Raw genomic sequence first — 43,995 nt, forward strand, 5'->3', positions numbered from 1 at the left:
GACCCTGCCGCGGCAGGTGACGCTTCCGCTGTCGGGAGTGACGTCCCCGGCCAGGACGCGCAGCAGGGTGCTCTTGCCTGCTCCGTTCGGCCCCGTGATCAGCAGGCGCTCGCCCGCCGCGACGGACAGGCAGGTGCGGGCAAGCCGATTCGTGACGGCGATGTCGGCGGCGTCGAGTACGACGCCCTGCAGGCGGCGGGTCCGCAGTACGGGGGTGAAGCGCAGTGGCTCCGGCGGGGGCGGGACCGGGTCGGCAAGGAGGCGGCGCAGCCGTTCCTCGGCGTTGCGCACCCGGCTGGCCAGCGATTGCTGCACGCGGCCGCCCGCCCGGTCGTAGGCCAACTTGTTGCCGTCCTTCATCGGACGGCCCGGGGCCACCTGACGGGCGGTGGTCGCGGCTGCCTCGCGGAGCCGGTCGATGTCGGCCCGCCACTGGTCGTGCGCCTGAGCCCAGCGCTGCCGGGCAGCCGTCTTCTCGGCGAGGTAACCGCTGTAGCCGTTGCCGTACCGCACAGCGCGACGCGTGTCGCCGTCCACCTCCAACAGGCTGGTCGCAACCCGTTCGAGGAAAACCCGGTCGTGGGAGACTGTCACGGTGGTGCCCCGCCGGGCGCGCAGGTGCTCTTCCAGCCAGCTCAGGGCACCGTCGTCGAGATGGTTGGTCGGCTCGTCCAGCAGCAGCACCTCCGGCGCCGCCGCCAGGCAGGCCGCCAGTCGTAGCCTGACCCGCTCTCCACCGGACAAGCTGCCCACGGTACGTTCACGGCCCACCAGCCCCAGGCCCAGTCCGTGCAGGGCACGCTCCACGCGGGCGTCGGCGTCGTAGCCGCCGCGCAGCTCGAAGACCGTGAGGAGTTCGCCGTATTCGGCCATGCCGGACTCGTCACCGTCGGCCATCGCGGTCTCCAGGCGGCGCATCCGCTGCTCGACCGCACGCAGATCGCCCAGCCCCCGGTCGATGACCTGCTGGACCGTCGCCCGCGCCGTCAGTTGCTCGTCCTGGGCGAGATAGCCGACCCCTCCGGTGGCCTGGACGACGACCTCGCCCTGATCGGGCCGTTCACGCCCGGCGAGCAGGCGCAGCAAGGTGGTCTTGCCCGATCCGTTCTCCCCGATGATCCCGGTACGCTCGCCCGCGACGAGCGAGCAGGTCACCGAGTCAAGAACGATCCTGCCGTTGAAGGACTTGCTGACGGCGAGTGCAGTGATCTGTGTGGGCATGCAGAGACTCCGAAGCATTCGGGAACGAGGTGGCCGTCGAAGGTTGCGTGGCCGGACGAACGCTTCGGAAGAGCATCGATCACTCCACTAGTGCGACAACTGATGCTTTAAGATCCTGCCATAGCGATGGCGCCCCGAGCAAAGGTATTCAGCGATGACTCCCGCAGACCCAGGACCGGAAGGCACCCCGCCGCCGACCCGCCGCCGGCCCGGGGGCCGCACCGCCCGTGTGCGTCAGCAGGTGCTCGACGCTGTCGTCGCCGAGCTCGGCGAACACGGCTTTGACGGGCTCACCACCGAAGCCGTCGCCGCCCGCGCCGGCGTGCACCGCACAACGGTGTACCGGCGCTGGGGGGACGTCGGCGGCCTGCTCGCCGACGTTCTCGACGCGGCGTCCGTCGACGACTGGCAGCCACCGGACACCGGCTCACTGGAAAGCGACCTGGCAGCACTGAACCAGGAGATCCACGCAGCCCTGACCGCACAGCCACCGATCATGACAGCACTTATCGCCGCCTCGTTCCGCTCCGAAAAAGCCGCCGAGGCCCAACAGCGGCTCTGGGAGGACCGGTACGCCCGCTGCGAAATCATCGTCAGCCGGGCTGTCGGGCACGGCGAACTACCACCGCGCACCGAAGCCCGGCGACTGCTCATCGCGGCCACGGCACCGCTGTACCACCAACTGGTGCTCCTCCGCACGACCCCCGACCCGCAACTGCCCGGCCACGCAGCCAGAACCGCTGCCCTCGCCGCAGCCGCCGGCGCCTTCGCCGAGCCCCCGTCAGTGCGCGATAGCTGAGCGAGACTTCACCAGCTCCGCACTGCTTGCAGCGGTTCGTCTCATAGGGGGTTGCTCGTGAAACACCCGGCCGCCCGACGGGCCACCTGCGGCGATCCCTGCTTCGGGCAGGCGGCGGGTCTTCTCCCACGAGGCGCCATCGGCGAGCTGCAGGGTCAGGGTGAGGTCCCGGGCGGCCTGGCCACGCCCGCGCAGCAGGCGGCCGAGATCGACGACGAGGGCGAGGAGAGCGGCGCGGACTGCGGCGCCGTCGAGGGTGCGCCGGACGCTCACGGCGGCGGGCAGGGCGCGGGGGAGGACGAGGCGGGGGCGGTGCCACGGGCGCGGTCGGTGGCCAGGCCTCCGGCCCTGCCGCCGAGCAGGCGCTGCACGGCGGCGGGGCCGGCGGCGAGCAGGCCGACGGTGCGGATGCCGTAGTAGGGCAAGGCTGCGGCCTGGCGCGGGCCGATCCCGTGCAAGGCCTCCACCGGAAGGGACGCGAGCCAGGCGCCGGCCTGGTCGAGGATGACAGCGAGGACGCCGCCGGGCAGCGGGATCCGGGCGGAAGCGGTGGCCGCCACCGCGCGCTGGTCGCCGAGACGTGCGGCGAGGTCCTGGACCGGGTCGGACGCGCGACGGGAGCGGGGCCGCTGTGCCACGACGGACGGCACGCCCGGGCCGCCGCGGATCTTGCCGTCTACGTACGCCAGCACCACGCCGAACGAGATCTGGCGGCGCTCGGGCAACGGGTGGCCCGCGGCGACCGGGACGGAGCGGGCCGATGACCGCCGAACGATACGCCGAGCCAGGCCCGTACGCCGATCCGATCCAGGCCCCGGGCACCGACGAGTCGCGCTGGCCGGCCTGGGACGGCTGGCTCCGCATGCCTTCGTACCCCCTGCCCGCAGCGGGGCGGGTCGTCGTGGCGGCGGCCCACCCCGACGACGAGGTACTGGGAGCGGGTGGCGCCCTCGCGCTGCTGGCGGCGGCGGAAGTCATGGTGACCGTGGTGTCGGTCACGGACGGGGAGGGCTCTCACCCGGGCAGCGTCCGCATCCCACCGGAGCAGCTCGCCGAGGTGCGTGCCCGCGAGCTGCGCGACGCCCTGGACGCTCTCGGCGCGCACGACGCCGAGATCGTCCGGCTGCGGCTGCCCGACACCGGCGTGGCGGACCATGAGGAGCGGCTCACCCGTGAGTTGGCACGGCTGCTGGACGGGGCCGCGCTGTGCCTGGCGCCGTGGACCGGTGACGTGCACGGCGACCACGAGGCGATGGGACGCGCGGCGCTGGCCGCCGCCCGTACGGCTTCCGTGCCGTGCCGGCTGTACCCGGTGTGGCTGTGGCACTGGGCCGAACCCGGCGACCCCCGTGTGCCCTGGGAGACGGCCTCACGGATCGTGCTGCCGCCCGCGGTACGGGCCCGCAAACGCGCCGCGCTGGCCCGTTTCACCAGCCAGATCCGGCCTCTCGGCCCCGGTCCGCAGGACGCCGCCGTACTGCCCCCCGAGCAACTGGCCCACCACCTGCGCGGCTGGGAGGTGGTGTTCGGATGAGTCGCCCGCCTGCCCCCGGCACATACTTCGACGACATGTACCGCGGCGCGGAGGATCCGTGGAGCCTGGCCGAGCGCTGGTACGAGCACCGCAAGTACGACCTGACCGTCGCCGCCCTGCCCCGGCTCCGCTACCGCCGTGCCTTCGAGCCCGGCTGCTCGATCGGTGAACTCACCCGCCGGCTGGCCGGCCGCTGTGACGCCGTGCTCGCCTGCGACCGGGTCGGCTCGGCGGTCGACACGGCCCGCCGCCGCACCCGGGACCTCCCCCACGTAGAGGTCCGGCGGATGCTGCTGCCCGACGAATGGCCGGCCGGATCCTTCGACCTGATCGTCCTGTCCGAGCTGCTCTACTACCTCGACGACGCCACGTTCGACCGGTTCGTGGAGCGGACCCTGGCGTCACTCGAGCCGGGCGGCACCCTCGTCACGGTGCACTGGGACCATCCGGTGCCCGAGCACCTGACCACCGGCAGCGGCGTCGCGGACCTCCTCGCCGCACGGGCGGGACTCGACCTGCTGGCCGATCACCGCGAGGAGGACTTCGTGCTCCAAGTGCACCGCACATCCGGGCCGGACGGCCGCCGAGCGCCTTCGTTCGCGGCCGAAGAGGGCTTGGTATGACCACACACATGGCCGTCGTCATCCCGGCCCACGACAAGGAGGCACTGCTGCCGCGGGCGCTCACGGCGCTCGCGGTGGCGGCCCGCCACCCCGGCTTCACCGACGTCAGGGTCGAGACCATCGTGGTGGCCGACACCTGCCGTGACCGGACGGCGGCGCTGGCCCGCGCGGCCGGTGCCCGGGTCGTCACCACCGACTGCCGCAACCCCGGGGCGGCCCGGCACGCAGGGGTGCGCCACGCTCTGGCCCGATGGGCGCGAAGCCCGGCCGACACGTGGATCGCCACCACGGACGCCGACAGTGCCGTCCCGCCCAACTGGCTGGCCCACCAGCTGGACCGTGCCCGCCAGGGCTGGCAGGCCGTCGTCGGCACCGTGGTCCTGCCGTCCTCCTCATCCCTGGCCGCACCGCACCGCGCCCGCTACGAGGCGACGCGACCGGCGGGCGGCGCGGCCTGGCACCATCCCCACGTACACGGCGCCAACCTCGCTGTCGCCGCGGACGCGTACCTGGATGTGGGCGGTTTCCCTCCGCTGGCCACCGGCGAGGACCGCGCGTTGGTGGACGCACTGGAACGCCGAGGACACCGTGTCCTGCGCACCGCACACGCGCCGGTCCTCACCTCACCTCGACTGAACGCCCGTGCGCGCGGGGGCTTCGGGGACTACCTGTCCGCGATGCCGCATCCCGCGGTGACCTGAAATCTGGGAGTTCTGGCCTCCAACTGCGTGCTGCGGTCCGGCGGGCGCCAGGACAGAGCAAGGGCGTGCACTCGGGCAGCGGCAAAGTGCTCCGGTACAGGCGCAGCGAGCATCAGGCGCGCCTCGATGACATGGCAGTGAAGCCATGTCCGAGAACGGCGGCGGCCTCGTCTCCTGAGCCGGTCTCCTGTGACTGCACGGTCCGGGGTGCAGCGCTGGCTGTCGCATTCACGGCGTACATGCCGGCGTGGCCTATCGGACGGTGGTCGTCGAAGACGGTCTCTGAGTGATCCAGCTGTCCCGCGGGGGCGCCGCATCGGGCCGTTCGGTGGCTCGTGGAAGGGCCGCCACCGGTTCGTCGTCCAGGTGGACCCGTCCCCCGCCCTCGCGAACGCGGTGACGTCGGGCAGGCTGGACAACCAGGCCCCGGCGCCGGCGCCCATGGCGTAGGCGGCCGCCGCCAGCGGGGGCGCCCCGCCGCCGTGCTCCGGCCCAGGGCCCGGGCGGCGGTGCTCAGCACCCGCCCGGGCTCACCGGGGGCGACGAAGAGGGCGTACGCCACGGCGAGCAGCAGCTCCCGCGCCGGCGGGGCGGCCCGCCGGTCGCCGTGGATCCGGTGCACGGCGGCGTGCGGGGCCTGCCCGGTCATCGGGTCGGTGAAGCCGAGGTGGATGTCGGCGCCCTTCACGCCTGACCCTCCTCGTTGCTGACCGGGGACCTGTGGACCGTTCACCAGGCAAGTCACTTGTCGAGAAGCCAGTTGTCGGTTCTCGAAAGCGCTGTCCGGTCAGCACGAAGTGCCGACCGAACGCATGCAGACCGGCGGCAGTGCTGTTCAGCCGGGACCGGACGTGGACGGGAACGCGGTTCGGGTACGGAGTTGGTGGGTGATGGCGTCGCCAAGGGCAGGGTCGAGGGGACCGGCGTGGTCGACACCGAGTTGGGCAGCCAGGTCTGTGGTGTGGAGGCGGGCGGCGGCCTCCAGGAGCTGAGCGTAGGTGTCGGTGGCGCTGCGGACGCGGTGCCTGGCGGTCAGGGCGAGGGCGGCGGTGAGGGGGAGCGCGGGCCACCACCATGCGGTCAGCGGGGCGTACAGCAGGGCCCAGCCGCCCAGGGTGGCGGCGCGGGTGAGAGCCTGTTCGGCGGTGGTGATCTCAGCGCGGGTGGTCTCGGGCAGAGTGAGCCACAGGTGCGGCCACAGGAGTGGCAGGTCCAGATGGTGGTCACGCTCCAGGCGTACGGTGACAGCGTGGATGCGGTCTCCGCTCCAGGTCGGCCGGTCCGGCTCCTCCACGGCGATGCGTTGCAACGCGTTGTGCGCCATGCGGCGCGAAGCGGGATCGGCCCGGCGCCCGTTGAGCGCCAAGGCGCCTGCGTCGGTGTCCAGTTGCTGCCGGTAGCGGTGCGCCGCGGCGGTCCAGCGGGCGCGGCGGCGGACGACACGGATATGCGCCCACTGCCGCAGCAGGCGTGGCCACATGTGCCAGTCGGCGGCCAAGGCCATGCGCTGGACCAGCGTCCCCAGGCCCTGGGCCGCCAGCCCCGCCATCGCGGCCGCGGCGAGGACCGCGCCGAGCAGCATGACCTGGCCGCCGGCGGTGGCCGCGGCGGGGGTCTTTACCCAGTCAGTGATCCGGCCAGTGAGGCGACAGACGTCCAGGGCGTGGGCCTGGCCAAGGGTGCGGGCAGCCGTGGAGATGGCTAGGAAGAGTGCTCCGGGCAGGACCAGCAAGGTCAGCCAACGCTCGGCGAGTTTCTGCCCGAGGGCGCTGAAGAACCCGCCCACCGCTACAGGTGCTCCCTTCGCAGCGGCCGGCTGCTGATCGGGCAGCGCAACGCGTCAGCGCCGTCGGGCCACTCGAAGCGCGAGCACTGGTCCGTCGGGCATAGCAGTACCCGCTCGTCCGGCATGGTGGGGGTCACCCCATGTGGGGTGAGGCCACGGGTATGGCCGTAGATGCCCACGGCGTCACCAGCGGCGAGCAGGGCCTCGTGAAGCGCGTCCAGCGGTGCGGTGATCTCCTCCCCGTCACGTAGCGCCGACAGCAGACGTTCCAGCGGGGCCGCGCCATCAGGACCGTACGTCACCAAGTCCGCGCGGATGCGCTCCGTCTGTCGGCACACATAAGCGACATCCTTGCGCGACTCCACGTCTCGTCTGCCCGGCTGACCCGCCACACGCCCCCCATTCCTCGCCGACATGCCGTATGGGCGCATACGGAGCGCAGAGTACGGCACGGCCCGCTCGGTCCGACGCGACCATACTGTCCCGAACGCGACGCCGCAGACCAACGGAGCTTCTACTCTGGCTGGTTGGCAATACTGCCGTCACGGGGAGAAGGACCATGAACGAACGTGACATGCTGCTGGAAGCGGTCCGGGCCCGCCTGGCACGGGTGGCTGCCACCCGGGACTGGGCCGCGGTACTGGAGCCGGCTGCGCTCGCCGAGGCACAGCATCTGACACGGCGCGTCGGCACACCCATGGCCGATCTGGAAGCCGAGCACACCCTGGGCTGGCTGTACTTCTACCGTGCCCGGGCTCAGGCACCCGAGTCCGACTGGGAGGACGCGCTCGCCTTCTTCACCGGATGCTTCATCGCGGGGATCGACCCCCTGCCGCGCTCACTGCTGCCTTCCCTCGCCGACCGGGCCGCCCCCGGTGCGACGAACCTGCTCCGGCGTGCGTCCGAAACCGAGGACCCAGAGCTTCTGAGATGGGCGGTGGACCTGTGGAGGCGCATCGCGAACAGTGTCCCGGACGACCACCCGAATCACATCGTCGCCCTGAACAACCTCGGTAACGGCCTGGAGATGCTCAGCGAGCGTACCGGGAGTCCAGCAGACCTGGACGAGGTCGTGGAGGTGGCCCGGACCGCCGTCCGGATCACCCCAAGTGACCACCCCGACCGGGTAGCCCCTCTGACCCTCCTTGCCAACGCGCTGCTGCGCCGGTTCGAGTGTGCGGAGAGCTCGGCAGACCTCGATGACGCCGTAGAGGTTGGCCGGGCCGCTGTCCAGGCTGCCGGCGACAACCATCCTGACCGTGTGTCTCCACTGACCAACCTCGCCAACATCCTGCTGCGCCGGTCCAGGTACCAGAAGGTCCCCGGAGACGTGGACGAGGCCGTGGAGGTGGCCCGGGCCGCCCTCCACGCCGCCAGTGACGACCACCCTGACCGCGCCGTCTTCCTGACCAACCTCGCCAACACCATGAGGTTCCGGTTCGCGCGTTCGGGGAATCTGGCGGACCTGGACGAGGCCGTAGAGCTGGGCCGGGCCGGCGTCGAGGCGACTCTCGACCAGCACCCCGGCCGCGCGGCTTCCCAGGCGGACCTTGGCAGCAGCCTGGTCATGCGGTTCGAACACACTGGGGATCTCGGTGATCTGGACAGGGCGTTGGAGGCGGGACGCGCGGCCGTCCGGGCCACTCCGGAAGGCCATCCCCGGCGGGCACGCCAACTGAGCAGCCTCAGCGGCCTTCTTCAAAGTCGGTTCGGGCGTTCCGAGAATCCGACGGACTTGGACGAGGCCGTGGAGGCGGCCCGGGCCGCTGTAGCGGCCGCCCCCGACAGCCACCCCGACCGCCCGGCTTCACTGTCGGAACTCGGCAGCGCCCTTTGGGCGCGCTCGAAGGCCACCGGGGGGCCCGGTGATCTGGACGGGGCAGCGGACGCCTTCAGGACTGCACTGCGGGCTGCCCCGGAGGCCCACCCCGCACGGGCGGTTGTGTTGTCCAACCTCAGCGGCGTGCTGGCGGCCCGGGCCCTTCGTATGAGGGACGTCAGCGAGCTGGAAGAGGCCGTGAAGGTGGGTCGCGCCGCAGTCCGGGCCAGTTCCGAGGAGGGTCCGGACCACGCCTCAGCCCTATTCAACCTGGGCATCAACCTCATGAGCTGGGAGCTGTGCGGTGGGGACCGAAGTGCTCGGGGTGAAGCGCGGGTGGTGCTGGAGCAGGCCGTCGACGCGTCGACGGCAGCACCGTGGTTGCGTGTCGTCGCGGCGCGTATGGCGGCCGGCCTGGTGGCCTCCTCCGATCCCGGCCGTGCCGCCGCTCTCCTGGAACGGGCCGTGCTGCTCTTGCCGCAGGTGGTCCCGCGGCGACTGCTGCGCGGTGACCAGCAGTACGCTCTCGCCCGCAACGCCGCTGGCCTCGCCGCCGACGCGGCGGCCCTGGCGCTGGCCGACGGCACAGGCGACGCGCGGGAACGGGCCGTCCGGGCCTTGCGTCTGGCGGAGGCCGGACGCGCGGTGCTGCTGTCCCAGGCGCTGGAGATTCGTGGTGACATGGCGGATCTGTACAGGCAGCATCCTCATCTGGCCGGTCACCTGACCGAGCTTCGCGAGCGGCTTGACCGGGACGGCACAACGGGGGTCGTCATGGATGACGCCGACCGGATCGCGGTTATGGGACACACGCGCCACCGGCTGGTGGCGGAGCTGGAAGAGCTGCTGGGGCGTATCCGGTCCTGTGAGGGGTTCGCCGACTTCGGCCTGCCACCGAGTCCCGAAGCTCTCCTGGCAGAATCCGAACACGGCCCTGTGGTGACGTTCAACGTCAGCGTGTTCCGCAGCGACGCCATCCTGCTCACCCGCGCCGGCATCTCCTCCTGTCCGCTGCCCCGGCTCACTCAGGACGCCGTGCGAGACCGGGTCGACGCCTTCTATCGGGCGCTGACCGAGGCAACCTCGCCCGACGGCGACCGTATCGCCGCGCAGCGGACGCTGCGCGAGATCCTGGAATGGCTCTGGGAAGCCGCCGTCGAGCCGGTTCTCTCCGCCTTGGAGGATGCGGGTGAGGCGCTCCTCCCAGACCAGGACGGCCCATCAATGCCGCGAGTGTGGTGGACACCGGGCGGACTCCTCGGGCTGCTGCCGCTACATGCCGCGGGTTTCCACACCGACCCCGGATCGGACCGACACCGCCGCACCGTCCTGGACCGGGCGATCTCGTCCTACACTCCCACCGTTCGAGCCTTGCGCCATGCTCGTGGCCGCCGGCCTCGGCCCACCGGCCAGTCCCTGATCGTCGCGATGCCGACCACTCCCGGTCACAGCCCACTGCGGCACGTCGCGGAGGAGGCTCGCCGGATCAGGGCTCTCCTCCACTGCCCGGTGCAGCTCACCGAACCCGCCACGAACCCGGAAGGAGCCCCGCGCCCCGGGAGCGTCGGCACCCCGACAACGGCCGCTGTCCTCGCCCGTCTTCCCCAGTGCGCCATCGCCCATTTCGCCTGCCACGGCGCCAGTGACCGCACGGACCCTTCCCGGAGCCGGCTGCTCCTGCACGACCATGCGACGACACCATTGACCGTTTCCGAGCTCGCCCAAGTCGACCTCGCCCACGCGCAGCTCGCGTACCTGTCCGCCTGCAACACCGCGGATCCCGGCAGCCTCGATCTGCTCGACGAGTCCATCCACCTCACCAGCGCCTTCCAACTCGCCGGATTCCCCCACGTCGTCGGGACCCTGTGGCCGATCAACGACCGACTGGCTGCCGAGATCGCCGAGTCCTTCTACACTCATCTGGCCCCTGGACAACCCGGAAACCCGGATCCCGCGCAGGCGGCAGCCGCGCTGCACCACACCATCCGGGCCGTACGCGACCGCTACCCGGCCACCCCCTCCCTGTGGGCGGCCTACCTTCACGCCGGCGCGTGATCAACCGAACGCGCTCATCGGCCCGCTGCGGCGAGGACGCGCGCCCTGGAGCCGTAACTCGCGCGTTGCCTCGGACATACCGCCTGAGTCCGAGGAAACTTGAGGGGTCACCCATACAGGGATCTGATGTTGAGATGGGAAGCGACCGACTTCCCCGACGATCTGGTGCCGATGCAAGCCGGCTGGAACGCCACCTGCGACGCGCTCGCCGCACCCCGCCTCCGCGACACCACCGCCCTGCGCCGCCGCCTGCTGCGCCTGTCTGTACGGCTGTGGTGGCACCCGTACTGGGAGACGGCCTCCTCGCCGCCGTCCGCGCGCTCCGAGCTGCGCCGGCTGGCCCGGGCCCGCAGAGCCGTCCGGGCCGCGTAACCCGGGCGCCCTGGCCGGCCAGGAGTACGGCGGTCGGACGAGTTCCCGCCGAGGGCCTCTCGGCGAGGCGACCGGCTGGTCATGGGGTGGACCGACCATGAGGATCCACCTGTGCGGCGGCCGGGGACGGCCCGCGGTCTCATCCTCGCCGCCGCCGACGTCAACGACCGCACCCAGTTCGAGAGCAGGTCATGGCCCGCGTCCGCACCGGGGTACGGCCGTGGCCGGGGAACGGGGCGCACTTGGTCCGGTTGCGCGGCGGCCGGCCCCGCCGTGCATAGGGCGAGGGCAGCCGTCCAGCGGGCCGGATGGCGCCCGGGTGGCCCACGCGGGAGGCGTGGGCGGCGGCGTCGCTCCGGCCGGCTCTCCGGCTGCCGTGTGCGTGCTCGTCAGGTGGTGATGGCGGCGACGAGCTTGTCGGTGAGTGTGTCGAGGTAGTCGGGGCCGGTCGGTGTGTGGACGACGACGAGTCGCCAGTAGAGGGGGCCCGCGAGCAGGTCGAGCGCGAGTTCGCGGTCCGTGCCGGGGGAGAGGTCGCCCCGCTCGACGGCGCGTTCGAGCAGGTGGTTGGCTCTGCGGCGGCGGGTGTCGCGGACGGCGGTGAAGAGCGCTTGCTCCAGTTCGGTGTTGCGGGCGCTTTCGGCGAGCAGGTCGGGGATGATCTTCGACGGGAGCGGGTGGCGCAGCGCGGAGGCGAGCTCGGTGAGGTAGGCGAGGACGTCGCCGCGGAGCGTTCCGGTGTCGGTGGCCTCGGAGGTGGCCACGGCGGCCGCGGACACCAGGGCGACGGTCATCTCGAGCTTGGACGGCCAGCGGCGGTAGATCGCGGCCTTGCCGGCTCCGGCCCGTTTGGCGACGGCCTCCAGGGAGAGGCGCGCGTAGCCCGTCGATGCCAGTTCCTCGAAGAAGGCGGCCGCGATGGCCTCGGTGACGGAGTCCTGGAGGACGGGGCCTCCGGGGGGGCGCCGATCGGGCGCGGGCGCGGGCGCGGGCGCGGGGGCTGGGGCGTCGGGCTGGGGCGCGGGTGGCGTGGGTGAGCTGGGCATGCCCTGAACGTACCACCAGACGGAACGCTTGCGTATCGACTAAGACAAGGCTATCGTTTTCGCAGACGAGACGGACCCGTTCCGTCTCGGCGAACGTCGGCCACCACGGTTAAGAGGTGCATCATGCGATTCCTGTTCGAGGACGAGTCCTTCTCCTTCGAGGCGCTGCGGGCGGCCGGCTTCGCCAACGAAGGCGGCGCGGACCTCGGCGAGGTCGTGGCCACCGCCCGCAACATCGGCGAGGGCGACGAGGAGGCGTGGCTGCGCGAGTGGAAGAGCACCGCGGAGCGCGTCCACGCGATCGGCACCCGCGCCCTGGCCTCGGGACACCGGGTCAGTGCCCGTGAGGCTCTGCTGCGCGCATCGAGCTACTACCGCACCGCCGAGTTCTACCGCCGCGACGACCCCGCCAACGACCCCGAGGTCAAGCGCCTGTCCGCACTCTCCCGCGAGACGTTCGCCACCGCCGCGCCGCTGCTGGACACCCCCGTCGAAGCCGTCCGCATCCCCTACAAGGGCGGCAGCCTGCCCGGCTACCTCTTCCTCGTCGACGACTCCGGCACCCCCCGCCCCACCGTCATCTTCACCAGCGGCTTCGACTCCACCCTGGAGGAGGCGTACTTCGTCGTCGCCGCGGCCGCGCTGCGCCGCGGCTACAACGTGCTCGCCTACGACGGCCCCGGCCAGGGAGCCGCGCTGCGCGAGCAGCATCTGGTCTTCCGCCCGGACTGGGAGGCCGTGGTCACCCCGGTGGTCGACTACGCGCTGACCCGCGCCGAGACAGCCCCCGACCGCCTCGTCCTGATGGGCTACAGCCTCGGCGGCTACCTCACCGCCCGCGCCGCCGCCCACGAGCACCGCCTGGCCGCCCTCGTCCTGGACGACGGCCTCTACGACTACTACGACGCCCACACCCGGATGATGCCGCCGTTCCTGCGGGAGTGGGTCGAGGCCGGACGGGACGACCTCGCCAACCCCGTCGCCGACCTCCTGATGAAGGGCAGCACCCAACTCCGCTGGGCTCTGCGCAACGGCGTGTGGGCCTTCGGCGCCGCATCCGCCGCGGACTACATCCGCCGCACCGCCGACTACACCCTCGACGGCGTTGCCGAACTCATCGCCTGCCCGACCCTCATCCTGGACGCCGAGAACGACCAGTTCTTCCGCGGCCAGCCCCAGCGCGTCCAGGCCGCCCTGACCTGCCCCCACACCCTGATCACCCTTCCCGAGGCCGAAGGCGCGGGCGAGCACTGCCACATGGGGGCCATGTCCCGCTTCCAGCAGATCACCTTCGACTGGCTGGACACCACCCTGAACCCGACCGCTCCCGCCGGGAGCTGAACGCGCGGCGCCCGCCGCCCACCGGACCCCGCGGCCGGCCCGACGCCGGGCCGGCCGCGCGACGAGAAGACTCGATGACCACGACACCGGCACACAGCCGGTGGGACGAGACCGGCGGAGGACCCCGAGGATGACTGGGACGAGCGGCTACACCACCGAAGGCTGGACCGACATGTTCCTGTGCGCGGGCGGCGCCGCGGCAGCGCTCAGCGGCCTCATCTTCGTCGGCCTCAGCGTCAACATCCGTACCGTCCTGGAGGCGGAGAAGCGCGAGGGCCACAGCTCGATGACAGGGCGCGCCCTCGAAGCCCTGGCCGCGCTCCTCATCGTCCTGCTCGTCAGCATCGTCGCGCTGACCCCGGGCCTCCACCGCGGCGTGCTGGCCGCTTTCGTCCTTCTCAATGCCGTCGCGAGCGCCGTCTCGCCCTTCCGGGCCGCCCGCACCGGCCGCGGCAAGGGCATACCGCGCGCCGCGATGGTACTGAGGCTGTCCACCGCCACCGCCCTGACCCTGTCCCTGCTCACGGCCGGCACCTCCCTGGCGGCCGGCCACGGCGGCGGCCTCTACTGGCTCCCCGCCGCGTTCCTCTTCGCGGTCACGGTCGCCGCCGTCAACGCCTGGGTGCTCCTTGTCGAGGTCCTGCGGTGAGGCGGGCGGCCGCGGGGCGACGGTGCCGGGTGCCTTCCGGGGCGGGGTGGTGGGCGCCTCAGCCGACGGGGCCGACGAGGTCCGGTGCCCGCAGGACGGGGGCCGGGATGCCCCAGGCGTCGACGAGGTCGACGGCGAGGGGGCGCACCTTGCGGCAGAGGCCGTTCACCTCGCGGCTGATCGCCTTGGACCTCTGTACGGTCAGCCGGCCGTGTTCCATGAACCAGGCGCGGTCGGCTTCGATGGTCGAGAGCGCGAACAGGCCGCACAGCAGGCCCAGGGCATCCTTCTCCGCACCTTCGGGAATGGTCCGGACGAGGTCCCGGATCCCGGCGTACTCGCCGTCGAGGACCGCGGCGAGGGACGGCACGTCGATCTCGGGCCGGCGCCGGCCGATGACGGGGGCGGAGGTGTTCTCGGTGGCCATGCCGCTCCGCTACCCCGAGCCGCGACGATCAACCGGCACGACCGCGGCGCCCATGGCGGTCGGCACGGGGACTCGCGACCGGTAGGCTCCGGACGGCTGCCGGGCGCTGCCGCCGAAGGCCGGGGGGCGCCGCCCCGTGCGGCCGGACCGGCATCCCGACCGGCCCACCGTCCGAGCGGGCGGCCCTGCACTTTCCTAAGCGTTGTCCCGTAACTGCTGGTCACAGGTGAGATGATCTTGCTGTGGCTGGTGTGATCACGGCGTCGGAGCCCTCCTGGACAGCCCCGTTCACCGGGCTGAGTCCGCGGCGGTTCGGCAAGCTCGTCACCGCGCTGCGGCGCGAGGGTGCGGACCCGGTGCGCAAGGGCCGGCCGTGGAGCCTGCCGCTGGAAGACCGCGTGCCGCTGGTCGCCGCGTACTGGCGGACCAACCTCACCCTGCGCCAACGGGCCCCGCTGTCCGGGGTGTCCAAGTCCGCGGCCGACCGCATCATCGACCACCTCGCACCCTCGCTCGCGCTCCAGCAGCGCAAGCGGTTCCGTAAGGACACCGTGCTGATCGTGGACGGGACCCTGGTACCCACCCGTGACCACCAGGTGGCCGAGCAGTCGAAGAACTACCGGTACTCCACCGACCACCAGGTCGTGATCGACGCAGACACCCGGCTCGTCGTCGCCGTCGGCCGGCCGGTACCCGGCAACCGCGACGACTGCAAGGCGTGGGAGCTGTCCGGCGCCAAGGACGCCGTCGGCAGGACCACCGTCATCGCCGACGGCGGCTACCGGGGCACCGGCCTGGCCATCCCGCACCGACGCGAGAAAGGCCAGGCCGACCTCCCCGGCTGGAAAGAGGAGCACAACGCATCCCACCGCAACGTCCGCGCCCGCGCCGAGCACGCCTTCGCCCGCATGAAGACCTGGAAGATCCTCCGCGACTGCCGCCTCAAAGGCGACGGCGTCCACCACGCCATGCTCGGCATCGCCCGCCTGCACAACCTCACCCTCGCCGGGTAACGGCGAGACAAGCAGGTCAGCGGACACGCCGTAGATCATTTACGGGACAACGCTTAGGGACCCGCTGGAAGAGATCGAAGCGCTCGCCGCTCTGCGCGGATAAGCGGCCGACCCTCGGATCTATCCGTTCCGGGAAAGAGACGAACTTTCACGCGAAGGACTTCCCCGACGACCTGATGCAGATGTCCTGTCTCGCCGAAGGTTGACCGTTCTCACCGAAGATTGACCGCCTGGTCAGCGCCGCTTACCGAGTCCGAGCAGTCCACCAGGCACCGTGCGAACACTGCTAGAGGATTCGTCGGTGGCGTGCCGTTGGGCCGCAGGAGGAGAGGACTTACTGAGCCCATTCCAACTTCAGGCGACGGCCGATCGGCACTGTGTCACGAGCGTCTGGTAGACCCTGGCTATGACGTTCTTGGCGGTGGTCGAGGGTGATGTGGGCGGATGGCGCATCGATCGGGATGGGCTGACAGACGCGATCCGTGCCCGGTGGTCCAGGGTCGAGATCGACTCGACGCAACGCAGCGAAGTGCGCAGCCCTGTGTGGCAGTTCGAGACGGAGAACGGTCCCGGTGAGGCGTATCTGCACGAGGAGGGTACCTGCCTGTACATGGACGTCTGGGAGGAAGACGCGATCTGGTTGGCGATCGTCTTCCGCGGGCTGACACCCACGGACCTTGACCTGGTGTTCTGCGATGAGGGCTACACCTTCGACGTCCGTCTGGGGGCCGGGACGACGGAAGCCGAATTGACGAACTTGGTGAATGCTGCGGGTTGATCTCAACCCGTGGCAGCGAGCTGGAGGACCAGGACGGATCTTTGCGTGGGACCGGTTGACGGCCTGCTGACCGCTGGAGAGGCTGTCCCATCGGCCGCGGTAGGGGAGACGGACCGTGCCGCCTGCGCCCTGCTAGCCCTTGTCTGCCCAGCAGCTGATGCCGGCCGCGGCGAGTGCCTCGATGATGCCGTGCTCTCGCGCGGCCCGGACGTCGTGGACGGCGCCGGCCAGGGCCGGGGAAGCCCCCATCAGACGCCCCTTCGGATCAGCTATGACCTGCACGTTCATGCCGTGTTTCTTGTGTTTGCCTGAATAGAACGGGCAGTCGGCAGCGATTCGGTCGATCGGCAGGAGCGTCCCGTCCAGGATCACGTACGCCTTCGTCGACGCCGCTCGTGCGGCTTCGGTGAGGGTGGGGGCGAGGGCGGCCAGGAGGTTGACGGCCTCGGTGATGTATCGGTAGGCGGTGGCGGTGCCGATCCCGAATCCGGTCGCGAGCTGGGCGTAGGGCTGGCCGTTGCGCAGGTGGGCGAGGGTGAGTAGGGCCTGTCGGCCTACGTTCAGGCGCCGCCATCGGGTTCCGAGAGCGCGGCGGTGTTCTCTCAGGCGGGCGGCGAGGAAGCGCAGGGCAGAGCTGGACACGTCGACGCCGGACGGGTAGACAAGCATGCGAAGCCTCTGGTGGAGACGGTTCTCTTGGTCGAAAACCCATCTACCAGGGGCTTCATCTGTCTGTCAGCCCAACCGCCCGCCTGGCGAGTGAGGTTGGAAAGGGCTCACTGATTATTTCAGAATGAGGTTCGGGGTCCTCTTAAGCAGATGAGGCTGCGGGCGAGTTGGAGCAGTCCGAGGTGGGGGCCGGCTCGTGTCTCGTAGCGTGTCCGCGGGCACTTGAAGTGGTGGAGCCAGGCGGAGGTCCGCTCGACGACCCATCTGGTCCTGCCCGGGCCGGATTCGTGGGCGGTGCCTTGCGGGCGATCTTCGTGATGCCGCGAGCGCGGAGGAACCCCCGGTACTTGTCGTCGTCGTAGCCGCGGCCGGCGGACAGCCGCCGTGGCCGGTGACGTGGCCTGCCCGCCAGGCCGCGGGGGATCGCGTCCAGCGGGGGCGTGAGCTGGGTGATGCCGTGACGGTTTCCGCTGGTCACCGACACTGCGAGGGGTGTTCCGTGCCGGTCGGTGATCACATGGTGCTTGCCGCCCCGGCGGCCGCGGTCGACCGGCGAAGCTCCGGTGTGAGCCCCCCTTCGAGGGCCCGGACCTGCGAGTCGTCGACCGCGGCGTCCTCCGTGTCCAGCAGTCCGGCCTTGCGGAGCTCCGAGAGGATGATTTCGTGCAGGCGGGGCCGGACGCCGGCCTCGGTCCAGTCCCGCGGGCGCCGCCGGCACGTCACCCCACTGCGGCCGGTCGTCCCGGTCGGCACGTCTGCCCGGCTCACGCCCGTGCGCAGAACGTAGAGGATCCAGCGCGGAGCCGCACGGCCATCCGCGGGCAGCCGGTTCGGGTACCGCCGACGGCGCGGCGGGCGAGGCGGGAGCAGCGGAGCGACACGATCCCACAGATCATCAGGCACAAGGCCATCCGGCACACGCAAAACTCTGCCGCCCACCAACCCAACTGCCAAGCCTGTGAGTCAAACTCATTCTAAAATGATCAGTAATTGGCAGTCTTGGGTGATATCTGCGCAGCTTGCGGGCCGTGTTGGGCTGCACCAGAGCACGCGGCCTTCGCCGTCTGTGACGACCATGGACTTGATGGCGTTCTGCTTGTTCCTGTCGGAGATGAACTTGTCGCTGTCCTTGCATCCGGCGGCCAGTCGGCGAAGCCGGATCTCGGTGCCGTCGATGATGCCGGTCGTTCCGCTGGAGCCGAGATGGTCGACGACCTCGGCCAGAGACCGCAGCCGCATGTCGGGGCTGACGGTGCGGCCTCGCTCGGCGAGCAGGGGCCGCACCTCATCGATTGCCCGGGTGATGGCGGAGCGGTCTACGCCGAACCAGCAGCCCAGCACGTCATGGGTGACCTCGTGACGAAGATGGACGAGCGTGGCCAGGAGCCGGTCGACGAACACCAGCCGTTGTTTCGCGCCGACGTCCACGGCCCGCTTCCGCGATCAAGCAGCAAATCTCGCCCGGTGTCGCTCCTGCCACAACGGGCCGAAGTCTTCCACGAGTTCAGCGGTCGCTCCGGCAGGCCCGTGATCCGCCGATTGCGGATGATCACCGCACGCGTCGAGTACCCCACCACCTGACCATGATCAACCATTCAGGCTCGACGTCTCACCGCTTACCGTGCACGAGCTCGTTAGGCGGAGAAGCAAGCTTTGTACAGGGACGCCTCCGCCCGTACAAACGCGTCATGCGCGCTACCCTTACTGCCCTCTATGAGTGACTTCAGTACAGCGTCCACGTAGCGGGGATCGCGGGACCCCGTGCCGTACCCGAAGTTGTCAAGGACCTTCCTTGCGTTCTGCACCTGACCGGCACAGCCCCCGTACAGACCGCCACCAGACGCCACTGCGGTGGACATCGAAAAGCACGACGCGGCTATAGCCGCAGCAATCGACATTGCAATACGCAGCTTCATTTATACTGCCTTCCAAAGATTTCTATTCTGATTTCAGGCGTAAGCAATATAGGCGCAAGCAGCACTCTCTAGCCAGTGTTTATTTTAGGCCAGTATTTGGCTTGGAAACGGCGGCGAGCCAGAGACTGTGTGGCTATCCTTTGTGCCGCACGTCGGGCAGAAGAGAGTCCCCCGTGCGCCCCGCTCCGATGTTGCACGTGGTCGAGCCCTGGACCGTGAGGTCGTAGTTCTCGTCAGGCAGGCCCGACCCCCTTGAGCTGCCTCTCGCTGACGAGTTCGTAGAGGTCGTCGGCGTGAGCCGGGGAGAGCTGGCGCATGGCGAAGTCGTCGAGGATGAGCACGTCGGGCCGTACCAGCTCGCGAATCCGTTTCTCCCAGGTGCGGTCCGCGTGGCCGCCGGCGAGTTCGGTGAGGATCCGGCTGGTCTTGGCGAAGCGGACGTGGGCGCCCTGGCGGACGGCGAGGTGGCCCGGCGCCTGGGCGATATGCGTCTTGCCCACCCCGACCGGGCCGAACAAGATGACGGACTCACCCGCGTGCAGCCAGCAGGGCGCCCAGGTTCTGGATCTGGGCGGCGGGCAGTTTCGAGGAGGCGGTGAAGTCGAACTCCTCCAGGGTGACCTGCTGCTCGAACTTGGCGCGCTGGAGCCTGTGTTGGAAGGCAGCGGTCTCGCGGCGGGCGATCTCGTCCTGGCAGAGGAGCTGAAGGAAGTCGAGGCGGCCGACTTCGCCGCCGTGGGCCTGGGCGAGGCGGGCGTCGAGGGTCTACAGCATCCCGGACAGCCGCAGGGACTTGAGTGACTCGCGTAGGGCGGTGTCCATCACGCTCATCGTGCCGCCACCTCGTCTTCGCCGTGAATCTGGTCGTCGCGGTTGTCCTCCGGGATGTCCGGGGTGTGACGGAGCCGAACAGTCCCTGCGGGCCGTGGAGGAAGGCCGCGGCGCCCGCGTCTCCGCTGGTCTCGGGCTCGGGATCGGTCTCGGTGCCGACGATGAGGATGCCCTTGATGGTGCGGTAGGACGGGTCGCCGACCGTGATCGCTCTCGCGCAGGCGGCCTCCGGACGGGTGTCGCCGTGCTTCTTCCGCAGTCCGGGAACGCCGTGGCGGCGCGGAGCCGGTAGAGCGCGTTGGCCTCCAGGAGCTGGTCGACGACCTCGCGGCAGGCGTCACCGATCTCGGACGCCTGGGTGCGGCACCAGATCGGCGTCTTCATCTGGAAGGCGATCTTCTCGGGCGGGTAGTCGCTCTTGTCGGTGCGTTTGCCCTGTTCAAGGGCGGCGTGGGGCTTGATCAGGGCGCCGTCGAGGAAGAGTCGAGGAAAATCTGCACCATCGTGGTGGTGGAGCGGACGTCGACCTTGCGGCCGATCAGTTTCCAGGGCACGGAGTAGAGGGTGCGGCCGACCTTGATGTGGATGTCCGGGCCGACCGTGGCCGTCGACCAGCGGGCCAGGGTGAACGGGGTGAGCGGCAGCGGCAGCAGGGTGGCGGCCTCGACGGCGCCGAACATGGCTATCGGGGCCACCCCGCCCAGCGGCCGGCACTGGCGGCGCCCGGCGACCTGCTGGGCCCAGGCGACGGCCTCGGTCTGCATGTGTTCGATCGAGATGAACTCCTGCCCGCGCCAGAACTAGTCGCGGACATAGGGCATGGGCCGCTCCATCCTGTGCTTGTCCTTTGGCTTCGATGCCCTTGCCGGGTCCACCAACGCGCCGTGATGAGTGGCGAGTTCGGCATACGACTTGTTGATTTTCGGGTCGTAGAGGTCGGGCTTGTCGACGCCGGTCTTCAGGTTGTCCGGCACCAGCCGGCGCGGGACGCCGTCGAAGTATCGGAAGACCGCGACGTGCGCCTCGGTTCACGCGTGCACTGGCCCAGGAAGCCGTAGTCGATCTGGGCCTCCTTGCCCGGCTCGGTCTCGTCGCGCAGGATGGTGACCTGCGAGCGGCTCACCTCGTCGGGCAGCGCGGCGTGTACGGCGTGTACCCCGCGGCGGAACGAGGAGATCGACACCTTCAGTTTGTGCTCGTCCCGCAGCCGCTGGTGGATCGTGGAGACCGTCACCGTCCCCGGCAATTCCTTGACGTAGTCGTGGTGTTCGTCGATGGCGGACCAGGGGTGACCTGCCGCAGTCCCCGGTCGATGAGGCCGGGGGACCACCCCTCGATCAGCCCGGTCCAGTCGGCCGCACTCATCGGCGGGCCGTCCGGGGCGATCCCTGCCGCCTCCGCCGGCGCCAGGTACTTCCTGACCGTCTTGCGGTCCACCCCAGCGACGCGGCCAGCGCGCTCTTGGAGCGGCCCGCGTACCAGTGGACGTAGATCTCGGTGATGTCGACCACGACGAATGTTCTCCTTGCCATCCGGGCTGCCCATCGGCCTGCCGAACCACGGGACGAGGAACACAGGCAGCTCTGCGATGACCAGACCCCTCGGTCCCGGACTCCGCGCTGCCCATGGCCAATGGGGAGGAACCGGCACAGAGGATCATGCAAAAATCAAACTGTCCGAGATGATGGAAAACCTCATCGATGCTGGATCAGCGGGCGGGTTTCTCCCAGGTCAGCGAGTACCGGCGCAGCACGTGGCGGCGGTAGCGCACGCCGGACAGCAGCCGCCGGGCGGCAGCCCGCACCTGCCCGTAACTCATCTGCGGGTCGGCGACCGGCATGCCCTGCGGGCCATGCGCGCGACGCAGCACCTTCGTGATCCGCACGATCGGGGCTGCCACGATCAACGCCGCCCGCTCCGTCACGCTCGCCTCGCGGGCGAGACCGACCACCACCAGCGTGCCGCCAGGCCGCAGCAGCTCACGCATGCGGACGAGGGCCGCCTCGTAGTCCATGTGATGGATCGTGGTCACCGAGCAGACGAAGTCGTACTCCGCACAACCAAGTTCCGCGGTGAGGAAGTCTCCCTCGACGAAGGTGAGTTGCGGGTCGCCGGCAGCGGCCTCGCGGGCACAGGCGATCATGTCCGGCGACTTGTCGATCCCGGTGACGCGTTTCGCCCGCCCGGCGAGCTTCCGGGCCAGCAGTCCGTCCCCGCAGCCAACGTCCAACGCGTCACGGCATCCCTCGGGAACAGACCGGAGGATGCCCGGGTGCCGGGCAACGTTGGTGTTCCAGTACGGCTCTTCGGCAGGCTCGCGCATCGGATCAGCGTAGAGGCCGGTCATGGCCTGCCCAGTACACACCGACGAATTCGCCGTCCCCATGGGGAGCCGTGATCGCAAGGATGGGCAATTACGTGAAGCTGATCATGCAAATCATGGGGAATTGCCTGACCGTCGACACTACTGCTATGGGCGCCGATCTGCCGCCTGGCAGCGTCGTCGCCGCGAACCACACCTCGCTCGCCGATCCCGCCCTACTGCATGCCTGGCTCCGCTACCGTCATCAGCGTTGGCCACGCACCGTCAACGCGTACCTCCTGGTCACTCAACAGACCGCCAGCGCGACCGATCCTGTCTCCGCGGATTACGTCTACAGGCGCTTCGAGCCCGCCGGTCTGACTCTGCGCGCGGTTCGCGCCGACAGAACCCTGGACGAGGCCCGCGAGACCGAAGATCCCGTCCACCTCGTCCGGGTCTTCGGGATCTCCCTCACCACCGCCATGAAGTACATCCACGCTGCCCACCCCCACCGCGCCGGCCCTGTTCCTCACTGAGGCAGACGGCCGTCCCTGGGGATCACGTGCACCCCCAATAGAGTCACTTCAGGACCCTGACCTGCCTTCATGATGGCGGCAGGTCGGTGTTGAGTTTGTCGGCAGGTACTCGCTCGATGCGGGTCCAGCCCCTCCAGCCTCGCTCCTCCAGGATTGCCAACAGCCGCGCGGCGTGCGGTGAGGACTCGACCATGGTTGAGTCCAGCAGGTCGACGAACTGGTCGTCGATGCCGTCCTCGGCACCCACCTCGCCGGCCTCCACGGCGCGAACCATCAAGCGCTCCATGATGTCGGCGACCTCGACGACCCGGGGGTCGTCGGCCGGCCAGTCGAGTGCCCCGCTGAGAAGGCTGTAGAGCTTCACCATGTCGGGGTCGTCCAGCTCCTCGTGCTTCTTGGCGATCACGGAGTCGATCGAGCGCGGCACCTGAGCGGCGATCATGATCCAGGCATCCCGTTCCATCTCGATGTACCGCTCCTCGACGCCGAGACCGCGCAGCCGGTCGAGGTAGCCCACGACGCTCTGCGGGAGCGCCAGGTGCTCTCCGGCGGCGAGCCGGGCGAGCCGCCTGCGGGTGCTCTGAAGCCGTCGGATCTCGGCGCGGAGGTCTTTGTCGATCTCCTGGACGCCGTCGGCGAAGTCCTCCGGGCCGGCGTCAAGGAGTTCCTGTACCCGGGCCAGCGGCACGCCGGCGTCTGCGAGGCTGCGGATCCGGATCAGTCGCACGACCGCGCCGGCGTCGTAGGTCCGGTATCCGGACCGGTCGCGTTCGGGCTCCGGCAGCAACCCGATCCGGTGGTAGTGACGTACCGCCCGCACCGTCACTCCGGCGTACGACGCGAGCTGGCTGATGGTGAGCATGGGTCTCAGCCTGCCTCAGGCGATCTTCCGGCGATAGGCGGCCATCGCGAAGACGTACGCGACGACGAGGATGCCGACGCACCAGGCGAGGGCGGTCCAGATGTCGTCGCCGACCGGCTGCTGGGCGAACAGGTTGCGGATCGTGTTGACGATCGACGTCACCGGCTGATGTTCGGCGAACCAGCGCACCGGGCCGGGCATCGTCTTGGGGGGCACGAACGCCGAACTGACGAACGGCAGGAAGATGAGGGGGTAGGCGAAGGCGCCGGCGCCCTCGACCGACGACGCAGAAAGCCCGGGGATCACGGCGAGCCAGGTCAGCGCCAGGGTGAACAGGAGCAGGATGCCGGTGACCGCGAGCCATGCCGACACTCCTGCCCCTGACCGGAAGCCCATGAGCACAGCGACGCCCACGACGAGCACGAGCGCGATCAGGTTGGCGACCAAAGAGGTGACGACGTGGGCCCACAGCACACCCGACCGAGCGATCGGCATGGACTGGAATCGTTCGAAGATGCCGCTCTTCACATCGGTGAACAGCCGGTACGCGGTGTAGGAGATGCCCGATGCGATGGTCATGAGCAGGATGCCGGGCAGCATGTAGTTCACGTACCGAACCGACCCGGTATCGATGGCGCCGCCGAACACGTAGACGAACATCAGCATCATGGCGACCGGCGTGATGGCGGTCGTGATGATGGTGTCCATGCTGCGTGTGACATGGCGCAGGGTCCGCACCGTGAGCGCGGCAGTGTCGTTGAAGAAGTACGCGGTCATCCTCGTCCCCCCGTTGTCGTGCCAGTGACGTCGCTCTTGTCGTTGCCGCCGATGACTGCGAGAAAGATTTCCTCGAGAGTCGGCTGTTTCTCGACGTACTCGACCTTGGCTGGTGGGAAGAGTTGCTTGAGCTCGGTGAGGGTGCCGTTCACGATGATCCGACCCTGGTGGAGGATCGCGATCCGGTCGGCCAACTGCTCGGCCTCGTCCAGGTACTGCGTGGTGAGCAGCACCGTCGTGCCGTGGCCTGCGAGCTCCTTGACCGCATCCCACACCTCGATGCGCGCCTCGGGGTCGAGTCCGGCCGTCGGCTCGTCCAGGAAAATCACCGGAGAATTCCCGATGAGGCTCATCGCGATGTCCAGCCGGCGGCGCATCCCACCCGAATACGTGGACACTCGCCGCACGCCCGCCTCGCTCAGCGAGAAACGCCTCAGCAGGTCATCCGCGATCGCGCCGGGGTCCTTGAGGTGGCGCAGCCTGGCGACGAGAGCGAGGTTCTCCCGACCACTGAGGATCTCGTCGACGGCCGCGAACTGCCCGGTGAGACTGATGGACTCCCGCACGTTCGCCGCTTGCGTGGCGACGTCGAAGCCATTGACGCTCGCCGCCCCCGCGTCGGCTTTCAGGAGCGTGGCGAGGATCCTCACGGTCGTGGTCTTGCCCGCCCCGTTGGAACCGAGCAGGGCGAAGATGCTGCCCGGCGCCACGTCGAAGTCCACACCGCGCAGCACTTCGAGTTTCCCGTACGACTTCTTGAGACCTTGCACGCGAATCGCCGGACCGGCGATCGATTGGGCTGTCATGGTCATCTGCCTCCTTCGCGGAGCTGTTCCAGGCGACTGCGCGGAAGCTCCTCCCGGAAGGATGGAGGGTTGACCCAGCGTCAAGGTCAAGCCCGTTCCGACCACGGCACTCAGATCGCCGACCGGCCAGACACACCGCAGCGATGACGGGCCGCTCGCCCCGAACTCGTTCGGCCGCGAACCCGACATACTCGTAGCCGTCGGTGAACCACTCACGCGTCGGTTCCTGCGACTCACCGGCCGGAAATCCACGAACCCGCCCGCTTCCCCGGCGGGCACCGTGGAGGCCGGTGAGTCGTTCGAGGACACCGTCGTGCGTGAGCTCGCCGAGGAGACCGGCATCCACGTCGCCTCCGGCGACCTGCGCGAGATCGGCACCTGGGACCAGCCAGGCCGCGACCCGCGGGGCAGGTACAGCACCGACGCCTACTTCCCGTCGTCCCCGCCGGCACCCAGGCCGTGGCCGGAGACGACGACGCCCGCACCGCCCGCTGGTGGCCCGCGAGCGGGACGGCACCCGGCCCTGATGGAGGTGCTACTGCCGGCCCGGCACATCCCCCACGAGCACTTGGTCGCCGGGCCGGCCACCGCCCTGCGGGCTGGCTACCGCCCTGCGGGCCGGGGCCCTGACCGCGGACGCAGTCGCTCTGGAGGCACGCAAGGCCGCTCAGGCCGAAGAGGAACCACCCGTCACTACCTTGCCCGCAGGCGCTCCCGGGTTGGCGACGGTGACGTTTCTGCACGAGTGGCGTCTTGTCCACCTACCGCCGGGCACCAGGCCGCTGCCCTCGGTGGCCTCTATGGCCAGTTGCTCCGACGTCGTCGCGCAAGCGGCGGCGCCCACTCAGGGGGAGAAGCCCAGTGACCCTGCTCCGCCAGCGAGGCTTGACCGGGCAGGCCGCCGACGCCGCCATCGACACGGCCTGCCGCTTGCTGCGGCTGCCGTCGATCCGCAACGAGTTCTCCGACATCGCCGACCGGGCGGTGAAGGACCGGATGACCTACCGCGGTTTCCTCGCCGAGCTGCTGATGGCCGAGTGCGACGACCGGGCCCGCCGCCGGTCCGAGCGGCGGATCAAGGCGGCCGGTTTCCCGAGGGAGAAGTCGCTGCGGACTTTCGGCTTCGACGCCAATCCGAACATCGACCCGGCCATCATCCACACCCTCGCCTCCTGCGAGTGGATCAAGAAGGGGCAGCCGCTCTGCCTGATCGGCGACTCCGGCACCGGCAAGTCGCACATGCTCATCGCGCTGGGCACCGAGGCCGCGATGAAGGGCTACCGGGTCCGCTACACACTGGCGACGAAGCTGGTCAACGAGCTGGTCGAGGCCGCTGACGAAAAGCAGCTGAACAAGACCATCGCCCGCTACGGCCCGCGTCGACCTGCTCTGCATCGACGAACTCGGATACATGGAACTCGACCGGCACGGCGCCGAACTGCTCTTCCAGGTGCTGACCGAACGGGAGGAGAAGAACAGCGTCGCCCTCGCCTCCAACGAGTCCTTCGGCGGCTGGACCAAGACCTTCGCCGACCCCCGACTCTACGCGGCCATCGTCGATCGCCTGACCTTCAACGGCACCATCATCGAGACCGGCACCGACTCCTACCGCCTCGCCAGTACTCGGGCTCGGGCCGAGGAACCCGCCAAGGCCGGCTGACACCTGCCGGCCCCGACTCGACCTCCGCCGTGAGACCGGCGGTCGAGTCGGGCGGTGGAAGCACCTACTTGCTGGCGCGGGCCACGAGCAGCGGCTGGAAGAAGCCTGTCTCCTGTGGCATCCGCCAGTCGGGATCGACAAACCCGGCCTCGGCTGCGAGGTCGGCCAGCAGGTCCTGTCCGAGTGCCCAGTAGGTGGTCCGGCGCACCTGGACGCACCATTCTCCGCCTGCCGGATGGAGTTGGAAGTGTTCCAAGTCGTAGTGCTCGCCGCCGTCGTGCCAGTGCCAGAGCTGGAAGGTGACTGTCCGTTCTCCGCCGTCGGCGGCCCGGTGGACCTGTGGAGGCGTCGAAGCGGGGCGGTCGCGCAGCAGGTCGTCATAAGGGCGCGTGCTGACCAGCAGCAGGCCAGCGGGACGCAACACACGGCGCATCTCGGCCAGGGCAGCGTGCACATCCTGCTCCGTCAGCAGGTGAGGCAGCGAGTTGTCGGCGCAGATGACGGCGTCGAACTGGCCATCGGGAAACGGGAGGCGTCGCATGTCGGCCGCGGCCGTGCACAGGCTCAGGCTCCGGCGGGCGGCCTCACGAACAGCCCGGGCGGCGGCGCGGGAGCTGAGGTCCGTCCCGGTGAGCCGGTGCCCGCGCAACGCCAGGCCGATGGCTTGTGTGCCAATGTCGCAGGAACAGTCGAGCACCGCCGCGCGATCCTGGCCGAGCAAGGCGTCCAGAGCGTCCCCCTGCCGACGGATGCTCGCGTCCCAGTCTGAATAGATCAGGTGGTAGTCGTCGGCCAGGTCGTCGTAGAAGTGCGCCACTGGTGTCTCGGGCATGGCCCGAGATTACCGCGCCTGGTTCCCCTGTGGCCGACGCGAGCGCCCTCACCGCCGACAGTGCCGTCATTTCTCGTGAACATCTGCGAACGCGCTGATCGCCGACTGCTGCTGAAACTCATCGATAAACGCTGCTGCTGAACGTGAACGAAGCCTCGGCCACGAACTGCTGCCGAAGAACGTCGAAGGCACCCGCGCCAAGCTGAAGCGCTTGGTCAAATTCGGGATCCTCACCGAAGCCGACACCGGCAACTTCGCCAGGAAGCAATAGGCGACACAACCTCCACCAGCGCCCTTGCCCCACCTCAGCCAGAAACAGGCATCACCTTACGAACCGCCCTCTTAGAACTCCTAACGAAATGATCTTCGAGGTGGTTGGATCACTCCGGGACTGATAATCCGGGGGTGCGAGGTGGCGCGGCCGAAGCCGTGGGAAGTCGACGACGAGCTGTGGGCGGTGATCGAGCCGTTGCTGCCCAAGGTCGAGCGACGGACCCGCCACCCTGGACGCAGGTGGCATCCGGACCGGCTGGTGTTCCAGGGCATCCTGTTCGTCCTGCACACCGGGATCTCCTGGGAACATCTGCCGCAGGAACTCGGCTTCGGGTCGGGCATGACCTGCCGGCGGCGCCTGGCCGAGTGGACCGAGGCCGGGGTCTGGACCCGACTGCACGAGGTCCTCCTCGCCAAGCTCCGCAGCGCGAACGCCCTGGACTTCTCCCGCGCGGCGGTCGACGGCTCCCACATCCGGGCGTTGAAGGGGGAGCCAAGACCGGACGAAGTCCCGTGGACCGGGGCAGAACAGGCAGCAAGCATCATCTGATCACCGACGCCACCGGCATCCCGCTCGCCGTCACCCTGACCGGCGGCAACCGCAACGACGTCACCCAGCTGGTCCCGCTCCTCCAGGCCGTGCCGCCGGTTCGGGGCAAGCGGGGCCAGCCTCGGCGCCGCCCGGACGTGGTGCTGGGCGACCGTGGCTACGACCACGACAAGTACCGCCGCCTGGTCTGGGACCTCGGCGTGAAGCCGTTGATCGCCCGCCGCGGCACCGAGCACGGCTCGGGCCTGGGCACCCAACGCTGGGTCGTGGAGCGCGCGTTCGCCCATCTACACTGGTTCCGCCGCCTGCGGATCCGCTGGGAGATCCGTGACGACATCCACGAAGCCTTCCTCACCCTCGGCTGCGCACTCATCTGCTGGCGGCGGCTGCGCTCACTCTGAGGGGCACTGGGCGGCGGTGCATTCGGCTTCCTGGGCTGCCATGACCTCATCGCCATGCTCGAAGGCCCACGCTCCGACTGCGTCGATGGGCGCCAACAAAGTCCGGCCTAGGGCGGTGAGTTGGTAGTCAACGCGCGGTCGCGCTCCGGGGTGTGCCCGCCGCTCCACCAGTCCGTTGGACTGCAAGCGCCGCAGAGTCTCAGTGAGGACCTTGGAGCTGATCCCCCCGATCTGCTCGCGTAGTTCGACCGGACGTTTGGGACCGTCGCGCAAGGCCCAGAGCACCACTGCGTTCCAGGTGTTGGACAGGAGGTCGAAGGCCAGGCGAGCACGGCAGTCGGCGAGGAAAGCGTCGGTCGTCACGTACCAAATGGTGCCCGACAGGCCCTCTAGCGTCGTTACGAATGGTCCAAGCGGGTCGTGGGAGGAAATGCGTGATGAGAATCGGCGTACTGGGCACGGGCAACATGGCGGACGCGCTCGCCACCCACTGGGTCCGGGCCGGGCACGACGTGGCCGTCGGAGGACGGGACATACACAAGGCAGAGCGACTCGCGACGCGCCTCGGGGGCAGTGCGAAGCCTGTCAGCCTGCATGCGGCGGCCGAGTTCGGTCAGGTGGTGCTGGCCGCACTGCCCTTCGGCGCGGGTACGAGCGTGGTGCGGGAACTACGAGCGGTCATGGACGGCAAGGTGCTGATCGACTGTTGCAATCCGGTCGGCCCGGGCTTCCGGCTGCTGACACAGAGCGGCCTCTCGGCCGCACAGCAACTGGCCGCGGCGGCACCAGGAACCCATGTGGTCAAAGCGTTCAATCTCTGCCACGAGGACGTGTGGCGTATGTCGCCGCCCATCTTCGACGGGCGCCGCCTGGCCGTTCCGGTCTGCGGAGACGACGAAACGGCTCTCGCCCTCGTACACCAGTTGGTGCGGCATGTCGGCTGCGAACCCGTGGCCGGCGGCTCTCTCGAACGAGCCGGACTCCTGGAAGCGACCGCGGCACTCTTCATCGGGCTATGGATCGGCGAGGGAGCCGATGCCCAAGCCATCGCACCCCCGCTGGCCTATGCCGCCGGACCGAGAGACGAGGAACCACAAACCACCGAAGAGGCTTTTCGTTAGGAGTTCTTAGAGTTGTTGCCACCAGGTGTACAGGAGCACGACCGTCATGAGGACGGCGGCGACGGACAGTACTGGTGGCCACCACGGTCGCTGCCTGGAGGGTGTGGGTTTGCTGGCCTGGTCGGCGGCGGTCAGGCCGCGCAGGATGCCCAGGGCTGCCAGTTCGCAGGGCAGGGCTACGGCGATGTGTGCGAGCCAGGCTCCCGCGAGTGTGGGGCCGCCCCAGGAGTGCTGGTAGTCATGGGCGTCGACGAGCGGATACAACGTGGCGTTGATGAGTCCCTGTACGGCCAGTGTGGTGATGGCCCACCCGAACAGGCCCAGACCGATGCCGGTGCAGCCGCGCACCGCGTCGGTCGGCAGTCGCGCGAGTGAGGCGGGCAGTACCAGGATCCCTCTGCCGGCCTGCATCCACGCCCTCTTCCCCAGCATTCGGTTCCACAGGGGCGGCGAAGTGGCGGGGTGTGTGGTGTGTGGTGAGCGGATCGTCATGGCAGTACCCAACCAACGGCACGGGGCACAGCACCATGACGCCAGCAGGCCCACCGGCCTGCGGGTTATCCCCCGGACACAGTCTCACGGCCCGCACCGGGCAAGCCTCGGTCGCCTGCGGTGGGTGCCCTGGTGGTGGGGGGAGGTGGGGTGGTGATGGGTGTTGAGGGCGGGTGGCGAGCATGTACGGCCGTCGCGAGGACCGGGTCGGGCGGCTGCGACGAGGTGATCGCGAATGCAGGGTGCTGCCTGGAGGGAAAGAGCGTCGTCTGGAGCGGCGAGGTCAGTGAGCCGGGCCGCGAGTCCTGGAGATGGCTTTTGTGGTCTGGCTAGTGGATGTGCCGGCGCTGTGGCCGTCCTTGGGCGGTGGGTTGTGCTGGATGAGTGCGGCTACTCAGGTCCTGGCCGTGTCCATCGTCGATGATGGTGGTCAGAATTGCCGAGTCCGGGAGTCCGAACATGCTCAGCCGCCTCGCCGACGTCCTGGTGCCCGCTGTCGGCCGTCTCACGGTCACCACCGCCGCGGATGCCGAACTCGTCCCTGGCAGCGTGATCGCCGCGAACCACACCTCGCTCGCCGATCCCGCCGTCGTCCTTGCCGCGCTGCACCGTCTCGGGGCCCGTCCGCTCGTCATGGCGGCTGCCGGACTGTGGCGCATCCCGGTCCTGGGCCGCGTCCTCGCCCGCGAAGGACACATTCCCGTCCACCGCGGCGGCCGGCGCGCGGCGCACGCCCTGGACGCGGCCGCCGAGGCGCTGGAACGCGGAGAGATGGTGCTGATCTACGCCGAGGGCGGCCTCCCGCACCGGACGAACGCCGCGGAAGCGGCCCCCGGGACCTTCCGCAGCGGCCTGGCCCGGCTCATCGAACGAACCGGAGCCCCGCTGGTACCCGTGGGCCAGGCCGGCGCCCGCCGCATCACCTCGGGCAGCACGGCCAAGCAACTCGCGGGCCTGATCACGGCACCGCTGCGCCGCCCGGAACTGCATGTGCATGTGGGCAGACCACTCGCACTGCCCGACGGCGCCGCCGGTACCGGGCAGGCCCGCGCAGCGGTGACGGACGCGTGGCGCATGGCCGCCGCCCGGCTCGCAGAACCCGCTGCGCTCGCCGCGTAGCTGGTCCGGCTGGTCGCTCTGCTGTTGCAGTCGGAAGCCGTTGGTACTGCCGGGCCGAGCGGTTCACCGGCCGACTGGAGGGGCCGGGAGCAAGGGTTTGCCGTCGGGCGGTACGGATGGCTGTTCCGGGAGGTCTGGTCAGTGGCCGGGGCGTTTTCGGCCGGTGCTGTGTTGACAGGCGGCAACCGCCAGGGGGCTCAGGCTGCTGGGAGGGGGCCCCTTCGTGGGTTCTGGGTCGCCCGAGCGTGGAGGTGTGAGGCGGCTGTCTCAGCCGGGGAGGGGACCCGGCCTGTGCCGGCACGTGATCCGCATCCGTCTCCTGGCACCGTGATGACGGCAGTGTGGTCGGCCCGGCCACGGCTCCGGCCACCGACGATCAGCCGAGACGTTGGATGCGGCGGCGGCCCTGGGACCCACAGGTGCGGGGAGCACACGAGATCGGCCACATCAGCCTTCGTCACTGAGCTTCCGCCAACCTGAAGTAGCAGGTCAAAGGGCTGGTGTGACCGACTCTTGCTGTGCTCACGCTGCTCGTGGACGGGAGCCCATTGAGAAGATCGTCTGCCAGAGGTCGGGATTGTCTCCGAAACGAAGTCCCGGGCAGCGCTCCGGTCCGTGCACCTAGGCTGGGAAGCGCAGTCCGCCCTGCTGGCCAGCGCATGACATCCTGGCCCAGTGCTCCTGAACGATCTCTCCAGCAGTGTCGACCTCTGCCCAGTGCGATATCAGTTCGCCACCGTTCGGGGCGACTCGTATGACGACAACTGGCTGGTCATTGACGGCACGGTGATGACTCCTGAGGGAAGCTGGTCCTTCGCCGATCCGTGTCTGCTCACCGATGAGGCCCGCCAGGTGTCTGCGTGGCTGCGTGCGGTGGCCGCGGGGACGGTAGACGTCACCGAACCTGATGGCGAAGGTGAACTGTCGCCTGATACGTGGTTCATCGAGCCGGTCGTGGCTTTCAGCCTCGCCAAGCGAATCGAAGGTGCGACCGCGGTGATTCGCATTCATCTGTCCCTGGAGGCGGCACCTCCGTGGCAGCAGGGTGAGGACGGGGCTGACATCTACCAGTACGTCGTGGAGGTCAGGTTGGACGCCGCAGCGCTGCTTCACGCGGCTGACCAGTGGGACCTCTCTCTCGCTTCCCTCCCGGCCCGCTGATTCAGACACCTGACATCCCCGTACAACCAATTCCCACCCGCTGGGGCCGGATGACCCTCTACGATCCGGTGCATGCTGGATCCCGAGTTGCTGGAACGGATCACCGCGCGGCGCGCGGAGCTGGACGAACTTGAAGAACAGCTGGTGGAGGTGCGGGCAGAGCGGGACGAACTCGCAGTGGCCGAAAGCGTCCTTGAACGGATGACCGGGCAGCTCGCCGAGGAGCGTTCCTCAGCCCGGCCGACACCGGGGCAGGTGGGCGGACGGACGGTGATGCTGATCCCGTACCGCGAGCCGGGTGTGGAGGAGGACGCCCTGCCGTGGGACTACCAGCGCATCATCGCCGCCGTGCGGCAGGCCGCCGGACCGGTCATGGCCCGCGAGGTCGGCGAGGTGGTGGGGGTAGACATCAGCGTGAAGGCCAAGCTTGAACCGCTACGCAGCAAGCTGATCAAACTCGTCGATCGCGGCTGGCTCCGCAAACTGCCCGACGGCCGGTTCACCACCCGCCTGTGACCAGCAGTACCACTACTCGAAGCGGGCGTAACCGGGGTGCCCTCGGGGGCCGTTGGAGTTGTGTGACAAATACCGAAGAGCGCGTCGAGGACAGCTGCCCGCTTGCCTGCCGGTGCCGTCTGCCGCTGTCCACGCGCACCGTCAACCACCTCGCCGATCTACTGCGACGCCATCTGAAGGTGATCCGGTCCCGGTGGCGGATCCTGCCGCCGGGGAAGATCGCGGTGATAGTCCTGGCCGTACTTCGCCACGACCAGCGCCTGGCCGACATGGCCGGCGGCAACAACGTGTCCGAGTCCACCGTCCGCCGCTGGCGCGACGAACTGATCGGACTGCTCGCCGCCCAGGCACCGCGCCTGGACCGCGCCCTGAAGAAGGTCGCCAAGCAGGGCGGGGAGGTGGTTCTGATTGACGGCACCCTCATCCGCACCCAGCGCCGCACCGGCAAGGCCGGCCGACGGAACTACTCCACGGCCTGCACTTCCTCGCCCTGACCGACGAGAAGGGCCACCTGATCTGGATATCCGCCGCCAGGTCCGGCCGCACCCACGACAACACCGCCGCCCGCCACGACCACATCCTGGCCCACCTACGAGCCGCCGACCTCGGGGCCCTGGCCGATCTCGGCTTCCGCGGTCTGGACAACGACATCCTCGACCCCGTGATCGTTACCGGCTACATCGCTACCCGCACCCATAAGCTCACTCGAGGGCAGAAGGAAGCCAATTGCGTTCTCGCCGTCGGACGGGCACCGGTCGAGCACGGCTTCGCCCACCTCAAGAACTGGCGGATCCTTACCAAACTCCGCACCGATACCGCCCGCGCCACCCGTCTTCTGCGCGCTCTGCTCGTCCTGACGAACCTCGAAATCAAACGCTGACGAACGATCTACGGCTCAGACAGACGCCCGTGACAAGCGTGAGCACCGCAAGAGTCGGTCACACCAGCCCTTTGACCTGCTACTTCAGGTTGGCCGAAGCTCAAGGGACCATCCCCGCAGGTGCGGGGAGCAGGCTGTCTGGCCTGCGGTTCTAACAGCTCCGCACCACGGTTTTGCATACTTTCACGGTTTCCGGCAGATGGTTCATAGGAGCCATAGTTCCTATAACGGCCCTGTGGTGAGGTGTTGAACGGATCATTATATGCGCGGTGCATGGTCTCACGGGCTGTGTGCGGCGGAACTGCTTGTGATCTGTGCCTGTTTCCCTGGATCTCGTGCGTGGTGCCGTGTCCGGTGTGTACTTCTTTGCTGAAGGCGGGGAGGTGCTGTGAGGGGATGGTTGGGTCGGCTTGGGGTGGCGGCCCGGTCGGTGTGGGCCAAGCATGACCGGGCTACGGATGGCTGGCTGCCGTTGTGGCGGCATATGGAGGACAGCGCCGCGGTGGCGGGGCGGTTGTGGGAGGAGTGGCTGCCGTTGTCGGTGCGCAGGCTGGTCGCCTGTGCGCTGCCGGGTGGGGAGGCGGATGCGCGTCGCCTGGCGGTGTGGCTGGCAGGGGTGCACGACATCGGGAAAGCGACGCCTGCTTTTGCCTGTCAGGTGGAGCAACTGGCGCAGGTCATGCGGGGTCATGGGCTGGAGATGCGTTCGTGGGAGGCGATGGGTGCGGACCGGTGCCTGGCGCCGCACGGGCTGGCCGGGCAGGTGCTGTTGGGGGAGTGGCTGGAGGAGCGGCACGGCTGGACGGCCAGGCAGACCGGTCAGTTCACGGTGGTGGTGGGCGGGCATCACGGGGTGCCGCCGGAGCATGGTCAGATCCAGGCGCTGGACGGGCATCCTGAGCTGCTGCGCACCCACGGGCCGAGTGGAGCGTTGTGGAAGCGGGTGCAGGAGGAGCTGCTCGATGCCTGCGCGGATGAGTTCGGTGTGCGGGAGCGCCTGGCAGTGTGGGGGGCGGTGAAGCTGCCGCAGCCGGTGCAGGTGCTGCTGTCGGCTCTGGTCATCGTCTCGGACTGGGTGGCCAGCAATTCTGATCTTTTTCCGTACTTCCCCGAGGAAGTGCCTCGTACGGGGCCGGAGCGTGTCGCTGCTGCCTGGCGTGGGCTGGATCTGCCGGGTCCGTGGTGCGCGCAGGAGCCGGCCGGGGATGTGCAGGAGCTGTTCGCGTCGCGGTTCGGCCTCCCGGCGGGGGCGCAGGTCCGGCCGGTGCAGGAGGCGGCTGTGGCGCTGGCGCGGGAGATGGACGGGCCGGGGCTCATGGTGATCGAGGCGCCGATGGGCGAGGGGAAGACGGAGGCCGCGCTGGCCGCTGTCGAGGTTCTCGCCGCACGCTGCGGTGCGGGTGGTGTGTTCTTCGCGTTGCCGACGATGGCCACCGGTAATGCGATGTTCCCCCGTCTGCTGGACTGGCTGGAGCGTCTGCCCGCCGCTGAGGGGACTCGCTATTCGGTGCTGCTCGCCCACTCCAAGGCTGCTCTCAACGACGACTTCACCGATCTCATGAGCGGCGGCCGGCAGGTCGCCGCGGTCGACGTGGACGGGCGCGTGGAACGTGCGTGGCGGCCGTCGAGCCGCGACCGTGTAGCTGCCGCCGAACTGGTGGCTCACTCCTGGCTGCGGGGCCGGAAGAAGGCCATGCTGTCGTCGTTCGTGGCAGGGACGGTCGACCAGCTGCTGTTCGCCGGACTCAGGAGCCGGCATCTGGCGATGCGCCACCTTGCGATCGCCGGGAAGGTCGTCGTCATCGATGAGGCGCACGCCTATGACACGTACATGAGTGTCTATCTCGACCGGGTGCTGTCCTGGCTGGGCGCCTACCGGGTACCGGTGGTGGTGCTGTCCGCCACTCTGCCGGCAGGCCGGCGAAGAGAGCTGGCGGAGGCGTACGCGGGCAAGACCGCGGGTGCGGCCACGGCATCGTTCGAGGCTGTCGCGGCAGCCGGTGACTATCCGCTGCTGACAGCGGTCAAGCCCGGTGGCGCACCGGTCATGCGGCGCCCCGCGGCCTCGGCCCGCGGTGCGGACGTCGAACTGGAACGCCTCGAAGACGATGTGGACATCCTCGCCGACCGGCTGGAGAGTGAACTCGCACAAGGTGGTTGCGTTCTCGTCGTACGCAACACGGTGCGCCGGGTTCTCGAAGCGGCGGCTGCGCTGCGGGAGAGGTTCGGGGAGGAGAACGTCACCGTTGCCCATTCGTGTTTCGTCGACGTCGACCGCGCGGCCAAGGACGCCGGGCTCCTGAAACGGTTCGGGCCGCCGGGCAAGGCGGACCGGCCGCAGGCGGCGCACATCGTCGTCGCCAGCCAGGTCGCCGAGCAGTCCCTGGACGTCGACTTCGACCTGCTGGCCACCGACCTGGCCCCGGTCGATCTCCTGTTGCAGCGCATGGGCCGCCTGCACCGGCATCTGCGCGGCGACCAGGAACAGACCGGTCGGCCCCAGGGCCTGCGCCGGGCACGCTGCCTGGTCACCGGCGTCGACTGGCACACCCCGGTGCCCGCGCCGGTGCGCGGCTCACTCGCCGTGTACGGGGAGTATGCACTGCTGCGCTCCGCCGCCGTGCTGCTGCCGCACCTGGAGGGCGGCCGGCAGCGACCGGTGCGGTTGCCGGCCGACATCAGCCCGCTGGTGCAGCACGCCTACGCCGAGGACCTCGACGCTCCGGCCGGGTGGGAGGCGGCGCTCGAGGACGCCCGCGCGCGGCACGAGAAGCATCGCGCGGAGCAGACCGAGAAGGCTGCGACGTTCCGTCTTGACACCGCCGCCCGTCCCGGCCGGCCGCTCTTCGGCTGGGTGTCCGCCGGGGTCGGTGACGCGGACGACACCCGTCAGGGGCGCGCCCAGGTCCGCGACAGCCGCGAGAGCCTGGAGGTCGTGGTCGTACAGCGGCGCGCCGACGGCACCCTGGCCACGGTGCCGTGGCTGGAGCCGGACCGTAAGGGCCGGTCTCTGGCAGGGCTGACGCTGCCCACGGATCAGGTGCCGACCGCCTTGGCGGCCCGAACCGCAGCGAGTTGCGGGCTGCGGCTGCCCATTCAGTTCAGCTACGCCGACGTCATGGACCGCGCGATCGATGAGTTGGAGGAGCTGTATGTGCCGGCCTGGCAGACGAAGGACAGCCACTGGCTGGCCGGTCAGCTCATTCTCGCGCTCGATGAGGACTGTCAGACCCACCTGGCAGGCTTCACCCTCCAGTACAGCCGAAGCGACGGACTCGAGGTGACCCGTGCCTGAAACCGATCAACACAGCAGCACCGGCGCGCTGTCGTTCGACCTCACCGCCCGCGCGTGGATTCCCGTCCTCAGGCGGGACGGCGGCCAAGTGGAGTTGTCGCTGCTTGAGGTGTTCGAGCAGGCTCACGATCTGCGGCGTGTCGTGGGAGACGTACCCACTCAGGAGTTCGCCCTGATACGTCTGCTGCTCGCTGTCGCGCACGATGCGCTGGAGGGGCCGCAGGACATCGACGAGTGGTCGGAACTATGGGCGGACGAGTCCTGCTTCGCGCCGGTCGGGGGCTATCTCAAGGAGCACCGGGCACGGTTCGACCTGCTGGACCCCGCTGCGCCGTTCTTCCAGACGGCCGGGTTGCGGACCGTGCAGGGCGAGGTGTTCCCTCTCAACCGGATCGTGGCCGATGTCCCGAACGGGGAGCCGTTCTTCACCGCCCGGATGCCTACCGTCGAGCGTCTCCCCTTCGCCGAGGCGGCCCGCTGGGTCGTTCACGCGCACGCCTATGACACCTCCGGCATCAAGACCGGCGTCGACGGCGATACACGTGCCAAGGCAGGCAAGGTCTACCCGCTCGGCGTCGGCTGGGCCGGGAACCTCGGCGGCGTCTTCGTCGAAGGCGCCACTCTGCGTGAGACGCTGCTGCTGAATCTGGTCGCCGCGGACACGCCCAACCTGCAGATCGACGACGGGGACGCCCCGGCATGGCGCCGGCAGCCGTGCGGCCCGGGCGGCGCCGAGCGCGCCCCAAGCGGCGTGCGTGACCTGTACACCTGGCAGACCCGGCGGCTGCGCCTGCACTTCGATCAGAGCGGGGTGCACGGAGTCGTCCTGGGCTACGGTGATCCGCTCACCGCCCGCGACCGTCAGCACAGGGAGCCGATGACCGCCTGGCGGCGCAGCAAGCCGCAGGAGAAGAAGCTGAAGAAGACCCCGGTCTATCTGCCGCGCGAGCACGCCCCCGAACGCTCGGCCTGGCGGGGGATCGGCTCCCTGATCGCCAATGAGGCCGGCAAGGGCCAGGGGGCGGAGGCCGCCGGATACCTGCGCCCGGGCATCCTGGAGTGGGTGGCCCGGCTGGTGACGGAGGGGGAACTGGAGCGCGGCTTCCTGGTGCGTGCCCGGATCGTCGGGGCGAGCTACGGAACACAGCAGTCCGTGATCGACGAGATCGTCGACGATCAAGTGGCCATGGCTGTGGTCCTGCTGCACGAGCGGGACCGGCGTTACGCGGAACAGGCCGTCGTCGCCGTCGGTGACGCCGACCTCGCGGTCAACGCGCTGAGTGACCTGGCCGCCGATCTGGCCCGTGCGGCCGGCACGGACAGCGAGGGGCCCCGCTCCACGGCCCGGGATCTCGCCTACGGCCTCTTCGAGGCGCCGTACCGGGCCTGGCTCGCCCATCTCGCCGACACCGACGACCCCTACGCCTACCGCACCGTGTGGCAGCAGCAGGCACGCCGGATCGCCGCCGGGATCGGCGACCGGCTGATGGCCACGGCCGGCGACGTGGCCTGGCAGGGCCGGATCGTCCAGGGCAAGAAGGGCGCCGAGTGGCTCAACTGTGACCTGGCCGGCAAATGGTTCCATGCCGCCCTGTACCGGGGCCTGGGCCGCCCCGACGTTGCTGACACGCCGCCGGAGCCGGCGCCCGAGACCACCGTGAAGGCACCCGCATGACCACCGATACCGCACCAGTCACCGTCCGCGAGCGGGTGATCCGGCTCGCCGCCGACCACATCACCGCCTGGCAGCGCGGCTATCTCGCCGACGAGTCTGCCGCTGTCGCGGCCCTCGCCCGGCTCAGGCGTGGCGCCGGCCGGCCGACCGGGCAGCTGCCCGACCTGTGGGTACTGATCGACACCGGCCCCCTGCACAAGATCTCCGACGGCGCCCGGCCGCTGAGCGAGAGGGAACTGGAGCGGGCCGAGGACGCCCTGCACGTCGCCCTCACCCTCTACGCGCTGCACCAGCAGTCCCGCCGCACCGGCATGTACCAGGCCGACCGGCCTGACCGGCGCCGGGGCCTGGGAGCTGCGGTGCGGCGGATGATGAAGCCCGGCGAGATCGACGCACCCGTGCACAAGCGCCTGGTCCGCGCCGGCACGGCCGCCGACCTGCCCAGCTGCGCCCAGCGGCTGCGCGACATCGTCGTCCTGCTGCGCCAGAGCGACATCGAACTCGATCACGCGCTGCTCGCCGGGCAGCTCTACATCTGGCAGTGGCCCGGCGGCGCGGACGTCGTGCGCAGGCAGTGGGGCCGTTCCTTCCACGCCTGGCACGACAAGCCCGCCGACAGCACCGCCCCCGCCGGCCGCGGCACCACCACCCGCACCACGGACACCGACAAGGACGCCTCGTGAACCGCATCTTCCTCGACATGCACGCCCTGCAGACCGTGCCGCCCAGCAACCTCAACCGCGACGACACCGGCGCCCCCAAGAGCGCGGTGTACGGGGGAGTGCCGCGCGCCCGCGTCTCCAGCCAGGCCTGGAAGCGGGCCACCCGCACCTACTTCAAGGACGAGCACCTCCTTGAGCCGGGCGAGCTGGGAGTGCGGACCAAGAAGATCGTGGAGGCGGTCGCCACCCGGATCACCGACCTCGATCCCTCCCTGAAGGGCGAGGACGCCCTGCGGATCGCGGACGAGACGGTGCAGGCCGCCGGCCTGAAGACCGAGGTGCCCAAGCGCAAGGCGAACGCCGCCAAGGACGGCGACCCGGAGCCGGCGCCCCAGTCGAAGTACCTGGTGTTCCTCAGCGCCCGCCAGCTCGACGCGCTGGCCCGCCTCGCCGTCGACGGCGCCGCCGACATCACGGCCTACCTGGGAGACAAGAAGAACAAGGCCAAGGCCAAGCAGCTCGCCGACAGCCACCACTCGGTCGACATCGCCCTGTTCGGTCGCATGGTCGCCGACGCCGCCGACATCAACGTCGACGCCGCTGTCCAGGTCGCCCACGCCCTCAGCGTCCACCGCGTCGACAACGAATCCGACTACTACACCGCCGTCGACGACGAGAACACCGACGAGGAGACCGGCGCCGGCATGATCGGCACCGTCGACTTCAACTCCGCCACCCTCTACCGCTACGCCGCCCTCGGCGTGCACCAGCTCGCCGCCAACCTCGGACACGGCCTGCGCGAGGACGAGCCACGCACCGACCCGGTGCGGCGGGCCGTGGAAGCCTTCGTCCATGGCTTCACCGCGTCCCTGCCCACCGGAAAGATCAACACCTTCGGGCACCACACCCTGCCCGACGCCCTGATCGTCAAACTGCGCACCACCCGGCCCGTCAGCTTCGTCGCCGCCTTCGAGGACCCGGTATCCGGCGAAAGGGGCGGCTACGTCCGCGAGGCCTGCCAACGCCTGGCCCAGTACATCCCCGACATCGAACGCGCCTACGGCCACGACGACTCCACCCTCACCTGGGTGCTCCGCGTCGGCCCCCACACCCAAAACCTCGCCGCACTGGGCACCGAGGCGGCCAACCTTGGCGAACTCGTCACCGCTGTGGGCCAGGCCGTCGCCGAACGCCTGGAGAAGCCCGCATGAGCGTGCTGACCCTCCTCCTGGCCGGCCCCCTGCAAGCCTGGGGGGCCTCGGCCCGCTTCACCCGCCGCACCACTGAGTCCGCCCCCACCAAAAGCGGAGTCATCGGCCTGCTCGCCGCCGCGGCCGGCATCGAACGCGACGCCGACGACAAACTGGCACCCCTGGCCGCCCTGCGCTTCGGCGTCCGCATCGACCAGCCCGGCACCCGCATCCGCGACTTCCACACCGCCCACCACGGCGACACCGGCAAATCCATGCCACTGTCCGAACGCTTCTACCTCGCCGACGCCGTCTTCGTCGCCGCCCTCGAAGGCGACCACCACTTGCTCACCGCCCTGCGCGCGGCGCTGCGCACCCCCACCTACATGCCGTTCCTCGGCCGCCGCTCCTGCCCGCCCTCCCGCCCCCTCGACCTCACCCTGCACACGAGCCGAAGCCTGCTCGACGCGCTGCACCGGGAGCCGTGGCAGGCATCCCCCTGGTACCGCACGCACCACCGCGGCCACGACGAGATCGAACTGACGGTCCTGCACGAAGCCGACGAGCACACACAGCACGCCGCGGACACCCTGCGCGACCAGCCGGTCAGCTTCGCCGCCGAACACCGGCGCCACGTCCTGCGCACCCAGGTCGCCTCCCGCGTGCGCGTCCCCAACCCGCAATCCGCCCGGCGCCTGCCCCGCCACGATCCCTTCGACGCCCTGGACGAGGAGAGCGCCTGATGCACTTGACCCGCTTCCGCGTGAACACCACGCGCTCCGGCGCCCGCCGTCTGCTGTCCTCCCCACAGGCCATGCACGCGGCCGTCATGTCGTCCTTCCCGGCCCTGCTGCCCACCGACACACCCCCCGGCGACGGCCCGCGGGTGCTGTGGCGGCTGGACCACATCACCCGAGCCCAGGTCATGCTGTACATCGTCAGCCCCGACCGGCCCGACCTGACCCATCTGGTCGAACAAGCCGGCTGGCCGGCGGCAGCCGCCGCCGACCCGGCCGAGCCGGGCTGGCACAGCCGCCCCTACAGCCCGTTCCTCGACCGGCTCACCGCCGGTGACCGGTGGGCGTTCCGCCTCATCGCCAACCCTGTCCACCACGCCCGCCGCAAGGACGACGAACCGACCAAACGCACCGCGCATCTCACCCCGGTGCACCAAATGGGCTGGCTTCTCAAACGCCAGGAATCCTGCGGCTTCCGCGTGCTGGAAAAACCAGACGACAAACGGCTCCTTCCCAGCGGCACCACCCACATCAAGCAGCCCCACCACGGCGACCGCTACGAACTGACCGTCCACGACCAACGCGCCCTCGCCTTCGACAAGGACCGCAGCACCGGAAATCCAAGCGGCCGACGGGCACCGGTCAGCCTGGTCACCGTCACCTTCGACGGCCGCCTCGAGGTCACCGACCCCGACACGCTGCGCCGCACTCTGACGCACGGCATCGGCAAGGCCAAGGCATACGGCTGCGGCCTGCTGACGCTCGCCCCGCTCACCCCGCCGTCCCGGCAGACGTCGTGAGCACCATCTCCCAGCGCCCGGCGCTCACCCCCCGCCGCCTTACCCGCACCGCTGAACGCCTCTCCTTCATCTACCTGGAACGCTGCACCGTCCACCGCGACGCCAACGCCATCACGGCACAGGACGCGGAGGGCACCACCCACATCCCCTCTGCGAGCATCGGCACCCTCCTGCTGGGACCCGGGACACGGGTCACCCACCAGGCCATGAGCGTGCTCGGTGAGACCGGCGCAGCCGTCTGCTGGGTCGGAGAGCACGGCGTGCGCTACTACGCCTCCGGCCGTGCGCTCAGCCGCTCCTCCGCTCTCATGGAGGCCCAGGCATGCCAATGGGCCAACGCGCGCGGCCGCCTCGGTGTGGCCCGCGAGATGTACCGGCTCCGTTTCCCCGACGAAGACCCCGCCGGCCTCACCCGGCAGGAACTTCTGGGCCGCGAGGGCCGCCGCGTCAAAGACTGCTATCGCACCGAGGCCACCCGCACAGGCATCCCCTGGCGAGGCCGCCGCTACTCTCCCGGCGACTTCGCCAGCGGTGACGCTGTCAACCAGGCCATCACCGCTGCCGCCCAGTGCATGTACGGCATCGCCCACGCCGTCGTCACCTCCCTGGGATGCAGTCCGGCACTCGGCTTCGTCCACTCCGGCCACGAACTCTCATTCGTCCTGGACATAGCCGACCTCTACAAGACAGAGATCGGCATCCCCCTCGCCTTCGACATGGCCGCACAGGACGAGGACGACGTCGGAGCACGCACCCGCCGAGCCCTACGAGACCGCATCAATGAAACGTCTCTGCTGAACCGGTGCGTGGAGGACATCAAACACCTGCTGCTGCCAGGATCAACCACCCCCGACGGAGACGGGGACGTGGTCACACTCCAGAGCGACGGTGACCGCCAAGTCGCCTCCGGCATCAACTACGACGGGCCCGCCCACGACGAGGACATGCTCTGGTGACCGTCATCGTCCTCACCAACTGCCCTACCGGCCTGCGAGGCTTTCTCACCCGCTGGCTGCTGGAAATATCAGCAGGCGTATTCGTGGGCAACCCGTCAGCCCGGGTACGCGACCTTCTCTGGCAAGAAGTCCAGCAGTACGCCGGCCAGGGACGCGCCCTGCTGGCCCACACCACCAACAACGAACAGGGCTTCACCTTCCGGACCCACGACCATGCCTGGATCCCCATCGACCACGAGGGCCTCACCCTGATCCACCGCCCCGACTCCAACGGCTCCAGCGGCCCCGGCACCTCCCCACACGATGGGACACCGACCGGATGGAGCAAAGCTTCCAAGCGCCGGCGCTTCGGACGACGCTGATACCCGCTATGACACGCTATAGGTGATAGGTCGGTATCAATGAAAGTACTTGAGAACCTGACCCAGCAGTCATAACACCGCAGGTCATCCAGTCTGCTCCCCGCGCCCGCAGGGATGGTCCCGACCAGGTCATCATCAGTTCCGACGAACTGCCCTGCTCCCCGCGCCCGCAGGGATGGTCCCAACACGCCGATCGCCCTGACCCTCGACAGCGACTGTTCCTCGCGCTTGTGGGGGTAGCTCGATGGTGGTCCACCACTCGGCGTCGATCGGGTGGTCGTTGCTGCGTCCGCGGGGGTTGCTCGATGAACCCGCTGATGAAGGTCCGCAAGGCCACGTCGTCCCTGTGCTTGTGGGGGGGGGGTCGGGTTGTTGAGGTGGCTGGGCTGGTGGGTTGTCCTGGTATGGGCTGCGGTTGTGGCTGTGTTGCGTGTTGTGTGAGGAGAGGGT

The 43,995-nt window shown here is 69.6% G+C and carries 42 protein-coding genes and 7 pseudogenes (1 of these 49 running past the window's edge); 29 read left to right on the forward strand and 20 right to left on the reverse strand.

Features of this window, described 5'->3' with window-relative positions:
• Positions 1–1,221, reverse strand: partial view of a ribosomal protection-like ABC-F family protein gene (gene abc-f / locus ABZ858_RS30135; protein ID WP_361385523.1) — the 5' portion only. Its footprint begins 378 nt before the window's first position; only the first 1,221 of its 1,599 coding nucleotides appear in the window; it begins with the start codon at positions 1,219–1,221; the stop codon falls past the left edge of the window.
• 154 nt (positions 1,222–1,375) lie between these two features.
• Here abc-f and ABZ858_RS30140 point away from each other — a divergent pair, with 154 nt between their 5' ends.
• On the forward strand, positions 1,376–2,020 hold the full coding sequence (locus ABZ858_RS30140) for a TetR/AcrR family transcriptional regulator (protein ID WP_361385526.1): 645 nt from the start codon (positions 1,376–1,378) through the stop codon (positions 2,018–2,020).
• Positions 2,021–2,289: 269 nt separating this feature from the next.
• Here ABZ858_RS30140 and ABZ858_RS30145 read toward each other — a convergent pair whose 3' ends face one another.
• Positions 2,290–2,478, reverse strand: coding sequence for a hypothetical protein (locus ABZ858_RS30145; protein ID WP_361385530.1), 189 nt, complete (start codon positions 2,476–2,478; stop codon positions 2,290–2,292).
• A gap of 96 nt (positions 2,479–2,574) precedes the next feature.
• On the opposite strand from ABZ858_RS30145, the pseudogene ABZ858_RS30150 reads away from it, so the two are divergent.
• The 4 genes and pseudogenes from ABZ858_RS30150 to ABZ858_RS30165 form a co-directional block, all read left to right on the forward strand.
• A pseudogene (locus tag ABZ858_RS30150) lies at positions 2,575–2,784 on the forward strand (acyl-CoA dehydrogenase); the annotation flags it as partial.
• The gene (locus tag ABZ858_RS30155) at positions 2,781–3,554 is read left to right on the forward strand and encodes a PIG-L family deacetylase (protein WP_361385533.1); all 774 of its coding nucleotides are present in this window, start codon (positions 2,781–2,783) and stop codon (positions 3,552–3,554) included. The pseudogene ABZ858_RS30150 and the gene ABZ858_RS30155, both read left to right, overlap by 4 nt.
• Positions 3,551–4,177 carry an SAM-dependent methyltransferase gene (locus ABZ858_RS30160; RefSeq protein ID WP_361385536.1) on the forward strand — a complete coding sequence of 209 codons (627 nt, stop codon included), beginning with the start codon at positions 3,551–3,553 and terminating at the stop codon, positions 4,175–4,177. Before ABZ858_RS30155 ends, ABZ858_RS30160 begins: the two co-directional genes overlap by 4 nt.
• Positions 4,174–4,878, forward strand: coding sequence for a glycosyltransferase family 2 protein (locus ABZ858_RS30165; RefSeq protein ID WP_361385539.1), 705 nt, complete (start codon positions 4,174–4,176; stop codon positions 4,876–4,878). The genes ABZ858_RS30160 and ABZ858_RS30165 overlap by 4 nt, the downstream gene beginning before the upstream one ends.
• An 835-nt stretch (positions 4,879–5,713) precedes the next feature.
• On the opposite strand, the gene ABZ858_RS30170 is transcribed toward ABZ858_RS30165, so the two are convergent.
• Both ABZ858_RS30170 and ABZ858_RS30175 read right to left on the reverse strand, forming a co-directional pair.
• Positions 5,714–6,664: a hypothetical protein gene (locus tag ABZ858_RS30170; protein WP_361385542.1), complete on the reverse strand. Its 951-nt coding sequence runs from the start codon at positions 6,662–6,664 to the stop codon at positions 5,714–5,716.
• A 2-nt stretch (positions 6,665–6,666) separates the two neighbouring features.
• Positions 6,667–7,029, reverse strand: coding sequence for a hypothetical protein (locus ABZ858_RS30175; protein ID WP_361385545.1), 363 nt, complete (start codon positions 7,027–7,029; stop codon positions 6,667–6,669).
• A gap of 194 nt (positions 7,030–7,223) precedes the next feature.
• Between ABZ858_RS30175 and ABZ858_RS30180 the strand changes: the two genes are divergently transcribed.
• Entirely contained in the window at positions 7,224–10,538 is a 3,315-nt protein-coding gene (locus ABZ858_RS30180) for a CHAT domain-containing protein (protein WP_361385548.1), read from the forward strand.
• Between the two features lie 126 nt (positions 10,539–10,664).
• Positions 10,665–10,910 (forward strand): hypothetical protein, encoded by a 246-nt coding sequence (locus tag ABZ858_RS30185; RefSeq protein ID WP_361385551.1) that lies wholly within the window; start codon positions 10,665–10,667, stop codon positions 10,908–10,910.
• Between the two features lie 389 nt (positions 10,911–11,299).
• Here the strand turns inward: ABZ858_RS30185 and ABZ858_RS30190 are convergent, their stop codons facing one another.
• Positions 11,300–11,956: a TetR-like C-terminal domain-containing protein gene (locus ABZ858_RS30190; RefSeq protein ID WP_361385554.1), complete on the reverse strand. Its 657-nt coding sequence runs from the start codon at positions 11,954–11,956 to the stop codon at positions 11,300–11,302.
• 123 nt (positions 11,957–12,079) lie between these two features.
• Between ABZ858_RS30190 and ABZ858_RS30195 the strand changes: the two genes are divergently transcribed.
• On the forward strand, positions 12,080–13,297 hold the full coding sequence (locus ABZ858_RS30195; RefSeq protein ID WP_361385557.1) for an alpha/beta fold hydrolase: 1,218 nt from the start codon (positions 12,080–12,082) through the stop codon (positions 13,295–13,297).
• A gap of 130 nt (positions 13,298–13,427) precedes the next feature.
• Positions 13,428–13,946, forward strand: a complete 519-nt coding sequence (locus tag ABZ858_RS30200; RefSeq protein ID WP_361385560.1) for a hypothetical protein — start codon at positions 13,428–13,430, stop codon at positions 13,944–13,946.
• A 58-nt stretch (positions 13,947–14,004) separates the two neighbouring features.
• On the opposite strand, the pseudogene ABZ858_RS30205 reads toward ABZ858_RS30200, so the two are convergent.
• A pseudogene (locus ABZ858_RS30205) lies at positions 14,005–14,262 on the reverse strand (acyl-CoA dehydrogenase); the annotation flags it as partial.
• Positions 14,263–14,615: 353 nt separating this feature from the next.
• Between ABZ858_RS30205 and ABZ858_RS30210 the strand changes: the two are divergent.
• Together ABZ858_RS30210 and ABZ858_RS30215 are read left to right on the forward strand one after the other, a co-directional pair.
• On the forward strand, positions 14,616–15,386 hold the full coding sequence (locus tag ABZ858_RS30210) for a transposase (RefSeq protein WP_361385563.1): 771 nt from the start codon (positions 14,616–14,618) through the stop codon (positions 15,384–15,386).
• 406 nt (positions 15,387–15,792) lie between these two features.
• Positions 15,793–16,164, forward strand: a complete 372-nt coding sequence (locus tag ABZ858_RS30215; protein ID WP_361385566.1) for a hypothetical protein — start codon at positions 15,793–15,795, stop codon at positions 16,162–16,164.
• A gap of 33 nt (positions 16,165–16,197) precedes the next feature.
• Here ABZ858_RS30215 and ABZ858_RS30220 read toward each other — a convergent pair.
• The 7 genes and pseudogenes from ABZ858_RS30220 to ABZ858_RS30250 form a co-directional block, all read right to left on the reverse strand.
• Positions 16,198–16,833 (reverse strand): annotated as a pseudogene (locus ABZ858_RS30220) (transposase family protein); the annotation flags it as partial.
• 119 nt (positions 16,834–16,952) lie between these two features.
• Positions 16,953–17,751: pseudogene (locus ABZ858_RS30225) on the reverse strand (IS5 family transposase).
• A gap of 51 nt (positions 17,752–17,802) precedes the next feature.
• A complete protein-coding gene (locus ABZ858_RS30230) occupies positions 17,803–18,261 on the reverse strand; it encodes a transposase family protein (protein ID WP_361385569.1) in 459 nt (152 codons plus the stop codon).
• A 721-nt stretch (positions 18,262–18,982) separates the two neighbouring features.
• The gene (locus ABZ858_RS30235) at positions 18,983–19,249 is read right to left on the reverse strand and encodes an ATP-binding protein (RefSeq protein ID WP_361385651.1); all 267 of its coding nucleotides are present in this window, start codon (positions 19,247–19,249) and stop codon (positions 18,983–18,985) included.
• Positions 19,250–19,277: 28 nt separating this feature from the next.
• A pseudogene (locus ABZ858_RS30240) lies at positions 19,278–19,439 on the reverse strand (ATP-binding protein); the annotation flags it as partial.
• Positions 19,440–19,641: 202 nt separating this feature from the next.
• Positions 19,642–21,091 (reverse strand): annotated as a pseudogene (locus ABZ858_RS30245) (IS21 family transposase); the annotation flags it as partial.
• A gap of 197 nt (positions 21,092–21,288) precedes the next feature.
• On the reverse strand, positions 21,289–21,903 hold the full coding sequence (locus tag ABZ858_RS30250) for a class I SAM-dependent methyltransferase (protein WP_361385572.1): 615 nt from the start codon (positions 21,901–21,903) through the stop codon (positions 21,289–21,291).
• Between the two features lie 95 nt (positions 21,904–21,998).
• On the opposite strand from ABZ858_RS30250, the gene ABZ858_RS30255 reads away from it, so the two are divergent.
• Entirely contained in the window at positions 21,999–22,418 is a 420-nt protein-coding gene (locus ABZ858_RS30255) for a hypothetical protein (RefSeq protein ID WP_361385575.1), read from the forward strand.
• A 67-nt stretch (positions 22,419–22,485) separates the two neighbouring features.
• Here ABZ858_RS30255 and ABZ858_RS30260 read toward each other — a convergent pair whose 3' ends face one another.
• From ABZ858_RS30260 to ABZ858_RS30270, 3 genes are read right to left on the reverse strand one after another with little or no spacing between them, the layout of a single operon-like run.
• Entirely contained in the window at positions 22,486–23,280 is a 795-nt protein-coding gene (locus ABZ858_RS30260; RefSeq protein ID WP_361385578.1) for a MerR family transcriptional regulator, read from the reverse strand.
• A 15-nt stretch (positions 23,281–23,295) separates the two neighbouring features.
• The gene (locus tag ABZ858_RS30265; RefSeq protein WP_361385581.1) at positions 23,296–24,057 is read right to left on the reverse strand and encodes an ABC transporter permease; all 762 of its coding nucleotides are present in this window, start codon (positions 24,055–24,057) and stop codon (positions 23,296–23,298) included.
• A complete protein-coding gene (locus ABZ858_RS30270; RefSeq protein WP_361385654.1) occupies positions 24,054–24,863 on the reverse strand; it encodes an ATP-binding cassette domain-containing protein in 810 nt (269 codons plus the stop codon). Before ABZ858_RS30270 ends, ABZ858_RS30265 begins: the two co-directional genes overlap by 4 nt.
• A gap of 280 nt (positions 24,864–25,143) precedes the next feature.
• Between ABZ858_RS30270 and ABZ858_RS30275 the strand changes: the two genes are divergently transcribed.
• Positions 25,144–25,728, forward strand: a complete 585-nt coding sequence (locus ABZ858_RS30275) for an NUDIX domain-containing protein (RefSeq protein ID WP_361385584.1) — start codon at positions 25,144–25,146, stop codon at positions 25,726–25,728.
• Positions 25,725–26,523 (forward strand): annotated as a pseudogene (istB, locus tag ABZ858_RS30280) (IS21-like element helper ATPase IstB). Before ABZ858_RS30275 ends, istB begins: the two are co-directional and overlap by 4 nt.
• A 64-nt stretch (positions 26,524–26,587) precedes the next feature.
• Here the strand turns inward: istB and ABZ858_RS30285 are convergent.
• A complete protein-coding gene (locus tag ABZ858_RS30285; RefSeq protein ID WP_361385587.1) occupies positions 26,588–27,355 on the reverse strand; it encodes a class I SAM-dependent methyltransferase in 768 nt (255 codons plus the stop codon).
• Between the two features lie 66 nt (positions 27,356–27,421).
• A complete protein-coding gene (locus ABZ858_RS30290; RefSeq protein ID WP_361385590.1) occupies positions 27,422–27,574 on the reverse strand; it encodes a hypothetical protein in 153 nt (50 codons plus the stop codon).
• Between the two features lie 193 nt (positions 27,575–27,767).
• Between ABZ858_RS30290 and ABZ858_RS30295 the strand changes: the two genes are divergently transcribed.
• A protein-coding gene (locus ABZ858_RS30295) for an IS5 family transposase (RefSeq protein ID WP_361385593.1) occupies positions 27,768–28,579 on the forward strand; the annotation gives its coding sequence in 2 pieces (ribosomal slippage) (positions 27,768–28,113 and positions 28,113–28,579; 813 coding nt in all).
• Here ABZ858_RS30295 and ABZ858_RS30300 read toward each other — a convergent pair.
• Positions 28,571–28,942 carry a helix-turn-helix domain-containing protein gene (locus ABZ858_RS30300; RefSeq protein ID WP_361385596.1) on the reverse strand — a complete coding sequence of 124 codons (372 nt, stop codon included), beginning with the start codon at positions 28,940–28,942 and terminating at the stop codon, positions 28,571–28,573. The genes ABZ858_RS30295 and ABZ858_RS30300 overlap by 9 nt on opposite strands.
• A 74-nt stretch (positions 28,943–29,016) precedes the next feature.
• Here ABZ858_RS30300 and ABZ858_RS30305 point away from each other — a divergent pair, with 74 nt between their 5' ends.
• Positions 29,017–29,700, forward strand: a complete 684-nt coding sequence (locus ABZ858_RS30305; protein WP_361385599.1) for an NAD(P)-binding domain-containing protein — start codon at positions 29,017–29,019, stop codon at positions 29,698–29,700.
• A 6-nt stretch (positions 29,701–29,706) separates the two neighbouring features.
• On the opposite strand, the gene ABZ858_RS30310 is transcribed toward ABZ858_RS30305, so the two are convergent.
• Positions 29,707–30,111, reverse strand: a complete 405-nt coding sequence (locus tag ABZ858_RS30310; protein WP_361385602.1) for a hypothetical protein — start codon at positions 30,109–30,111, stop codon at positions 29,707–29,709.
• A 540-nt stretch (positions 30,112–30,651) separates the two neighbouring features.
• Between ABZ858_RS30310 and ABZ858_RS30315 the strand changes: the two genes are divergently transcribed.
• From ABZ858_RS30315 to cas2e, 13 genes are all read left to right on the forward strand, one after another.
• Complete coding sequence (locus ABZ858_RS30315; protein WP_361385605.1) at positions 30,652–31,311, forward strand: lysophospholipid acyltransferase family protein; 660 nt, start codon at positions 30,652–30,654, stop codon at positions 31,309–31,311.
• 675 nt (positions 31,312–31,986) lie between these two features.
• The gene (locus ABZ858_RS30320) at positions 31,987–32,472 is read left to right on the forward strand and encodes a hypothetical protein (RefSeq protein ID WP_361385608.1); all 486 of its coding nucleotides are present in this window, start codon (positions 31,987–31,989) and stop codon (positions 32,470–32,472) included.
• Positions 32,473–32,544: 72 nt separating this feature from the next.
• On the forward strand, positions 32,545–32,988 hold the full coding sequence (locus ABZ858_RS30325) for a hypothetical protein (protein WP_361385611.1): 444 nt from the start codon (positions 32,545–32,547) through the stop codon (positions 32,986–32,988).
• Between the two features lie 62 nt (positions 32,989–33,050).
• Complete coding sequence (locus ABZ858_RS30330) at positions 33,051–33,482, forward strand: hypothetical protein (RefSeq protein WP_361385614.1); 432 nt, start codon at positions 33,051–33,053, stop codon at positions 33,480–33,482.
• 26 nt (positions 33,483–33,508) lie between these two features.
• On the forward strand, positions 33,509–33,868 hold the full coding sequence (locus ABZ858_RS30335) for a transposase family protein (RefSeq protein ID WP_361385657.1): 360 nt from the start codon (positions 33,509–33,511) through the stop codon (positions 33,866–33,868).
• Between the two features lie 484 nt (positions 33,869–34,352).
• Positions 34,353–37,163 (forward strand): CRISPR-associated helicase Cas3', encoded by a 2,811-nt coding sequence (gene cas3, locus ABZ858_RS30340; protein ID WP_361385617.1) that lies wholly within the window; start codon positions 34,353–34,355, stop codon positions 37,161–37,163.
• A complete protein-coding gene (casA, locus tag ABZ858_RS30345) occupies positions 37,156–38,838 on the forward strand; it encodes a type I-E CRISPR-associated protein Cse1/CasA (RefSeq protein ID WP_361385620.1) in 1,683 nt (560 codons plus the stop codon). Before cas3 ends, casA begins: the two co-directional genes overlap by 8 nt.
• The gene (gene casB, locus ABZ858_RS30350; protein ID WP_361385623.1) at positions 38,835–39,521 is read left to right on the forward strand and encodes a type I-E CRISPR-associated protein Cse2/CasB; all 687 of its coding nucleotides are present in this window, start codon (positions 38,835–38,837) and stop codon (positions 39,519–39,521) included. Before casA ends, casB begins: the two co-directional genes overlap by 4 nt.
• Positions 39,518–40,711, forward strand: coding sequence for a type I-E CRISPR-associated protein Cas7/Cse4/CasC (gene cas7e / locus ABZ858_RS30355; protein ID WP_361385626.1), 1,194 nt, complete (start codon positions 39,518–39,520; stop codon positions 40,709–40,711). Before casB ends, cas7e begins: the two co-directional genes overlap by 4 nt.
• Positions 40,708–41,433: a type I-E CRISPR-associated protein Cas5/CasD gene (gene cas5e, locus ABZ858_RS30360; RefSeq protein ID WP_361385629.1), complete on the forward strand. Its 726-nt coding sequence runs from the start codon at positions 40,708–40,710 to the stop codon at positions 41,431–41,433. Before cas7e ends, cas5e begins: the two co-directional genes overlap by 4 nt.
• Positions 41,433–42,227: a type I-E CRISPR-associated protein Cas6/Cse3/CasE gene (cas6e, locus tag ABZ858_RS30365; RefSeq protein ID WP_361385632.1), complete on the forward strand. Its 795-nt coding sequence runs from the start codon at positions 41,433–41,435 to the stop codon at positions 42,225–42,227. Before cas5e ends, cas6e begins: the two co-directional genes overlap by 1 nt.
• Positions 42,224–43,183 carry a type I-E CRISPR-associated endonuclease Cas1e gene (gene cas1e / locus ABZ858_RS30370; RefSeq protein WP_361385635.1) on the forward strand — a complete coding sequence of 320 codons (960 nt, stop codon included), beginning with the start codon at positions 42,224–42,226 and terminating at the stop codon, positions 43,181–43,183. The genes cas6e and cas1e overlap by 4 nt, the downstream gene beginning before the upstream one ends.
• Positions 43,180–43,545: a type I-E CRISPR-associated endoribonuclease Cas2e gene (gene cas2e / locus ABZ858_RS30375; protein WP_361385638.1), complete on the forward strand. Its 366-nt coding sequence runs from the start codon at positions 43,180–43,182 to the stop codon at positions 43,543–43,545. The genes cas1e and cas2e overlap by 4 nt, the downstream gene beginning before the upstream one ends.
• The last annotated feature ends 450 nt before the right edge of the window (positions 43,546–43,995 follow it).

The sequence above is a fragment of the Streptomyces sp. NPDC047017 genome (assembly GCF_040644175.1).
Taxonomy (GTDB): Bacteria; Actinomycetota; Actinomycetes; order Streptomycetales; family Streptomycetaceae; genus Streptomyces.

Bases quoted from the DNA above. Each gene is read 5' to 3' on its own strand.
- ABZ858_RS30250 (WP_361385572.1), bottom strand. From the start codon at position 21,903: ATGCGCGAGCCTGCCGAAGAGCCGTACTGGAACACCAACGTTGCCCGG.
- ABZ858_RS30180 (WP_361385548.1), top strand. From the start codon at position 7,224: ATGAACGAACGTGACATGCTGCTGGAAGCGGTCCGGGCCCGCCTGGCA.
- ABZ858_RS30285 (WP_361385587.1), bottom strand. From the start codon at position 27,355: ATGCCCGAGACACCAGTGGCGCACTTCTACGACGACCTGGCCGACGAC.
- ABZ858_RS30185 (WP_361385551.1), top strand. From the start codon at position 10,665: ATGTTGAGATGGGAAGCGACCGACTTCCCCGACGATCTGGTGCCGATG.
- ABZ858_RS30215 (WP_361385566.1), top strand. From the start codon at position 15,793: ATGACGTTCTTGGCGGTGGTCGAGGGTGATGTGGGCGGATGGCGCATC.
- cas5e (WP_361385629.1), top strand. From the start codon at position 40,708: ATGAGCGTGCTGACCCTCCTCCTGGCCGGCCCCCTGCAAGCCTGGGGG.
- casB (WP_361385623.1), top strand. From the start codon at position 38,835: ATGACCACCGATACCGCACCAGTCACCGTCCGCGAGCGGGTGATCCGG.
- cas3 (WP_361385617.1), top strand. From the start codon at position 34,353: ATGGAGGACAGCGCCGCGGTGGCGGGGCGGTTGTGGGAGGAGTGGCTG.
- ABZ858_RS30310 (WP_361385602.1), bottom strand. From the start codon at position 30,111: ATGCAGGCCGGCAGAGGGATCCTGGTACTGCCCGCCTCACTCGCGCGA.
- ABZ858_RS30315 (WP_361385605.1), top strand. From the start codon at position 30,652: ATGCTCAGCCGCCTCGCCGACGTCCTGGTGCCCGCTGTCGGCCGTCTC.
- ABZ858_RS30200 (WP_361385560.1), top strand. From the start codon at position 13,428: ATGACTGGGACGAGCGGCTACACCACCGAAGGCTGGACCGACATGTTC.
- ABZ858_RS30165 (WP_361385539.1), top strand. From the start codon at position 4,174: ATGACCACACACATGGCCGTCGTCATCCCGGCCCACGACAAGGAGGCA.
- ABZ858_RS30140 (WP_361385526.1), top strand. From the start codon at position 1,376: ATGACTCCCGCAGACCCAGGACCGGAAGGCACCCCGCCGCCGACCCGC.
- ABZ858_RS30260 (WP_361385578.1), bottom strand. From the start codon at position 23,280: ATGCTCACCATCAGCCAGCTCGCGTCGTACGCCGGAGTGACGGTGCGG.
- ABZ858_RS30195 (WP_361385557.1), top strand. From the start codon at position 12,080: ATGCGATTCCTGTTCGAGGACGAGTCCTTCTCCTTCGAGGCGCTGCGG.
- ABZ858_RS30270 (WP_361385654.1), bottom strand. From the start codon at position 24,863: ATGACAGCCCAATCGATCGCCGGTCCGGCGATTCGCGTGCAAGGTCTC.
- cas6e (WP_361385632.1), top strand. From the start codon at position 41,433: ATGCACTTGACCCGCTTCCGCGTGAACACCACGCGCTCCGGCGCCCGC.
- ABZ858_RS30265 (WP_361385581.1), bottom strand. From the start codon at position 24,057: ATGACCGCGTACTTCTTCAACGACACTGCCGCGCTCACGGTGCGGACC.
- ABZ858_RS30155 (WP_361385533.1), top strand. From the start codon at position 2,781: ATGACCGCCGAACGATACGCCGAGCCAGGCCCGTACGCCGATCCGATC.
- ABZ858_RS30305 (WP_361385599.1), top strand. From the start codon at position 29,017: ATGAGAATCGGCGTACTGGGCACGGGCAACATGGCGGACGCGCTCGCC.
- ABZ858_RS30190 (WP_361385554.1), bottom strand. From the start codon at position 11,956: ATGCCCAGCTCACCCACGCCACCCGCGCCCCAGCCCGACGCCCCAGCC.
- ABZ858_RS30160 (WP_361385536.1), top strand. From the start codon at position 3,551: ATGAGTCGCCCGCCTGCCCCCGGCACATACTTCGACGACATGTACCGC.
- ABZ858_RS30325 (WP_361385611.1), top strand. From the start codon at position 32,545: ATGCTGGATCCCGAGTTGCTGGAACGGATCACCGCGCGGCGCGCGGAG.